The sequence below is a fragment of the Dyadobacter sp. 22481 genome (assembly GCF_052044875.1).
GTDB lineage: Bacteria > Bacteroidota > Bacteroidia > Cytophagales > Spirosomataceae > Dyadobacter > Dyadobacter endophyticus.
Genome location: NZ_JBQENV010000002.1, coordinates 288,004 through 345,674, shown reverse-complemented (window position 1 = coordinate 345,674; position 57,671 = coordinate 288,004). Strand labels below are relative to the sequence as shown.

Genomic DNA, 57,671 nt, shown 5'->3' with positions numbered 1-57,671 from the left:
CTGTTTTCCGGTAAAAAGAATGATGGCTACTCCGATACTGCACTATACACCAATCCGGAGGCGATGCCGCATCATTACTATAATCTTTACTCCGATACCACAGCCTATTTCCTCACCTGGCAAAACGGCAAAACCGGGTTAAGAACCAGCTTTCCTGCTCCCGGCACTGTTACCGACAGCGCTGCCTTTCATTGGGAAGAGGCGTTGCAACTTTTTACCTCCCACTACTTGCCCGGAAGATTCTTTCCACCCGAAAGCAATTACGAAACCGGCTCGTTACGCACCGCTTACGACGAAGGCGAAGGGTGGACCGGGCCGGAAATCGCCGAGCGCACACCATTGGAAATTGTATTTAAAACCAATGAACTCTATAAAGACAAGCGATCGGACATTGCCTGCTTAATACTTCTCGCAGGCTGGTCGCCGGGCATGCATTCATTTGTATTATGGGTTGGTAATGGTAAAAGTTCAAGAAGAAGGTTGGCCGATTTAAATGTAATTGACCGTGAAACCAAGCTTGTTCAGTTTAAAATATCCATTGAAGATTTCGATCAAACTGGTCGGTTGATATTCACACTCCTGCCCGTGGGCACAGGCGGCCACGTCTCGCTCTCGTATGCACGTATGCGCTACCCGCAGGCAGGGATTCGCATCGCGCCCGAGCCGATGCGAATCCTCCCGCTAAGGCCCGTCCGATTCACACAGATCGACCCGGAAACAGATTACCTGATTATCACGCATCCGCTCATGCGGGCGCTTGCCGGCGGTCTGGACCCAGTTGCCGAATATACAAGTTACCGTGCCTCCAAAAGTGGTGGCGGGTACAAGACCGCCGCCGTTTACAGCCATGAGCTCTATGATCAGTTTAATGCAGGACAACCCGGTCCGCAAGGCATCTGCAATGCAATCCGCTGGCTGCACGATAAGGGAAATTTGAAATTCGCATTGCTGGCTGGACGGTCTGTCGACCCGCAAAAAGCAAGAAAAGTAAAGGATTCGTGGCAAATCGATATGGTACCAAATGCTGGTTGGCCCGGTTCCGATGTGGCGCTTGCTATGAGAGGTGACTTTGTTCTCCTTGTCCCGATCGGCCGCATTAATGCATTAAATTCCCAACAACTGCTCGATTACCTGCATAAAGTGCAGGCCATGGAGGCCGAACCTTCTTCGGCAGCCTGGCGGAGTCGGGTGTTACACCTCAGTGGAGGTCGGTCGCGTGATGAGTTGAATGCGTTCAGATCTTACGTCCAATCCTTTGAAAAGCAACTTGAAAACACAACGCCGACCCGGAAAGTAGCGACGATTTCGAAGCTCACAGACAGTGCAGTTGAAGCTGCACACATTGATAAACAGGTGAATGAAGGCGTAGCGCTCATTACCGCATTCGGCCACTCGTCGATTGATGTTACAGATATAGACATCGGGCGTGCAAGCGACCCGGGTAAGAATTATCGGAACCATCCGCGCTATCCGGCCGTGATCGTCAACGGTTGTGCGGCAGGCAGCATTTTTTACTCAACCCAGACATTGAGCAGCGACTGGATATTTGCGCCCGAAAGCGGAGCAGTACTCTTTTTGGCACATACTTTCAATGGGCCTTCGACTGCATTAAGGCGCTACACCGGAATATTCTATGAAGTCCTGGCCGATTCCGCATTCACCAATGAACCATTTGGCCGGATCCAGCGGGAAGCGATCAGGCGGAACCTGTCGCGCAACCCTGGCATTCAGGATAGCATCAACGTCCAGCAAATGACGTTGCACGGCGACCCGGCGATCCGCATTTTCCCTGCCTCTCCCACCGGTTACGACAGCGAAGGCGAAGCGACAAATATCCCGCCGCTGATGCAGGTTTCGATCGACGGGAAACAGCTTATTAACGAAGAGGTTGTTTCCGGGAAGCCTGTTATCGGTATCCGAATTTTCGACGACACGCTCCCGGACGCCGACAACGACACAACCATGGTGGCCATCTGGCTGAAAAAGCAATGTGACGGATGTACGAATGCCCGGATTCCACTCCGAAATGCTATTGGAAAGAATAGAGACGGGAAATTTTACGAAATCATCCTTGAACCTGCATTAGTCCCGGGCAAATACCTGCTCACCATTCAATGTCGGGATAAAACAGGGCTTTCGGCGTCCCCGTACCAGATCCATTTCGAAGTACCCGACCATAGCGGACCGATAGAAGTGGTGGTCGCCCCCAATCCATCCGGGCAATGGTTCAGGTTCACAATTCAAAATCGGGGGGTGGGTGTTACCGATCTCGAAATCACGATCCGAAATTCGCTGGGAACGAAGGTATTCCGAAAACTGTTGCATTGTTACACCGGGCGAAACGAATACTTTTGGACTCCGGCAGTCTTCTGCGCCGGGCTTCCGGCAGGAGTTTACAATTACGCTATCAATCCCGCAGAAGCCGGCCGCCCGCCGGCGTTTCCCTTCGAAGGTGTGCGGGGACATTTGCTTTACACTCCCTGAGCCGGCGCCGCAGAATGCCTGTTTTACCGCTACACCTCATTTTGTTTCCAAAAACTTATTATTTTTGTCCATTATAAAAAAGATATCCCATTGAAAGAATACGGTAGTAACGTACAAAAATTGGCCGACCACATCGTCACGATCGAGGACAAGGCTAAGCGCACACTTTATGCGCATATCCTGGTCGAGCTTATGCGTCAGATACATCCCAACATGCGGGATAACCAGGACTACACCAACAAGTTGTGGGACGACCTGTACATTATTTCCGGTTTCGAGTTGGATGTCGACAGTCCTTTCCCGCCTCCATCCAAGGAAGCACTGGGCAAAAAGCCGTTGCGCGTCGAGTATAACCAGCAAAACCTGACGTTCCGCCACTACGGTCGCAATATCGATTTGCTTCTGGAAAAAGCCTCACAGACCGAAAATCCGGAAGATCGCCTGGCATTCGTTTCCTACATTTTCCGTCTGATGCGCTCGTTCTTCAACGCATGGAATAAGGATAACCCGGAAGACAACGTGCTGCTCGGGCAGCTGGAACAACTCAGCAAAGGTCGTTTGCAGGAGGAAATCGACTATATCCGCAAGTCGGGGCCCATCGACGCCGCACCGAAAGACCGCAACAACAACCAGGAACGGAACCGTGTGAACCAGTCGGGCGGAAATAACTTCAAAGCGCAATCCAGCCACAATTCCGACAGGCAGGGCGGCAACAGCCAAGGCAACCAAAACCGCAATCGGAACAACAAATTCTCCAACCGGAACGGAAGCAACAACAATAACAACAACCGGAATAACAACCGCAAAAAACCTGGAATGTAACATCCAGGTTTCATTTTATACCGTCTCAATTGCCCAAAATCTTCTATGGCATCATTCAAAATTACCGGGGATCGACGTCTCAAGGGTGAAATCGTGCCGCAAGGCGCCAAAAACGAAGCATTGCAGATTATCTGCGCCGTACTCCTCACCAAAGAGCCGGTTACTATCCACAACATCCCCAACATCCGCGACGTAAACCAGTTGATCAACCTGCTGGGCGATCTGGGCGTACGCCGCACCCGTCTGAGCGATTCCTCCATCCGTTTCGAAGCCGACGATATTAACCTCGATTACCTCGAATCGGATTCATTCCGGCAGAAAGCCGCTGCATTGCGTGGCTCGGTGATGTTGCTCGGGCCTATGCTGGCCCGTTTCCGTAAAGGACGCATTCCACGTCCTGGTGGCGACAAAATCGGCCGGAGAAGACTGGACACGCACTTCCTGGGTTTTGAAAAACTGGGGGCGGAGTTTAGTTATGACGAAGAAGATGGCGGGTTCTATCGCGTCGATGCAGCCAATCTGAAAGGCACTTACATGCTTTTGGACGAGGCTTCGGTAACCGGTACTGCCAACGTGTTGATGGCGGCGGTGATGGCCGAAGGCACTACAACCATTTACAATGCGGCCTGCGAGCCCTATTTGCAGCAGCTTTGTAAAATGCTGAACCGCATGGGTGCCAAAATCTCCGGTATCGCCTCCAACATGCTCATCGTCGAAGGCGTTAGCGAGCTGAAAGGCACCGAGCACACGATGCTCCCGGATATGATCGAGATCGGTAGCTTCATCGGCCTTGCGGCTATGACGCAGTCGGAGATCACGATCAAAAATTGCCAAATTCCTGAACTGGGCATTATTCCTGACGTATTCAAAAGATTGGGTATCCAAATGGAGTTCCATGGCGACGATATCTTCATCCCGGCCCAGGAACGTTACCGCATCGAAAACTACCTCGACGGCTCTACGCTTTCTGTTGCCGATGCGCCATGGCCCGGCTTTACGCCCGACTTGCTTAGTATCGTGCTCGTTACGGCTACCCAGGCTCAGGGAACGGTTCTCATTCACCAGAAGATGTTCGAAAGCCGCCTGTTCTTTGTGGATAAACTGATCGAAATGGGCGCGCAGATCATTCTTTGCGATCCGCACCGCGCGACGGTGATCGGGCATAACCGCGAGACGCAGCTTCGCGGTATTCGGATGACTTCCCCTGATATCCGCGCCGGGGTTGCATTGCTCATCGCCGCAATGTCCGCCAAAGGCGTAAGTATTATCGATAATATCGAGCAAATCGACCGCGGTTATCAGAACATCGATACCCGCCTGAACGCGATCGGCGCTGAGATTGTGCGGTTGTAACCCAAATGTCACACTGAGCGAAGTCGAAGTGCTTGCAGAACGTTTTACCGTACTGACTGTCTTCGACTTCGCTCAGACCGACAATCTGCCAATTACTTCTTCTTGCCGTAAGTACACTTGCTGTTATCCGCCTTCACATAATACGACTTGTAGTTCGTCGCTTTCGGGTCCATACAACCTTTCAAATCCAATATTTCCACTTTCCTGAACTCAACCGGATGGCTTTCGCTTTGCAGTGAGATCGAACCGTGATCAAGCAGCTTTCCGGCGATCATGAGTGAAGGATCGTGGCCACTTACGTTTCCGCCGCCCAACTGGGGTTTGTTGTATTCCAAAACCATTTCCCCATTGGCAAAATGCTGAATCAGCGAGTCGCCCAGCACAAGTACTTCCGCCCGCACCCATTGATCGCCATTGTAGGTTTTAGATTTGGAATTAATGCAATGCTGCGTAACCAGCTTGCCGTCGATTACCACGTTGGTACCCGGCGTACAAAGGTTACAAGTTGTGCGGGTCTTGTCGTTTCCGCCCAATAGCTGCACCTCTATCGACGCGGGGAAATCCTGGTTTTTACCCATTGTAGCAGCCGGCTGCCCGTGTACCATAATGCCACTGTTACGCCATGCCCAGCCCTCGCCTTTGGGCGCCTGCTCGCCCACGAACCGGTATTCTACGGCAACGCGATAATAGGAAAAATCACCTTTGTAGAAGATATGGCCGTATTTTTGGGCAAAATCATCGTACTTGTCGTAACGGACCACCATTTTACCGTCTTCTACGCGAAAAGTATTGTTGTAGTTGTCGTTCAGATCGTAGCCTCGGATCTTGATATCCCAGCCATCCAGGTTTTTTCCGTTGAAAAGCTGTTTCCATTCCTGTTTGCCGGCATCATTCTTTTGGCCGAAAACCATAAGGCACACAAGGCTGAATAGGATCGTGAGTTGTAATTTCATGAATACGGGTTAAGTTAAGATTGATCACGCTTTCGACGTATGTTTGCAGCGCCGGGCGTCGGGCGCTCCGGCAGTAAATATACGATTTGAAAAACCATACTCGTACGCAGGCACCGCATTAAAAACCCTGGCACGCCACGGGTTCCCTGATCCAAGAACCGCCTTACTTCGTAGTTGAGTTGTACTAATAATCCTTCATTCTGATCACAAAAGTTGTATGAGCCTGAAAACGAAAGACAAAATCGTGCTATTCTGGTTTCGCCGCGATCTTCGGCTGCAAGACAATGCCGGGCTCTATTATGCATTGCTTTCCGGTTACCCGGTCGTTCCGCTCTTTATTTTCGACCGGAATATTCTGGACGACATCGAAGAAAAGAAGGACCCGCGCCTGACGTTTATATATGATGCCATTTTAAAAATCCGGGAAGAGTTGCAGCAGAAAGGGGCTGATATCCTCGTTGAATACGGGTTCCCGGTAGAAATCTGGGAAAGGCTTGCCGGGGAATACGACATCGCCGAAGTTTACACCAACACCGATTACGAACCCTACGCCACCGACCGCGACAAGGAAGTTTACCGGATTTTGAAGAAAAAGGATATTGTTTTCAAAACCTGCAAAGACCAGGTCATTTTTGAAAAACAGGAAATATTAAGCGGCCAGGGTATGCCATACACCGTTTTTACGCCATACAGCCGTGCATGGAAAGAAAAGCTCAACGATTTTTACCTTAAATCTTATCCTACCAGGAAGTATTTCCGGCATTTCTACAAATGGCATGGCGCAGCATTGCCTGCATTAAAGGATATGGGATTTGAAAAGACCGACTATGAATTTCCCTCCGGCCACGTTGACAATGCTTTGCTTGAAGAATACGCAAAAGAGCGCGATTTCCCTGCCAAAGAAGCTACCAGCCGCATAGGTATTCACTTGCGTTTTGGCACAGTGAGCATACGCAAGCTCGCAAGCCAGGCACGCACACACAGCGACACGTTTCTGAACGAACTAATCTGGCGGGACTTTTACCAGCAAATCCTTTCTAATTTCCCGCATGTAGGCAAGGGCGAAGCTTTCCGGAAGGCTTATGATTTTATCAAATGGCGCTACGACAAGCGTGATTTCCAGAAATGGTGTGAGGGTAGAACGGGTTATCCACTGGTAGACGCGGGCATGCGCCAGCTCAATGCGATCGGGTTCATGCACAACCGTGTGCGGATGGTCACCGCCAGCTTCCTGTCCAAACATTTGCTGATCGACTGGCGCTGGGGCGAGGCCTATTTTGCCGAAAAGCTGCTGGATTACGATCTCGCGGCCAACAATGGCGGATGGCAATGGGCGGCGGGATCAGGAACGGATGCCGCCCCGTATTTCCGGATATTCAACCCGGCATCGCAGGCGGAGAAGTTCGACCCGAAAATGGAGTATATCAAAAAATGGGTCCCGGAATTTGGTACCGCCGATTACCCCGAACCGATGGTCGATCACAAAATGGCCCGCGAGCGCTGCCTAAAATCTTACAAGGATGCGTTAGACAAAGCCAACCAGTAGCTATTTGCCCCCTGCAACCACCGTCACCATATCTTTCGTTTTCAGGTAGCGGTTGGCCATTTCCATCACGTCCGCAGCCGTGGTGGCGTGAACACGGTCGATGTACTGGTTGAAAAAATCGGCGGGCAGGCTGTCCAGCAACAATATTTTGCGCCGGTCGGCCACTTCGAATGCGGTATTCAATGAGCCTGCAAACTCGCCGGCCATAAAGCTCTTGACGGTCTGCAATTCTTCATCTCCCACCAGTTCAGTCTGCAAGCGGGATATTTCTTTTTTGATCTCGTCGATGGTCTGTTGGGTAAATTCTTTCTTCACATCTGTACCGATCATCAGGTAACCCTCATTACGCAACGTCACGAGATGCGAGGAGATGCCGTAGGTAAGGCCTTTTTCTTCGCGGATATTTTTCATCAGCCGCGACCCGAAATAGCCGCCCAGGATCTCGTTTGTTACCAGCATTTTGAAATAGTCGGGATGATGGCGGTTAAACAGCACACGGCCCATCCTGATCGAGGACTGAACACTTTCAGGCCGGTCCACGATCGTCTCGTCGCCCTGGTAGGGTTCGGATGCATCGAAGTAGAATGGACCCGTCTCGACATCGAAGGAATTTTGCCCTAATGTCGCATTTATATGCTGCACATCAGCCTCGGTAACCTGACCGGCGAGCACCACCGTAAATTTGCCGTCGCGTATAAACCGTTCGTAATGCATCTGTACCGCCCCCATTCCCAATGCTTCGATCTCCTCCGCGTTCTGGCTTTGTCCGTAAGGATGTGCCGCACCGAACAATCGTGCCCTGAACTCGGTAGTGGCGAGATACGCGGTTTTCTCCCTGTTTACTTTCAAATTCTGGACAGTGATATTTTTCAGTTCCTGAAACTCCTTCTCAGGGAATGTGGCACTGCGGATCAGCTTCTGCACCAGCGGAAGTACCTCGGGTAGGAAGCGCGACAGGCAATACACCACAATACCGACGCGATCGGAGGTGTGGGTCAGCTCTGTGAACGCACCGAGCTGGTCGAATGCTTCGCTGATTTCCTGCGACGTCATCCCCTCAACGCCTTCCGTCAGCATTTTGACGGCAAAATACGATGCCGCCGCCTCGCTTTCATACCAGTTACCTGCTTCGAAAATACACTCCAGACGTACCACCGGCTGCTCTCCGATATTGATCACATGCAATGCGATCCCGTTATCGAGCGTGTAGGTTTGAGGGCCAGGCAAGTTTACGGTTTGAACAACTTTGAAATCAGGGGCAATGGTACGATCCAGTGACATGGGCGGCGATGAGTATAAAAAAACGAATGACGTTGCAATAACGCCATTCGTTCCGAATAATTAATTTTCTCTTAAGGCTTAGTTTTCGTTGTCGCTTACGTCCAGCTTCTCGGCTTTGTTCAATCCGAGCGATACTGTGATGCGCAATGTCTGTGCAAGCGGACTTCCTTGTGTTGTCGGGAACATATAAGCGAAGTCGGCACCCCATTTGTCTGCGAAGCGAAGACCTGCTCCCGCTGTAAAGAAACGGCGGTCGCCTTTGTTTTTGCTCTCTCCGAAATATCCCGCTCTCAAAGCGAAGATATTGTTGTACCAGTATTCCAAACCAGTCGCGATGGCCACTTCCTGGATTTCCTCTTTAAATCCATCCGGAGCGTCTGAGAATGAGCCGAACACGCCGTTCAACAAAGGTTTGGTATTGACATTCGTCTTTCCGTCCGGAGTGGGCACCATCAGTTTACTGAAATCGATGATGAAATTGAAACGGTTTCTTCCGTCCCCGGTATACGACAGTCCGGTACCCACTTTCAGGGTTGTAGGAATAAAGTTTTCTGTTTCGGTGCTGGAACCGTAATTGATTTTACCGCCCAGGTTTGAAAGCACGGCACCCAATGACCACACGAGTTCGCTGCCGGTATCTTCGTTCTTGAATTGCTTTTTATAGTAAGCGCTGATATCACCCGCGGCTACACGTGCAGGGCTGAGCGAGACGTTGTTGATTACGGCATTTCCTGCAAGGTTCGAGGAGATATATTTCAATGTCAGACCCATCGAGAAGTTCCGGCTCAGCTGACGTGAATAGGTTCCGTTGAAAGCCACTTCGCGCGAGTTAAAATAGCCGATATTGTTACCTACCGCATCCCGCAGGTCCAGTTCTCCGTTGTTGAAATAATTGACAGAAAACGCTACCGCCTGGCGGTCTCCCAATTTCTTGTAGACCGATAGATAACCGAGCCACATATCGTCAACCAGGTAACGCAGCCATGGAGTGTAGGAAATCGAAACGCCAAAATCCTTGGTATTGTAGGGAAGTTTTGCCGCGTTCCAATAAGCTGAATTCGCATCCGGGCTGAGTGCTACACCGGCTTCTCCCATCGCTGCACTTCTAGCATCAGGGGCAAATGTCAAAAAGGAGAGTGGTGATGCCGGTATTCTTCTTGTAGAATCCTGCTGAGCGAAAAGCGTACCTGATGTTAAAAAGAATAGTGAGGATAATGTAACAAAAAAAAGTCTCATAGAAATTGGATTTGCGATAGGAAGTGCCTGTATCAGCTTCTTTAAAGGGTCAAAAATACAAGAAAGATAGTTATTACTAAAAATTTGATAAGTTTTATTATCTTAAGGAGATCGGATCAATTTCCCCGCTTTCTGATCAGCGGAATTGTCTTTTAACGATCTGATGAGTAATTGGTAAACCAGCGATTGGCCAACCGGCGCCGTCCTCAGCCATTGCGTCACCTCCAACCGTTCCCTGATAATTGGCTCGCTGTTATAATACACCTTTTTATAAGTACCCAAACGCTGCCCATTAACCAGCAATATATTAAAAATTAATTCTACGTCATCATTTACCCGGCTGTGCCCAAGCTCGAATGCAATGTCTTTCTGAAATGGGTTAGGATAAATATTAAAGGTGTTGAGTTCAATTCCCTTGGCAGCGCCTACTAGAAACCCGAACGCTATTTCAGAAAAGTTAGTATACGTATCCCACACTTTTACACGGACAATATATTTTCCGGCAGGCAGATTATCGAGCGGATAATTGATGGTCCCCGATTGATAATTATTCAGATCCGCCACGTAATAGTCATTCAAAACGACGGTAAGCGTATCATTCAAAATCATTGTGATATCGTGCCCGATACCCGCACGCGAAATGCTGATCCCGCTCTCGTCGCTCATCCGCAACACCAGCACCGACGACGGCTCTACCGTGTCGCCATCCCGGAATGCGGGGGTATTCAGGTAGCCGGCCACCTTGGGGGAAATGGTGTCCTTTTGCTGTACGGCGCTTCCGCCAACAACCAGTGATAGCTGAGCCGAGGCATCTTCCGTGCTATCGGCAACCACCGCATACAAGCTTGCACGTCCGAAACCAATGCGATAATCGATGTCTTTCGGCATTTGCCAACTGCATTGCAAACGGCCGCTCTTCACCGACACATTCCCATCGAACAGCTTGCTTCGAAACTCGGAATAAGCCTCCGGATTACCCTCATTTCCTAACGTACGGAACTCGATCGGCTTGTCATAAATCACCAGTCTGGCGGTACCGTTGAAATCCGCATCGACCTTACCGGTTTCCTGATCAAAAACTTCCGCATGAAGCGTCACTTTCTGCAAGGCACGCAAGGTGTCGGGCGGCGACGTCCACCTGATTCCTTTTTTTCCGGGCGCCAGCACCATCGACGGATCGGCCAGCAGTGTAAAATTCCGGTTCAGGCTACCAGCCAGCGCATTGTTTTTGGTGTATTTAAAAAAATCTCCCAGCCGCTCACCTGGCTTTGCATTGGATAACGCTTCGTAAAATGCTTTGTTCAATGCAAAGTTGGTACTGGAATAAACCGGGCGGGTAGTGCTGATCGCCCCGACGGCCGCTCCTTTCGGGCTTAAAACCATCAGTTCAGCACCAGAAACGACACCGGGGTCGTCGTAGCGGCCAAAATCGCAGGTAGCCGTGATCAGCAAAGGCAAATTATTCATTCCACGGCTGGAAAGCATATCTGCTAACGTCAATACCTGCTCTTCGCCCCAGCCGCTCGTGCCTCCGTGCCCTGTATAATTCAGTATCAGCGTACCGTTGTCAATCGCATTTCGAATAGCCTTGTTAATGGCCGGCGCTTTCTGCCCGGCATCGGTCGTGGTTTGCGGCACCTCGTCAATGAAAGATCTTGTCGAAAACAACCGCCCCTGGATAAGATTGGCGAGCTGGTCGGCGTGGCGCTGGTGAATGTTCCCGTCACCGTCGTCGGCCACAAACCGTACCGAATTTTTCCATATCCCGATCGACGATTCATAATGTATGAGCTTGTCGACCACGATCCTTGCTTCTTCCAGCGACTTCACAGGCAACCTTCCGATACCAATATCAACCGTATGATCACCGGCAGTACTTTCGTTCCAGTCGCCCTCACCGGATTCCATAAAACCGAAATAATCGTCGGAAGAATAGGTATAAACCGGGTTGAGCGATTCACGGCTCTCATACACGGGCACCCACGCAGCGCGCTGCGCCTGCGATTGATTTTGGAGAAGGTTCCGGTAATCGTACGTTGCATCGCCAAACAATAAGAGGTATTTCAACTTGCCGGGCTCTTTCTGGTAAAGTTGTCGGGCAAAATCGCGGACCGCGGTAATGTCCGGTCGCCCGGAGGCATATTCATTATAAATCTGATCCGTTGTTACGACGAGCACATGCAGTCCGTCGCGGGTGTTTCTGTAAGCTGCGAGGCGGTTGGCCTCGGTAGCCCAGATGGCCGGCGTTACAATGAGCATATCCGGTGCTGTTGCGGCGGATATATTCTGGTTATCAACCCGTTGCCAGTTCACGGGCTGCATTGCGTCCGCCGTCTTGAAGCTGATATATTTTTGAAGAACTTTGCCACCCCTGGCAGTCCACCTGAAAGCGCCTGATGCATCTTTCTGAGCTATTGAAAGCGGTATAAGGGGATTTGTGATATTCCAGAGACTGAACCCTTCCGACGAACCCTGAAACTGATATGTAACGGTATCCGCCGGCTGCGGCAAGAAATGGTAAATCTGCTGGCCCTCATAGTTTCTCAGTTCCCGCTTTACCTGCAAACCGATATAGTCCAGGTAAGCTTCGGCCGAATTTTGTCCGTTTTTATTGTAGACAACCCCAATATGGAAGGCTCCCGACGCCGGCGCATTCTTTAATGTATACGTACTCCCGGTCTGCAATGCCTTCACGTCGTAGGTACCGGGACTGACAGTGCCAATCGGCTCCTCGCCCACTGCATTGCCATTGACCTGCCATACAAAGCGCGTCGGTACTTGCGCGGCCCCGATCGTGGAAGTTCTCAATTTGAAATCCGAAGATGGTACTATTCCCGGCATATTTACATTAATACTGAAACCCGGACCCCCTAAATATTCCCCCCACCACTCTCGACCTGATTTAAGTGTATTGGACAATTCCGTTTCGTGATACCAATAGTCGTCAAACTGATTGACTGTTTTTGAGGAGGCAACCGAAGGCTCCACACCGGGTTTGACCCTCAGGCCGGAACTTTCTGTGAAAGTGATAAAATAGAAACTCGAATCGGAATAGCAATTGAGCTGATGCCAGAGCTGCGCCTTTGCCGCGTCATACCGGATAACATGAGGGCCTTCCGCAAAGAAGTAAACGGCGTCGCTTTTGTCAAACTTTCCATCCTCTTCCCCGCTGACCCAGATCGCATTCTCGGTTAACGCATTCACATACCCCGACTTGTTGGACTGCGGCAGCATAGCCCCTCCATTGCCATAGATCCTGATGCCCGAAGGCCGCACGGAAGCAATATCGATGCCCATTTTAGAAAGCAGATCGGCATCGACGCGGTAAATGCCGGTTTCCGTCACAGCCAGTTTGAACCACTGACCTTCGGACAAAACCGATTTTTGTGCATAAGAAAAAAAGGAAACCAGCAATGCCAGACAGCTTAAAACTGAACGACAAGCCATTTTCCGGACATCAGCACGCTTCAACCAATGCATGAGCGGGGATCGTGTAAAGACGTTGAGAGGCTTTGTCCGTGCAGAGTACCCGCGTGCGCCTGAGCGTTCCGCGTGTGAATGTCCTGTTTTGAAAGACGAAGTTTGTGCCTTCATCCAGCTGAAACAAACATACTTTACCGGTGTTCAATTCCTGCTCGTCGTACTTTCTGAGCACATTAAAAAGTTTCTGGTCACCGCCGGTTGAGGCGGCGGGGTTTTGAGCATAACGAAGCAAATGGACAAGAATATCTTCGGGAAAGATACTTTCACGCATAACGGGCAGCAATAGCTCCCTGAACTCGTGCTTCCATTCGGCGCCGTGCGGCGCTACCCTTCTGCGGCCGCGGCCTTTGTATTTGTAATGGACAACACAATGAGCCACTTCGTGCAGGTATGTAATGAGGAAACTGTAAGGATTCAGATTGACATTGACCGTAATGCGGGGAACCATGCCGGGTTTTACGGTAAAATCGCCCAGGCGGGTACGACGCGGACGTGAGAGGAAGAAATCAAAGCGGTGGGTGCGATACAACTCCTGGCAATACTCAGCTGCCCCGTCCGGCACATACGAACCCAAAGACACATTTTTCATACCCGAATAAAAAAAGAAAAGCCCTATTTTCATAGGGCTTTTCAAGATTTTCGACTCGTACGTCTGATTACTTCTTAGTAGTATCAGCAGCAGCAGTGTCAACAGCAGCAGCAGTGTCAACAGCAGCTGTATCAACAGCAGGAGTTTCAACAGTTACAGCAGTAGTATCAGCTGATTCGTCAGCAGGTTTGCTAGTACAAGCAGCGAAAGCTACCATCCCGGCAACAAACGCAAATGCAAAGAATTTTTTCATTTCTTGGGTGTAATTAAGGTTCGATGCAAAGGTAATATGTTCGAATTGAATATTCCTAAATTTTGAGTTTGTATTTTTCCAAGAACTTAAAATTTCCTTAGAAAATTCTTAATTCACTTTAATTTGTCCTATTAATTCCCCCATTCCCCCTAAACACTCGCCAACTTTTGGTTATAAGCCCTCACACAGGCCGCAACTTCGGGCAACAACTCCTGGTTAGCTTCAATGCCGTTGCCTACCACGATCACATCTGCGCCGGCACTCAGAGCGGCATCCGCTTTTTCGTAGGAATCAATCCCGCCACCGACGATAATCGGCGTGTCCACAGCCGCGCGTACCGCTGCGATGGTTTCGCCGGGAACCGGGAACAATGCGCCGCTACCGGCATCGAGGAAAATATTTTTTAGGCCCAGGTATTCGCCAGCGAGGGCCGTACAGGCTGCGATGCCCGGCTTGTCGCGGGGGAGCGGTGTAGTATTACTAATGTAGGATACGGTCGTGAGCTTGCCGCTTTCGATGAGCATATAACCAGTCGGAAGCACTTCGATACCGCTTCGTTTCAACAACGGGGCGGCGATGACATGCTGGCCTATGAGCAACTCGGGATTGCGCCCGGAGATCAGCGAAAGCAATAAAATCGCATCGGCCGAGGGCTCGATATGCAGGCTGCTGCCGGGGAAAAGTATCGCGGGAATGTCGGTATGTTCATGAATGGCGGCAATCAGCTTGTCGATGGCGTAGTTGGTAATGAGGCTTCCGCCCACAAAAAAGAAGTCAACGCCATGCCCAGCCGCGTATTCTAGGAATTTCGGAAATGTGGTAAGGTTAATTTTATCCGGATCAAGGAGAACAGCAAACGATTTCCTTTTTTCTGCATTACGTTCGGAAAGGAGGTCTGCGATTTGATGTTTCGCTGCTTTCATTCGGTTTTACGTTCGTCATCAATTATATGTTTCAGCTTCTGGCGCGCCCACCCCACAGCCAATGTCCAGGCTAAACTTTGAACGGCTTGTCCGACAACAGACTGGGATTTGATTTTGGTAACTTTCTTTTCGACAGGTTCAACCGGCTCGACCAAAATTTCCTTTTTCTTTTTTCCTTTTGGCAAAAGCGCGTTCATGACGATAAAAGTCGTTGCAACGACTCCGCCGATCACCAGCGCCTGTTTACCATAATTGGTGGCTTCTTGTTTAAGCCCGCTCCATTGTGTTTCCAGCTTGTCGCGGTACAGATCGGCATCCTGCAACAAACCTTCTTTTTCCTTGTCCGTATCTGACGAAAACGGCTTCGTAATTTTTACCGAAGAATCTATTGAAGAACTCATTTCATATCTGTTTAAATAGTGCCTGAGAATTTTTCAAAAGGAATCCAAAAATAGCAATTCAGAGAAACTTATTGCCAAATAAAGCAGCCAAAAAGCATTATTCCTCCTTCACGCTTACAAAACGAACGATTATTTTCCGGATCAGTGTGATCCAGGTTTCTTTCCAGATGATGGTGACGGCTAGCTTGATAATGAAAACACCGAGCAATATCACAAAGCCCAGGTAGTCGCTGTGCAGCCATTTGTTCAGGAATGTTCCGAGCAATATGACCAGCAAAATCAGGATCGTAAGGCCAAGACAAAGCAAAATGGCTGCAAATATCCCTATCACAACGGCCCGCTCGATCTTGTCACGGGTCTCTATTTTAAACAGATCGATCCTTGTCTCGAAATATTTAAAAAGGGTGTCCTTGATTTCTTCCAGTTGACTCAACATAGCGGTAAATTTCAAATCATGTGAGATGTATAAGGCCTGAACACAGACTTTTTTTCACATTAATCCAAAAACATACCAAGGATTGCAGAGACGACTGAAACGATCAACCCAAAGAATAATGCGGAAATGAAACCGTCGACCCGGAAGCCGTCTACAAGCGAGGCAGCGAGGTAAATAATAAACACGTTGACGACGAAATAGAATAGCCCCAGCGTCAGGATCGTAATGGGTAACGCGAGGATTTGGAGGATGGGTTTGAGGAATGTGTTGAGAATACCCAACACAATGGCTACGATAATGGCCGTACCCGTACTCGCAACCACAACACCGGGCACCAAATTAGCGGCGACGATAATCGCCAAAGTACTGATTACAAGACGCAGGAGCAACTTCATACGGTTCTGGTTTTTATTGGTGACGGTTACGAAGTACGTCAATTACCTCATCTAAGTCAATGTTTTTTTGTTCGAGCAAAACGAGCAGGTGGAACAGCAAATCCGACACCTCGTTCTTGAAAAGGCCATCGTCGTTATCTTTCGATTCAATGACAACTTCGACAGCCTCCTCCCCCACTTTCTGCGCGATCTTATTGATTCCCCTCTTGAAAAGGCTGCTGGTATACGATTCGTCCGTCGGGTTCAGTTTACGCTCGCGGATCACATTTTTCTGAAGGTAATTCAGGAACGCCGCCTCGCCGGTACGTGTGTCAGCAATTTCCGGCTGGCTATTTTTTTCCCCAAAACAAGTATCTGCGCCGGTGTGACAAACTGGCCCTGCCGGAGTCGCTTTGATCAGCAATGTATCGCCGTCGCAGTCGGCGGCAATGTCATTTACAAACAAAAAATTGCCCGACGTTTCACCTTTTGTCCAAAGGCGCTGCTTGCTCCGGCTGAAAAACGTCACCGTTCCCTGCTGCCTGGTAACGTCCAGTGCTTCGGCGTTCATGTAGCCCAGCATTAGTACTTTACCGGTATTTACGTCCTGAATAACAGCCGGCACCAGGCCGTCGGCCGATTTATTGAAGTCTATGGTTGAAAACGTCTCGCTCATTTTTGATTGTTAATTAAAAAATCCCGCCTTGTCCGCAGCATCGGGGCCTGGTCAACCGGTTCAGTATATTTGTTAAAACTCCGCGCCATTACCGGGTCATCCGGATCGGCAGGTCTTTGTTTTTGAGATACTCTTTCAAATCCGGTATGTCTATTTCCCGGAAGTGGAAAATGCTGGCAGCTAATCCGGCATCGGCTTTCCCCGCCGTGAAAACATCATAAAAATGCGCCATATTGCCTGCACCGCCGGATGCGATCACCGGAATGTTCGCATTACCTGAGATGGTGGCCGTCAGCTCCAAAGCAAAGCCGTTTTTCGTGCCATCCGTATCCATCGAGGTGAGCAGGATTTCCCCTGCGCCCCGCTCTTCGACTTCCTTCGCCCAGGGTATCGAGCGGATTTCCGTCGCCTTCCTTCCTCCGTGGGTATGCACAATATGTTCGAGACCGTTGTCCGTTTCGATATAACGCGTATCGATGGCCACTACAATGCATTGGCTGCCGAATTCGAGCGATAGTTCATTGATCAGGTCCGGGTTCCGTACCGCCGCCGAGTTGATCGACACCTTGTCCGCCCCCGCATGCAGGAGCGCCGACACATCCGCGATCGAGGAAATGCCCCCGCCGACTGTAAAAGGTATATTAATAGTCTGCGCTACTCTGCGAACGAGGTCGATAAATGTCGAGCGGCCGTCGACTGTGGCCGTAATATCAAGGTAAACCAGCTCGTCGGCACCATGCGCGGCGTACATCGCACCCAGTTCCACCGCATCACCCGCGTCACGCAAATTCACAAAATTGACCCCTTTGACCGTCCGGCCATCTTTTACATCCAGACAGGGAATGATTCGTTTTGTAAGCATAGTTTTTAAACTGAAAAACGCTGTAAATCGGCGAGACTGATCCGGTTTTCATAAATGGCTTTGCCAATGATCACGCCGTAGATATTCATTTCCGCCAGCTTCTCCACATCCTCGATTCCCGCTATTCCTCCGCTGGCGATGATATTCAGGTCGGGACATTTGTCTTGCAGGTTTTTATATAAATCAAAAGAAGGTCCTTGCAACAGACCGTCCTTGGCTACATCAGTGCTAATGGTATACTTGGCACCTTTCGCCACATATTCCTCTACAAAATCATACACCCAGATGGCCGTACCTTCTTCCCAGCCGCTCACTGCGATCTTCTCATTTTTGGCATCCGCGCCGAGAATGATCTTCTCGCCGCCATAAGTTTTTAGCCAATGCTCAAACAGGTCGGGTTGTTTCACGGCTATACTTCCGCCTGTAACCTGTTTCGCCCCGCTTTCGAATGCGATTTTCAGATCATCGTCCGATTGTACGCCGCCGCCAAAATCGACTTGCAGCGAAGTTTGGGAAGCAATTTTCTCCAGCACTTTCCAGTTGACGACCTTTTTCGCCTTTGCACCGTCTAGGTCCACCAAATGCAGCCTTTTCAAGCCGGCGTCTTCGAATTGCAATGCAACTTCCAGGGGGTTTTCATTGTAAATCTTCTTCTGACCATAATCGCCCTGCGTGAGGCGAACGCATTTGCCTTCAATGAGGTCGATAGCGGGTATAATCTGGATCATGAGGTACGGGGCAGGCGGTTATCAGAGTTTGAGAAAATTTTCGAGGATTTGCTGGCCGGCGTTTCCGCTGATCTCGCAGTGGAACTGGGCAGCGTAAAAATTGTCCTTATGCAGCATCGCGCTGAACGGCAATACGTAATCGCAGCTGGCGACGGTGTATTCGCAGACCGGTGCCGCATAGCTGTGTACGAAATATACGTACGCATTATCGGGCAGACCGGCAGTAAGCGGCGATTGGTAGCCGGAGATATTGTTCCAGCCCATGTGCGGCACTTTGAGGCCTGGAGATGCCGGAAAACGCTTCACATCCACATCGAAAATCCCCATGCATTCGGTATTGTTCTCTTCCGAAAAACGGCACATGAGCTGCATACCCACGCAGGTCCCGAAAACGGGCTGCTTCAATGAAGGAATCACCTTGTCGAGGCCCACATTGCGGAGGTAGCTCATCGTGGTGCTGGCTTCGCCTACGCCGGGAAAAATCACCTTGTCGGCCGAACGGATCTCGGCTTCATCGTCGGTGTAAAGGTAGCTTGCGCCTATGCGGTCGAGCGCGTACATGACCGACTGCACATTGCCTGCATTGTATTTGATAATGACGGTTTTCATACCATTCAGTGCTTGAAATCGACAACAAAAAAGCCCGATCTAAACAATCGGGCTTCTGGGATACTATGTATTCAACCTTATTACAACACTACTTGCAAAAACACATCACCCTAGACGTCCGAAAGCCAAAAGGCTATGATGCAAATGATATGTTTCAGCTCTTAACATGCCACAAATGTAAGCAAAAAATACAATAACCGGACAACAAAGCACGTAAATATTACATTAAAATTTGCTTAGAGAAACTTCGTACCTTGCAGTTAACAAATGGCCTTGAACCATGATAAAAGCAACTATCCTGCCACTATTTTCCCTATTCATTACCTTGATTACCATTGATTCACAGGCACAAACCAAAGACCTTGCCGACCGTCTTTTCAAAATCCACGAAACTTATCGCGAGCAAGCCCTTACCCAGCGGCGTTTCAAGCAGAAAGACATTCTTCCGCTGATTTCCAGGCGGCAGGACAACGCGATGTACCAGATAGAAGCAGTGGGAAATTCGTTTGAGGGAAGGACTATTCAAATGATCAAAATCGGGAATGGCAAGAAGAAGGTGCTGCTTTGGACGCAAATGCATGGCGACGAGCCCACAGCAACCATGGCGAGCTTCGATATCTTTAATTTCCTCGAAGGTAAGAATGACGGTTTCGACGAACTCCGCAAGAAACTGCTTGACAATACGACCCTATATTTTGTGCCCATGCTCAACCCCGACGGGGCAGAACGCTACCAGCGCCGTACCGCTCAGGGTATCGACATGAACCGCGACGCAGCAGCACGCCAGACACCCGAGGCGCAAATCCTGAAAGGTCTTGTGGACCGCCTGAAACCCGATTACGGCTTCAACCTCCACGATCAGAGCCCGCGCTATTCGGCAGGCCGTAGCCCGAAAGTGGCGACGATTTCCTTCCTGGCGACTTCCTATGATTACGAACTATCGATCAACGACGTGCGCGAGCGCTCGATGCAGCTGATCGTGGGCATGAATAAGATACTTCAAAAGTACATTCCGGGCCAGGTAGCCCGCTACGCTGACGACCACGAGCCGCGGGGATTCGGGGATAATGTGCAAAAATGGGGTACAACATTGGTATTGATCGAATCGGGCGGTTATGTGGGCGATCCTGAGAAACAATACATCCGACAGCTCAATTTCATGGCCATTTTGTCGGCGCTCGATAAGGTTTCGGACAATTCGCTCACCAAAGAGAACCGCGAGGAATATTACAACATCCCCGAAAACGGCCGATGGGTGTACGACCTCGTTGTGCGCAATGCGACCGTGCGGCAATCGGGCAAGTCGTTCACCGCTGATCTGGGCATTAACCGCACGGAAGTCAACTATGCCAATGCGACCAAGTTCTTTTATTACAGTAAGATCGAAGACTTCGGCGATCTGCACCCGCAATATGGCAGCCAGGAAATCGACGCAACGGGGCTTACCGTCGAAAAGGGGAAGATCTATCCTACCACATATAAGAATGTGAGCGAGATCAGCAAGCTGAATGCATTGAGCCTGCTCAAAGAAGGTTACACCTATGTGCGTCTCGCGCCCGACGCCAACACACGGGCATTAGGCCTGTATTTCACCACCGCACCCCTGCATATCCTGCGAGCCGGGCAAGCGGCTCCCTCCGGCATACCGGGCCTGGGCTCCACCGCTACCTTCATTCTCAAAAAGGCCGGAAAAGTGAAATATGCCGTCATCAACGGTTTCGTGCATGATTTGGACGACTTCAATGCCGAAAAAGGACAAGGAATAGTCGAATAAGTAGCTGATTTTTAAGGAAAAGTGCAATTTTTAAATAATTGACGCGTAACATAGGGTTAACATTGAGGTAACATTGGCGATCTACTTTTGTGTCGAAAATTTGACACCTTAAGATGAAAACCAAACTTTTTACATTACTGTTTACCCTCGCTGCCGTCGTCACGGCATTTGCAGATCCGGGCTCGATACGTGGCTCGATCAAAGACGCGAAAACCAAGGAGGCGCTTATCGGAGCCTCCATTCTCATAGAAGGCACACAGATTGGTGCTGCCGCCGACGTCGACGGGAATTTTGTACTTTCCAATGTTCCTGTCGGCACCCACAAAATCATCATTTCCTTCGTTTCGTACCAAACCAAAGAAATTCCTAATGTCCGCGTAGAATCCGGAAACATTACGGTGATCGACACGGAACTGGACGAAGAGGGCAAAGCATTGCAGGAAGTTGTTGTCCGCGGAAGCCGTGCCACCAATACAGAAGTGGCGGTTATTAGCGAAATCAAACAGTTGAAACCGATCGCCGTCGGTATTTCCGCCGCACAAATCCAGAAATCGCAGGACCGCGACGCCGCTGCGGCCATCCGGCGGGTACCTGGTATCAGCATCGTCGACAACCGCTTCGTGATGATCCGCGGGCTCGGTTCACGTTACAATGCGGTACTGATCAACGACGTGATCACCCCTTCCAGCGAGGTTGACACCCGTGCGTTCTCGTTTGACCTTATCCCAAGCAATATCATCGACCGGATGATCGTCTACAAATCCGGTTCTGCCGAATCTCCGGGCGACTTTGCAGGTGGTGTGATCAAGATTTATACCAAACGCCGCCCCGACCAGAACTTCACCGACGGTGCCCTCACGGTAGGCTACCGTGCCAATACTACATTCCAGAGCGTTCAATCGCATTCACGCAGCGGGGCCAACTTTCTTGGCTTGTGGGGTGCCGATCAGACACTTTCCAGCGCATTCCCGAAACGTTCGGCCGATTTCAATACCCTCAGCGCTGTCGACAGGGCCGCTTACGGACGCATCCTGCCTAACAGCTGGGCTTTGAAAAACGTGAATGTATCGCCCGACCTGCGTCTCGCATTCAACCTGGGACGCCGTTTCGATATCGGCAATGTGGACGTAAGCAACATTACGAACATCAACTATTCGATGACCAACCAAGCCTCGGATATCGATTTAAAACTGTACCAAAACGGTCTGAATGCGAATGACGTTTTTGAAAAATATAAAGATTCCAATTACTCTCGCCAGACACGTATCGGCGTACTGCATAACTGGACGTTCCGCTTCTCCCCGATTTTCAACCTGGAATGGAAGACGTTGTTCAACCAGATGGGCAACACCGAAACCGTTGCCCGAGAAGGCCAGCGTGTAGTGGATGGTTATGATATTAAGAACTACTCACAGCGTTTCGAAAACCGCAGCATCGTCACGACGCAGGTTTCGGGTGACCACAAAATCGGTGACCTTACGAAACTGAACTGGATCACTGGCTTTGGCTACACAGGCCGCTGGGAGCCCGACTGGAAAAGGATCCGTTTCCAACGCCCTACGCCTGAACAGGGCAGCGAGGCCATTCCTTACCAGGCTGTGGCACCAATCGACCCTAACCCTATCGATCTCGGCCGCTTCTATTCCAAACTCAATGAGCGCGTAGTGACTTTGGCTGTAAACGGCGAGCATACGTTCGGCAACCCGGTTGACCGCGAACCCAACAAAATCCGCTTCGGGGTGTACGGTGAGCGCAAAGACCGCGATTACTCTGCTCGTTTTTATGGATATACCAATGTAGGAAATGCCTCCGAAATCCTCCGCGGCGACGTTAGTTCGATTTTCACTCCTCAGAATATTACCGGCCAGGATGGCGGGCTTACCATCAAGGACGGTACCAAGGACCTGGATTCTTACAATGGTATCAACAACTATTACGCGGCCTATCTGAGCGGCGATGTGAACTTTGGTTCGAAAGCCATTCTGACCCTCGGTTTTCGTGGCGAATACAACAACCAACAACTACATTCGACGATCGTGAACGAGCGGAAAGAGCTTGTGAACAACATCGTGTTCATCCCGCTTCCCTCCCTGAACTTCACTTATAAGCTGAGCGAAAAACAGAACCTACGTCTGGCTTACTCCTCAACCCTTAATCGCGCGGAATTCCGTGAAATGGCCCCATTTACCTACTTCGATTTCAACCTTCTGGCTGACATCCGGGGTAATACAGCGCTAAAAACAGCGAAAATCCAGAATATGGATGCGAAATGGGAGTTTTACCCGACTGCGAATGAACTGATTTCGGTAACCGGTTTCTACAAGCATTTCAAAAATCCCATCGAAACGTTTCTGATCCCGACGGGTAATGGGCTGGCTTACACCTTCATCAACGCCGGTTCCGCGCAGAGCTACGGGGTTGAAGCGGAGGTTCGCAAAGGCTTTGCGGAGTCGTCCAGCCGATTCTTCCAAAACCTGACATTGGTAGCCAATGCATCGCTGATCAAAAGCAAGGTTAATCTTGGACAGGAGGTGGAAGGGCCGGATTTGAGCGGCGCTATCCAGAAATATGACCTGACTGGCATCACCGACAGCAAACGTCCGATGGCCAACCAGTCGCCCTACCTCGTGAATGCGGGTGTTTACTACGCCGAACCAAACGGCTGGCAGTGGAACGTGCTTTACAATGTTTTCGGACAAAGAATCTTTGCAGTGGGTAATGTCGACAACCCGACGGTTTACGAAATGCCCCGCAATGTAATAGACCTGAACATCAGCAAGAAATTCAAAAACAACCTTGAACTGCGCCTGGGTATTCAGGACTTGCTGAACCAGCCGGTACGTTTCTCGCAGGATTTCAGCCACGACGGCAAAATCGGCAGCGACGTGACTACCAAAGGGCCGAATGCCGACCAGGATATCCGCAAGTTCAGACGCGGCAGCTATTTCACACTTACAGCTGCCTACAATTTCGGAAGAAGAACAATCATACCATAATTCAATCAGTACCATCAATGGCGTTCGCCGGCGTAATATCAGTAACAGTTTAAAACCATCCAATTGCAAACAAACTTGAATTCACTATGATTAGCTTAAAAAACAAACTGTATTCATTACTCCTTCTGACAGGTCTGGTAGCAGGCTTGACGGCGTGCGACAACGATGATAAGCCGGATCCAACTCCGCAACCTGTGCTGGCTGTTACCGCTATCGCTCCGGCGTCAGGCCCTGCCGGCACCAAAGTAACAATTACAGGTACAAAGTTCGATCCGACTCCCGCTAACAATACCGTATTGTTTAACACAACACAGGCTACTGTAACAGCTGCTACTGCCACTTCATTGGAAGTAGCGGTTCCTGCCAATGCAACCAGCGGTGTTATCTCAGTAACCGTAGGGGGTGTAACTGCGAAAAGCACTGCAAGCTTCACGGTATCTGACCGTGTGGCGGTAGAAGTGAAGGACGAAATCAAGACTAATACTACCTGGACAAAAGACAAGATGTATCTGTTGAAAGGCTTTGTTTACGTAACAGCTGGTACTACCCTGACTATTGAAAAAGGAACACTCATTAAAGGTGCTGGTAAAGACGCAGACCCTACTGCTTCCGGCAAAGGTGGTGCTCTGATCATTGAAGCAGGTGCAAAACTGGTTGCTATCGGTACTGCCGAAGAGCCAATCGTATTTACTTCTGCCAACGACCCGGGCAAGCGTAACTACGGCGACTGGGGTGGTGTCGTATTGATCGGTAAAGCTCCTAATAACCGTCCGGGCTCAACTGCATTCGAAGGTGGTATCCGCGGAACTATCGGTACTGGCACAGCAGCTGACGACAACTCAGGAACATTGCAATATGTACGTATCGAATTCGGTGGTATCGCATTGAGCTCTACTGCGAACAGCGAGATCAACGGTTTGACACTTTACGGCGTAGGTTCAGGTACGACAATTGACCACGTACAGGTTTCTTATTCGGGTGACGACTCTTACGAGTGGTTCGGCGGAACTGTAAATGCTAAAAACCTGATCGCATTCCGTGGTTTCGACGACGATTTCGATACTGACTGGGGTTTCACCGGAAAAATTCAGTATGCCGTTTCATTGCGTGACCCTGAATATGCGGATCAATCTGCATCCAACGGTTTAGAATCGGATAACTTCAACTCGGGTGAGCCGGCAACAGGCCCTAACAATGGCCTGCCTTTGACCGAGCCTACTTTTGCCAACGTGAGCCATTTCATAACTGCCGGAACTCCTTCCACAGCTACTATCAAAGGAAGCGGTGGCTACCAGTCGGCCATGCACTTACGCAGAAACACTGCTATCAGCGTCCTTAACTCTGTATTCGTAGGTGCTCCTGAGGGACTTCGTCTGGACGGAACTGCAACAGGAACCTGGAAAAACGCACAAGACGGCAAACTGGACCTGAGAGGTATCGTATTATCGAACAACCTAACTGCGATCGTTGGTAAAGGCGATATCACCACCGACCAGGCTACTACTTACTTCAAAACCGCTGCACGCAAGAACGAAATCAAAGACGTTGCTTCGCTGCTGCTCAACAGCGCGAATTTCAACCTTGCTGCTCCTGCATTCCTGCCACAGGCTACTTCCCCACTTTTGGGTGGTGCTACCTGGGAAGGCAAAGGTGCTGATGCATTCTTTACAAAAGAACTTTTCAGAGGTGCTTTCGGAACAACAGACTGGACCAAAGGATGGGCCAACTGGGATCCGCAGAACACGATCTACAAATAAGCACTTTCAAAATCTTATATAATTGGTGTCAGAATTTAGAAAGGCCGGAAGCAGATGCTTCCGGTCTTTTTCTTATGTACAGCGTCATAAATACGGCCCACGGCGTGTAGCATTTTCACCACATTGTTGGTTTACAGAACCGAAAGAAATATCTTCGGGTTTATCTATTTTTGTCTTGACAATTAAATTGTCCGACTTCACATTTTTCCTAACCCTAGTTTAATGTCCGAGTTCCAGGCTTACCTTCAATTAGGATTCAACCATATCACTGATTCCAACGGCTATGATCATATTCTCTTCATCATGGCTATTTGCTCGGTCTATACGCTGGTAGACTGGAGAAAAGTAATCGTACTGGTGACTGCTTTCACCGCGGGGCATTCCGTCACACTGGCATTGGCCACATTGGGTTATGTCAATGTCAACCCCGACTGGATCGAGCTGATGATTCCGTTCACCATACTTCTCACGGCTTTTATCAATTTTTTCCATAGGATCCCGAAGAACTCCTACGCGCCCAAGGAGAAGGCTCCTGCATTCAGGTACCCGCTCGCATTGGGCTTCGGTTTGATCCACGGACTGGGCTTTTCGAACTATCTGAGGGCATTGCTGGGTAAGGAGGCGGATATTTTCAACCCGCTGCTTGGCTTTAATGTAGGCCTCGAACTGGGACAACTCATTATTGTCTTTATTATCTTAGCCATTGCATTCGCGATGATCGAACTTCTGAGGGTGCAAAAATTGAGCTGGATACAGATATTGTCCGGTATTATCTTTGGAATGGCGCTCTCGCTGATCCTGAACAATGATCTTTTCCGCACACTCACAGGCATGCCTGTCAACTCTTAAAACCAAACTATTTATGACCAACCGATTATGAAAAAAACGCTGCTCCCGTTACTAATGCTGCTCGTGTCGCTATGCACCATGGCACAGCAGCTCCCCACCTCCCCCAATTACCAGGCCAACGACCGTTTTGAGCAATTGGGTACCACCCTGCCCACTCCCAACACCTACCGGACCGCTTCCGGCGCGCCGGGTAAAGAGTACTGGCAACAACGGGCGGATTACGACATCAAAGCCGAACTCGACGACGACAATCGCCGCATTATCGGAACCGAAACCATTACATTCTTTAATCAATCCCCGGATGATCTGAAATACATCTGGATGCAGCTCGACCAGAACCTTTTCAAAAACGATGGTATCGCCGCCAGGTCGCGCACAGGCACGGTCAACCAGAAAGGAATGAACGTCGACCAGTTGCAGGAAATAAACAGCGCGCGCGGCGCGACGCTGGACCCTAAGATCGAGTATGGCTACAAAATCACCTCTGTAAAAGACAAAACCGGCAAGGCATTGCCCTTCACCATCAACGGAACGATGATGCGCATCGACCTTCCGCTTGTGTTGAAAACCGGCACCGCATTTGTATTCAGCGTGGATTGGAATTACAATATCACCGAATATTATGGGCGCAGCGGCTTCGAGTATTTCCCAAAGGATGGTAATGCCAATTATTTCATTGCGCACTGGTTCCCACGCCTGGCCCCGTACGACGACGTCAATGGCTGGAACCACAAGCAGTTCCTGGGTCAGGGAGAGTTCGCATTGATTTTTGGTAATTACAAAGTAGCCATCACCGTTCCTTCCGATCACGTGGTAGCAGCCAGCGGCGAATGCCAGAACTATTCGCAGGTACTCACCGCTACCCAAAAACAACGCCTCAAACAAGCCGAAACGTCCAAAACGCCGGTAATGATCGTAACGCAGGCGGAAGCGGAAAAGGCAGAAAAGCGCGAAAACAAGAACCCGGGAAAGAAAACCTGGATCTACAAAGCCGATAATGTACGTGACTTTGCATTCGCGAGCAGCCGGAAATTTATCTGGGACGCCATGCAGAGCGATGTTTACAAAAGCGGCCGCAAAATCTGGTGCATGTCTGTTTATCCCAAAGAAGGTAACCCGCTATGGGAGCAATACTCGACCCGCGCGGTGGCCCACACTTTGAAATCCTACGGCGCGCGTACATTTGAGTACCCTTATCCCGTGGCGATCTCCTGCCATTCGGTAGCCGGCGGCGGCATGGAATATCCGATGATTAGCTTCAACGGGGGGCGCCCGGAGGAAGACGGTACTTATACGGAAGCGACAAAATATGGCATGATCGGCGTGATCATCCACGAAGTTGGCCACAACTTCTTCCCAATGATCGTCAACTCCGACGAGCGCCAGTGGGCATGGATGGACGAAGGTTTGAACACATTCTGCCAATACCTGGCCGAAAAGGAATGGGACTACAACTTCCCGACCCGCCGCGGCGAGCCCAACCAGATCACGGAATATATGTCGTCGGACAAATCGGTGCTGAGCCCGATCATGGCCTCGGCTGAAAATGTCATCGGACTTGGGCCTAATGCATATGGCAAACCGGCAACCGCATTGAACATCCTCCGCGAAACCGTGATGGGCCGCGAGCTCTTCGACCATGCATTTAAAGAATATGCCACCCGCTGGCGTTTCAAAAGCCCTACCCCGGCCGATTTCTTCCGTACCATGGAAGATGCCTCGGGCGTAGACCTCGACTGGTTCTGGAAAGGCTGGTTCTACGGCACCGAGCCTGTCGACCAGGATCTGGTAACGGTCGACTGGTTCAGCATCGATACGCAAAATCCAGCGATCGAGAAAGAAATAGCCCGTAAGGAAGATGCGCGCAAAAAAACGACCATGAGCAAAATCCAGGATGCTAAAACGAAAGGCGAAACCGTTGTGGCCCAGGATTCGACCATGGCCGATTTCTATAACCGTTACGATCCGTTCAAAGTAACCGACGCCGACAAGCAGAAATATGAGCAATACCTGGCGACATTGTCGGACAACGAGCGTCAGCTGATCCAGGCTAATACCAATTTTTACACATTGTCTATCAAAAACAAAGGCGGCGTACCGATGCCCGTGATCGTAAAAATGGGCTTCGAGGACGGTACGGACTCGGTGGCGGTATACCCCGCCGAAATCTGGCGTTTCAACGACGTACAGATCAACAAGGTAATTTCAACCAAAAAGAAGGTTGTTCAATGGACGCTCGACCCGTACCAGCAGATTGCCGACATCGATACCGAGAACAACTCGTTCCCACGCATCGCACAACCGACCCGCTTCCAGATCTTCAAACAGCAACAGCAGAAAAAAGCGCCTAACCCCATGCAAATGCAAGGCGCTGGCGGTGGAAAGATCAGTACCGATCCCAAGAATTAGCGTTATAAGTGATAATTTTCAAAGCCCTTCCGAGTGTATTTGGAAGGGCTTTTTTATGTTAATTCGAAATGGATTCTATGTAATTTCAAAATAGAATTCGTGTAATTTCAAAGTTTGAGCCGTACAACAAAGCATTCATAGTACCAATCAGGGTCGAATTCGTATCAACCTGGAAAAACATTTAAAAACTATTTACATGAACATCGTAATTCTCGACGGATATACTTTGAACCCCGGCGATCAGGACTGGGCGCCCATTGAAAAGCTGGGTAATGTGACCATTTATGACCGCTCGGCCAGGGAGGAAATTGTGGAGCGGGCCAAGGATGCGGAAGTGGTGCTGGTCAACAAGGTGGTGCTTTCCGGCGAAACGCTGGCGCAGTTGCCTAAGGCCAGGTATATCGGCGTGATGGCTACGGGTTTTAACAATATCGACATTGAAGCGGCCAGAAAGCAGGGCATTACCGTCACCAATGTGAAAGCCTACGGGCCAGCTTCGGTTGCGCAGCAAACTTTCGCATTGCTCCTGGCGATCGTGAACCGGGTCGAAACGCACAGTCAGAGCGTATTTGCCGGTGATTGGGTCGCTTCCGCCGATTTTTGTTACTGGAAAACGCCCCTTACCGAACTGGCCGGAAAAACCATCGGACTGATCGGCCTCGGGGATATCGGCTCCCAGGTCGCGAAGATTGCTGCCGCTTTCGGAATGAAAGTGATCGCATACCGGAAACATCCCGTGCCGACAGACGGCGTGGAAATGGTATCACTCGATGAGATCTTCCGACAAAGCGACGTCATAAGCCTGCATTGCCCACTTACCGACGAGACGCGGGAGATTATCAACCGGGAAAATCTTGCAAAAATGAAATCGGGCGCCATTGTGCTCAATACCGGTCGCGGGCCGCTTATTCACGAGCAGGACCTCACCGATGCCCTCAAAAATGGCACAATCGCAGCGGCCGGGCTGGACGTACTTTCCGTGGAACCGCCAAAGGCCGGTAACCCATTGCTATCCGCGCCCAACTGCGTCATCACACCGCATGTGGCATGGGCGACATTCGAAGCGCGGCAGCGGTTGCTGCAAATGGTTGCCGACAATCTGGAAAATTTTCAATCGGGAAAACCGGTCAATGTGGTTTCCTGAGATTAGGGCAAAAAGCGTGCGCATTATGCACGTACACTAACAAATCGTGCTCTCGGCCCGAATAATCGCGTACCTTTGCACCACTAAATTCATGTACGGGCCGCGTGAACGCGGCCCGTAGCACGGAGTCTGCTATTGTTCAGTTCGTTTTCATTCCGTATATGGGTATTTGTTTACTCCTGATTTCGTTTGCCTGCCTTTTCGCGATCTTCTTCCTGTGTTCCTCCGAAACCGGAGCTTATACCAACCTACGCCGGGCATTCCTGTTATCGCTGATCACCAACGCGGGCATCGTATTCATTTACAATGAAATAGCTTCATTTTTTAACGCAATCAACACCACTTCTGCGTTGGTTTTCTGGATTACGGAAGCTGTGGGTGTGTCGGGACTGGTTTACTATTTGAACCGCTCGGGGAAAATAGATCTGAGCAGACTTGCCGTACTGAAAGGCGCATTCCGTCTCGCCGGATTTGGAAAGACCCATAAAATTGTGATTACCGCAGCGACGCTGCTATATATACTTCCGTTGCTGTTCCTGGCCTTATATGCTGCGCCAAACAACTTTGACACGCATATGTACCATTTGAACCGGATCCTGATCTGGATTTACAATGGCAACCTGGATCACTTCCCCACCATGCATTTGCAGCAGTTGTATCTAAATGTATTTGCAGAATACCTGGTACTGGATACCGTGCTGCTATCCGGTTCCGATCAGTTTTCAGGCCTGATCCAGTTCAGCGCATTTATCGGTTCGGTCTGCGGAATTGGGCTGATCGCCAGAAAATTCGGGCTGGGCAAGGACGGGCAATTACTGGCGTCGATATGCTTCCTGACGTTGCCCATCGCGGTTTTTGAAAGTACCAGCACGCAGGTTGACCTTTGCGGATGCTTTTTCTTCATCGCTTTCGTGTATTTTGGTTTTGAATTACTCGAAAAGAAATCAGCACTGGCGCTGGTAGCGATGATGCAGTCACTGGCATTCGGCGGTTTTTCAAAGTACACGATCCTGATATTCGCCATACCGTTTGCCGTCTATTTCGGTATACGCATCCTGGTCCAATACCGCTTCGCTTACGCCATGAAAGTGCTTGGAGTGGCGATTACCCTGCTCATCATCACATTTTCGCCCTTCTTTTACAGGAACTACTCCCTTTTCGGGCATGTGATGAGCCCATTGAGGGATACACGGTTCGCGTCGGAAGAGCTGCCAGCTAAGAAGCATTCGGTGCTATTCACGCTTTCCAGCGTTATCAAGAATGCCGGACTTAATATCGGGCTACCCAATACGAGTTTCAACCGTGCGCTGGATGGCAAGATCCGGGCGTTTCACGAATCCATCGGCGTCGGTATCGATGACCCCGATCTCAGCGTCGACCCATTTTCAGTCAAATACTCGGTTCATGAGGACATGATCCCGAATACGATCCACTTCTGGCTGATCGTCGGTGCAGGCATTATGCTATTATTCCTGCCTTTGAGCCGGGATATCAAATGGTTCTGGACTTGCTCGGCCCTTGGGTTTCTGCTGTTTTGTACATTAATGAAGTTCCAGCTCTGGAGCACACGTACGCAGATGCCGCTATTCGCGATGGGCGCGGTCATGATCGCCTGCGTGTACTCGCTTAAATTCCGTTGGAAAGCTGTCTATCTGATCATTCCATTACTGGTTTCCTCCTTGCCGTTCGTTTATGGAAACCCGAGCAAGGAGCTTATTTCCATCAGCTTTGTAACACGAAAAGCGTTGGGCCATATTCCCGTCGCGATCTGCGAAAGCAGTGCCGAAACAGGGAGAGTTTACGAAAAATACCTGAGCGACTATTACGAATTCCCAGGCAAGGACAACTGCCATCCCTTGAAAAGATGGCCCGACTACGCCGAAAGGACAAAGGTATTTTCATTACTGGAAAAAGCGGGCTATTACGATCAGGACCGCACTTCCAATATTATCTCCATGAACCGCAACAGGGCCTATTTCCTGAGCAATCCCGACAACTACCTCAGCTTTAAAGAGCTCTTGCCGCACATCCCGACCGATCGTAATGTGGGTGTGATGTTCCGCAGAAACGTAGGTTATTACCATTTCTGGAGTGCGACGGACAACGACGTGCAACGCCCCGGCCGGATGGATTACATCCGCTACATGAAGGAGCTTTCGCCCTTGAAAAACGCACAGAAAAAGTTCTGCTACGAATACGTTCTTTCCGATGATCCGACGCTGATCGACTCATTTATTCCGCGGGGCAACATCGCCCGCATTTATTCGAGCGAGCTGCTGCATTTGGTGGAACTTAAAAAGACCAGTTGCGAGAAATATCCGTTCTGATCCCGACCTAATTGAACACAATGGCCCATGCAACTCAGCCGCTGACAATACGGGTAATTTCACAAATAGTGCTGGCGATGAGCGCTTTTGCCGCCAATTCGTTATTGTGCAGGGTCGCACTTACCCAAACCGCCACAGACCCGGCGAGTTTCACCATTATTCGCATGCTGGCCGGAGCGGTCACACTAAGTCTCATTGTACTCTTACGCGAACGCAAGCCCCGCAACAACGGAAGCTGGCCAGGTGCGCTCAGCCTTCTCGTCTACGCGGCTGCATTCTCCTTTGCCTATGTGAAGCTATCCGCCGGAACCGGCGCTTTGCTCTTATTCGGCTCGGTACAGGCGACCATGGTCCTTACCGGTCTGTATCAGGGTGAACATTTACGGATCATCCAGTGGGTTGGCCTGTCAGCCGCCTTTTGTGGCCTGGTTGTTCTGGTTGCGCCTGGAATTCACGCACCCGACCCGTACAGTGCGGCGCTCATGGTAATTGCCGGGATGGCATGGGGTTCTTACTCGCTTCTTGGAAGAAAACAGAGCGACCCGCTGAAAGCGACTGCCGGGAACTTTATGAAAGCGGCCCCGTTTTCATTGCTGCTGCTTCCTTTTGCGGACTCCGTTGATTCACAGGGCATCATTTTCGCGGTTCTGTCCGGGGGTGTCTCCTCAGGTGTGGGATATGCGATCTGGTACAGCATTTTACCCTCGCTCAAAGCCGCTCCGGCAGCATCGGTGCAGCTAACCGTCCCCATTATCGCCTCCACGGCAGCCATTTTTATATTGGGTGAGCACCTTACTTTCAGCCTCGTGATTGCATCCATTGCCATTTTAGGTGGCATTGCGCTGGTAATTTCGGGAAGAAACCGTCATTGAATGACCGCATTCATGCCTACTGCGGTGAAAATGAACGGATTTCAGCCCCACAAATTTTTTCTGTTAAATTTTTTGTTTTACCTTTGCGCTAATCTATAAAAGAAAATTATGAACAAAGGAACAGTTAAGTTTTTCAATGAAACCAAAGGTTTTGGTTTCATCGCTCCAGAACACGGTGGAGCTGACATTTTTGTACACGTGTCGGGATTGAAAGACGATGTCCGTGAAAATGACAGCGTATCTTACGAAGTTGAAGAAGGCAGAAAAGGGTTGAACGCGGTGAACGTAACCATTATCTGATCAGATATAAACGAAAAGTGAGCAAAATCCTCCTGAACAGGGAGGATTTTTTGTTTTTATACCAATACAAAACCTACTCGTTTCGCAGGCTTTTCACAGGATTCGCCAACGCGGCTTTAACACTCTGGAAGCCGACGGTAGCCAGGGCAATGGCCACAGCTAAAAAACCCGCCAGCGCGAAGACCCACCACTCAATATCGGTCCGGTAAGCAAAGCCCTGCAACCAACGGTCCATGGCATACCACGCAATGGGCGACGCGATCAGAATGGAAACCAGGACTGGTTTCAGAAAATCTCTGGCCAGCAAAGTTGTAATGCCGGCTACGGAAGCACCCATCACTTTGCGCACACCGATCTCTTTGGTACGCTGTTCAGCCGCGAAAACGCTAAGCCCGAAAAGGCCTAAGCAGGCAATCAGGACAGCTACGGTGGCGAAACATGTGAACAACTGCCCGATACGCTGTTCGGTGCGGTATAGCGCATCGAACTCATCGCTCAAAAACGTGTATTCAAAAGGCCTGCCGGGTGCTGTTTTCTTCCATATCGCCTCCATCGATTGCAGGGTGGAGCCAATGTCAGCCATATTCAACCGAAACGAGACGGCCTCCAGTGACATTTTTTCAACACTGCTGCTTCCCAGCATTTTTGTATTGATCACCAGCGCCACCGGCTCAATCGTCGCTCTCAGCGATTCATAATGGAAGTCCTGCACCACCCCGATGATCGTCAGCTGCTCTCCACCCGACTTGTGAATCGTTTTACCGATCGGCTGTGCGTACCCCAGGCGTTTGGCGGCGCTTTCGTTGATAACGACGCCGGTACTATCGGCGATCCGGGCTCGCTCAAAATTTCGCCCCTGCACCAGTCTCAGTTCGAGCGTCGGAATGTAGTCCGGATCGACCTTCCATTCCTGCATATTGACCGATTGCTTCTGATCAGTTGTTCCGGCCGGATACCACATATCGTTCCAACGATTGGACGCCACGGGCAGAAAGCCACTCACCGAACCCATTTTTACCGCCGAATTCCGCAGTACTTCCTGCTTGAAGGTAAAAATGTCCGATTCTGTCGTTTCACTCGTTTTGACGACAACCACCTGGTCTTTGGTAAATCCTATCTTTTTCGTTTGAATATAATGGAGCTGCTGATGAATGAGCAGTGTACCGATGATCAGTAACACAGACAGCGAAAATTGGAATACCACCAAAAAACCACGAAGGTTATAGCTCCCCGGAGCTAGCCATAACTTACTTTTCAGCACCTCGATAGGCTGGAAAGAAGACAAAAGGAAGGCCGGATAAAGCCCCGCCAATACACCCACCAAAACGATTCCCGAAACGAAGTAGCCAATGGACAGCGTATCGGCAACTTGGCTAATAGATAACGACTTGGCCGCCAGACTGTTAAAATCAGGCAATAGCAGGTATACCAATCCGATCCCGACCACCGACGCGAGCGCCGTAAACAATAGGGATTCGGCGAGAAACTGACCTATCAGATCCGCCCGGGTCGAGCCCATCACTTTACGGACGCCCACTTCCCGCGCCCGTTTGGCCGAGCGGGCTGTCGATAGATTGATAAAATTAAAGACGGCGATCAGCAAGATAAAGAAAGCGATGCCCAGGAAAAGGTAAATGTACTCGATGCTGTTGTTGGGTAACAACTCCCCCTCGCGGTCGGAATGAAGGTGAATGTCCAGCAGCGGCATCAGTGAGTAGCTGAAATTGTTCCCTGCTTTGCGGGTTTCAGCCAGGGATGTTTGAAAAAACCGCCGCAGCGCCGGATCCATGTAGGTTTGAAGCACCCGCTCGAATTTGGCCTCTACCGATTGGGGATCGGTTCCGGGCCGGAGCAACAGATAGGTATTAAAAACGTGGTTTCCCCATTTGTTAGCCTTCGCTTCCGCGGTTTCATGCAGCGGCAGCAGAAAATCGGCCTGGAAGTGCGACTGAGCTGGAATATCAGCGATAACAGCGGTCACGCGCCTTACCTGGTCGGTGTCGAAAATGAGCGTGCGGTCGAGCGCATTCGAAGCACCAAAATATTTTTTGGCCATTCGTTGGGTGATTACCACCGAATTGGGTTCGGCCAGTGCTTTCTTAGGGTTTCCGGCAATAACCGGCAGGGTAAATACATCGAAAACAGTCGAGTCGGCATAGAGTACCCGCTGCTCCCGGATGGCGGACTTGCTACCCTTTACCAAATGGCTCCCATATTTCCCCAAACGGGTCGTTTCTTCTATCTCCGGGAAGTCCTGTTTAAGCGTCTGCCCCATTGGAGTAGGTGCAACGGCAACTTTGGCTTCTTTCTGGGAATACGTGATATCGCCGTTTATTCGATAAATCCGGTCGGATTTCTGATTAAAGCGGTCGTAGCGCAGCTCATCCATCACATAAAGAATACTGAGCAGGCTGACAGCCAGCCCAAGCGCGAGGCCAAAAATGGTGATAGCCGAATAGACCTTACTTTGCGTCAGGTTCCGGTAAGCGATTTTGATATATTTCTGGTGCATGGTTGAGTAGGTGGTACAAATACCTCGCCAAACTTCAATAACCGGCCGGGATTCCTTGAAATGGGCTATTTTACACACGCAACCGCTGTGCATTTGTCCATTTGCGGACAAGCGCAGTACAGAAGTGGACAAGGTATTCATTTCCGGTTCCTGCGACTCCTTAGATAAAATATTACGAACCAACGGACAGGATCATATTGGTAACTTACATGAAATGCCGGTAAATTATCCGGAAACTTCCCAACGGATTTACATAAATTGCCTTTCCAACGAAACAGCGCCCTGTATGTCACATGCTACCTCCAATCCCAGGATCCACGAAGGCCGCAACCTAAAACGCTTCCGGGAAATGCTCGCTATCAAACAAGACGTGCTCGCGTTTGAGCTTGGCGAAGAATGGAACCAGCAAAAAGTTTCTTTACTGGAACAAAAAGAAAAGATTGATTCCGACATTTTGGAACAAGTTGCTGCTATACTTAAAATTCCGGCTGAGGCGATTCGAAATTTTGATGAGGAGAAGGCCATGAATATCATCTCCAATACATTTCAAAGCGGATCCTTTGTTGCAAATTCAGTCGAGACCTATCATAATAACCCAATTGACAAACTCATTCAGCTTCACGAGGAGAAAATTGCATTGTACGAGAGGATGTTGAAGGAAAAGGATGAAATGATGCTGCGGTTGGAGCGGTTGATTGAGAAGAGGTAGGCGATACGACGGTATCAGTTGTAAAACGGATTATTGGCCTTGTTGGAAATTCGGGGGTATGAAGGTTATTTCAGAAACTCCTTTGGAACTGGGTTTCTTTTCAAAAAAGCCTTCATTTCTTCTGCCTTGCGGTCAAAAGTGGATTGCCCAGGATTGCGAAATCCAACATAAACGCATTGCGATATCGCTTGAACATCAGGTGACATCACACTAATAACCAGCCCGTGAGAACTACCTGGGCGTGTAGAGCCATTAGGACTGGATATCCTGGTAGGATGTAACCCTTTACTATTTTTCTCTTTTGATGTCTTAGGATTTTGACCAGGCATATTTTCTCCTTTATCTTAGACCAACGTACAAATGATCTTTCAAATTTAACAAAAACGCATCGTAATTGGTGCCTTGTTCAAAACGAACCCAGTCACCGTCCCAATTTGGCCAATCCCCCATTATCAATCCATCCAGCTTATTTGCTTTAAACCCATATATATTACAAAACTCAGATAGCTCATTGTAATATGTATTAATGCCCATCTGGTATTTCCGGGTTCTCAAAGCCAGCTCACCAGGTAAAACTGACCCTGTTGCGGCGATGTTCGCTCTCGGGTTCTGTTTAAGGAATCCCAGCGCTTTTTGTCCAACTGTTGCTAAAATACGATCAGTATCACCATTTCTAATTGTTGCTTTATCATTAATATCTCTTTTCCAGGCATCCCAAACACCAAAGCCTACATTATAGAATCTGGTTTCAGCATCCATTAAAGTGATGCGCATTCGCAGCTCAATAACGCCTTGGTCTCCTACGCTACAAAAACTAAACTCATTATTTCCAGTTTGGTATGTTGGATATGCCGTAATGTCCATAGTATGTGTGATGCCAATGAGGCGCAAATCTACGCAAAGTCAGACCCGATAGCTTCGGGAAATAGAATCCTCCTAACCTCACAAATTCTGCCGCTTCAACTCCCTCACCGCGTAATCCGCAGCTCTTGCCGTCATAGCCATGTAAGTAATGGACGGGTTCACGCAGGAGGAAGATACCATCGCAGCCCCGTCGGTGACGAACACATTTTTGCAATCGTGCACCTGATTGAATTTGTTCAGCACTGAGCTTTTCGGGTCTTTGCCCATGCGGGCCGTGCCCATATCGTGAATGCCCAGGCCTGGATGCGTGTCTTGCCGGTTGAACCCGGTAACGTTTTTAAAACCTGCGATTTCCAGCATTTCCACTGCCGAAGCCATCATATCTTTTCGCATGCCCAGTTCATTTTCACCGAAAGCAGCGTCGAAAACGATCATTGGAATGCCCCATTTGTCTTTCTTGTCCTTGTCCAAAAACATGCGGTTCGATGGATCGGGCAGGATTTCTCCGAAGCCGCCGAATCCCATTGTCCACGTGCCGGGGCGTGTCATATCTTCTTTGAAATTGGCGCCGAAACCATTCATCGTGATGCCCCGTTTCCAGTCGGTTTTACTCGCACCTCCCTGGTAACCGTAGCCCCGCAGGAAGTCCTTCTTATCGGCTCCCCAGTTTCTGAAACGCGGTATATACAACGCATTGGGCCTTTGACCAAAAATATAGTCGTTTTCGAACCCTTCGACCGTCGCATTCGCGCCTACGCCCAGGTGATGGTCCATAATGTTCCTGCCCACCTGATCGCTGTCATTGCCCAATCCAGTGGGGAAACGGTTGGATTTCGAGTTGAGTAAAAGCGCCGCCGAGTTCATCGACCCGGCATTCAGAAATACGATTTTGGCAAAAAACTCTTCCACAGCCATCGTATGCTGATTGATCACACGAACCCCTTTGGCCTTTTTCGTCTTTTCATCGTAAATGATCTCGCTGGCAATGGTATCGTGCAGGACCGTCAGTTTGTTCGTTTTCCTCGCTGCCGGTATAGAACCTGATAATGAGCTGTAATAAGCGCCATACGGGCATCCGCGGGCACATTTGCTGCGGTACTGGCACGACGCCCGACCGAGATCCGTATGCAAGGGCTGCGGCTTTGTCAGATTCGCGACGCGCCCGATCGTCACCGGCCGGTTCAGCTTTTTCAACATCGTATCCCTGAAATAAGCCTCGGGAGCACTCATCGGCATCGCGGGCAGGTAATGGCCATCCGGCAAAACCTCCCAGCCTTCCGCCTGGCCGCTAATGCCGACAAACTTCTCGACATGCGTATACCAGGGTTCGAGGTCTTCATACCGGATCGGCCAGTCTATCGCGATGCCTTCTTTCGCATTCGCTTCAAAATCCTTTTTGTTCATCCGGTACGACTGTCGGCCCCAATGCATGGACTTCCCGCCCGTGTGATAAGCCCTGATCCAGTCGAAAGGACGTTTTTCTATATACGGATTCTTTTTGTCGTCGGTAAAAAACGGACCGGTTTCCTCATTCGCCAACGTTCCGAAACGGTTATTGGCCCAATATTCCTCCGCCGAATGGATCGACACCCTTCCTCTGTGCTCGAACTCCCATGGGCCTTTCATCGCCGTGTCGTAGTCTTCGATGTGCTTCACTTCGCGGCCTCGCTCGATCATCAGCACCTGCAAGCCTTTTTCAGTCAATTCTTTTGCCGCCATCCCGCCCGTCATGCCCGAACCGACCACGATTGCGTCGAACGTATGTGCTTTATCTGATTTCAAATTTAAGTTCATGGTGATGGACGACTAGTAGGCGAAAGATTTCTGATTAGGCTTCATTTTGATCATTTCCAGCTTTCCCGGAATGGGTACGTATTCGAAGGACGATTTTATTCCTTCTTCGGACGTAAAGTACCCCAGCATTGTCAGCTCCTTTATCAGGCGCCAGAACGGCAATCCCTTTGCCTGGACCGCCATTTGCTCACGGTCTTCGTTATCACCCATCTTGGTCTGCTGCACCTGATAAGCCTTCATTTCATCGGCGGAATCAATTTCGACCTGCGTCAACACGGCCGTTCTTTGCTCCGCATTCAAGTTCAGAAATTGCTTCGTTTCCAGATTATTCAGCCCGGCTATAAAACTCTTGTGCTCCGGCGTTTTATAACAATCCTGTAACATCATCACGATGAACGCCGGAACGCCCACATCCTTCGCGCCGGGCGTTGTCGTCTTTGGAATGATCATTTCAGCGACTTCCGCTACGATCAGTTTCTGGTTGTCGGTCAAGCTGAACTCCGCCGGAAAACTTTCTGACGGCACGCGGCTTTCCCAACGGTTCATAGCCAGCAACGTCGGGGCAGACAAAGCTCCTCCAAGCATGGCCGCAACATGTGTAATAGCAGTTCTTCTGTTCATGGATTCACTGGGCTGATATGGCGAGACGATTAAGCATATACAAATAAAGGTCAACAGGACGAGCTAAAAAGCCTCATTCTATTGACCTTTACCCAAAGTCGGCGGATTTATATAAATTGCCTGCCACCAGCCTCTACTTCACCACCTCACTCACCAAAATAACAGGACTTACATTGGTGTAATTTTGAAAATCGGCACGGATGGCGTCTCGATTCGGCGCGATGGCCGCCTGATAGTCGCTTAGGCTCTTTACATAGAATGTGCCGATCGCCATAAAAGGCAGCGGCTGATTTGGAATTCCACTGGCAACCCCTTTCTCGATGGTGTATTTAACCAGGTTTGATCCTAAAAACTTTGCTACCATAGGCATGTGCTTGCTTTCATAGTACTCCATATTAAAGGTTTTACCTTCGGCATAAGGGTACATGACGGACACTTTTGTTACGCCTTTTTCCACAGCAGCGACGTCCTGTTTTTCCTGAGCGAACACGGCGCAGCAAGTCGTTAGAAAGAAAAACGACAGCATTAGATTTAATTTCATAATCACTTCATTTAGCTAATAAATTGTTCATTTTGAGCTAATTGAGCAAATATTGAAATATTGTCTATATTCGCAAAACGTTATTTTTCGATGAAATCAATCGAAAAAACCGATTTAGCGAAATGGAATTACGACAGCTCAAATACTTTCTGAAAGCCAAAGAGTTATTGAATTTTACAGAAGCTGCAATGGCTTTGAACATCAGCCAGAGTACGTTATCACAGCAAATCAAGCAACTGGAAGACGAATTGAGTGTTCCCTTGTTCAACCGCATTGGGAAAAGAATTAAACTCACCGAAGCTGGCGAGCTGTTCAGCGAATATGCTTTGCAGAGTATAAACAGAGCCAATGAGGGGCTGCTGCTTTTGCGCGATTTAAAAAATTTAAATACAGGCAAAATTGCTATCGGTGTAATTTACTCGATGCGAATTCTATTTGCCAAAATATTGATAGAATTTGCAAGCCAGCATCCCAACATCAAAATTCAGGTTGTATTTGGCACCACAAAAGATCTTCTCGAAAGGCTCAATTTGCATCATTTCGACTTCATTTTGACCTTCCACGAAGAACTCCGGGAACCGCATCTCAAATATCAGACGCTTTTAAAGGCGAATATGGTGCTGGTAACTGCCAAAAATTCTTCGTTAGCACAAAAGACCAATATATCACTCAACGAAGTGGCCGGGTTGCCATTGGCCCTACCTTTCAGTGGCAGCAATAGTATTCAGTTTTTTGAGGAGTCATTTGGCCAAAAAAACTTGGTCCCGAATGTTTGCATGGAAATAAATGACATTCCTACGCTATTCGAAATTGTAAAAACGGGTCATTGGCACACGATACTAAGCGAGACCAGCGTAAACGATGCCGATGTGGTGGGAATCCCTATCGATGGAAAACAAATGCGGCGAACCATTATGATTATTTCCCTCAGGGAAGCTTATGAAAAGAAAGCCGTGACAAAATTCTATGATATGCTGGCAAAGATTTGAAAAAGCATTGAGCCGGCATGCGGCTCAATGCTTTACTTCGTTAATAACCCTGGTTTTGAATCAAACTTTTGTTCCGGTCGACTTCCGATTGTGGAAATGGGAGCACGTTGTTCTTCTCTCCAAAAGATAATGTCACACCGGCGGGGTTTTTAACCATCGCTAGTTTTTCTGCCATAATTCCCCAGCGTTTAAGGTCAAAATAGCGATGTCCTTCCATTGCTAGTTCAATTCGCCTTTCGTGACGAATAAAATCCCTTAAAAGGCTTTTTGAATTGTACTTCGCCTGATCCACAGGAGGCAGGTTAACGCCGGTTCGTGTCCGTACTTTATTGATCGCGTCGTATACGGTTGCATCAGGCCCGGAAGCCTCGTTCTTTGCTTCGGCATAAGCGAGCAATACCTCAGCATATCGCATATGGACGATGTTCATATCCGTAAGCGGGGTTTTGGATCTGTCCCATGGTAGTTTGGATGTATCCATGTACTTCTTCATGGTAAAACCTGTCAGAACCGGATCAGTTGTTACAAAAGTAGAGCCGTCTGGATTTACATATTTGTCCCCCGGCACCAGGATGGTCATTTTTAACCTCGGATCCCGTTTTTCATATGGATTCGAAGGATCATAACCTGATGTGGCGTCAGTGATCATTTTTCCACTGGTCGTTTCGTACTCATCTACGAGGTTTTTGTAAGGCTGATTACCTCCGTACCAGCCGATTTCAACCAGCACGCCTTCGCCTCCCTGCGGATTGTTTGGCGCCAGGTATTTGGTAGAGAAAATGATTTCCGGATTGCCTTGCTGCGTCGCTTGTAAAAACAAATTTGCGTAGCCGCCCTGATAGATGGAGAATGTATTGGAGCTAATGATATCACCTGTCAAAGCTGCGGCTTCTGCCCAGTTTTGCTGATACAATGCAACCCGCGCTTTGAGCATTTGCGCACTCGCCTTCACGGCATGTCCGGCATATGCAGTTGCCGGAAGTTTTGAGATGGCATAGTCGAGGTCTTCTACTACAAATGCAAGAACTTCGGTCTTGGGACTTTTGGCGATTTTGGCATCTTCCGCTGTTTTGGGAGCTGTTTTGTAAAGAACTACATCTCCGAAAAACTGCACCAGCTCAAAATAAAACAAGGCCCGGAGAAAACGGACTTCGGCTGTGTAAACATCCGCTGTTGCCTGAGGTAATGCGGTTACGCTTCCGACATTTTCAAGAAAATAGTTACACGCCGCAATGCCTGCATAAGGATCGTTATATAGGATCGAGGGTACATTGGAAGGATTGGTAATCCCTATCGTCAGGTTTTGAAAACCGATCTGGTTATGCCGGTCAAATGCATTGTCCGAATAACCGTCCAGCTGAGTCCTTCGGTGACCGAAAAGACTGCTCTGCAATCTACGGTAAACGCCAACCAGAGCCATATCTACATCCGCGGGCGTTTTCCAGAATGTTGGGCCCGAAATGGCATGCATTGGATTTCTGTCTAAAAAGCTGTCGTCACAAGAGCTTGTCCCTCCAAGCACCAAAGCTGACAACAACGCGGTAGAAATAAATTTATATCTGAGGTTCATTTTCTTAGTATTTAGTGTTTTACACAAACCGATTCCGTCAGAATTTAATACTTAAGCCGGCAGTGAATATTTTAAGTTGAGGAAACTGAGCGAATCTGCCCGAGCCCGCACGTTCCGGATCGTTCCCTTCATATTTTGTCCAGGTGATCATGTTGTCCCCCGAGAGATATACGGTTAGCCCTTTGGACTTTATTTTACTTAGAATCTTCTCATTGAATGCGTAAGACAGGTACAAGTTCTTCAAACGCAGATAGGAAGCATCCTGAATAAAGTAAGTCGACGTGTATCCGGATACACCGGCGTAACCTGTAAGATAGGTGGCAGGGACCGTGTTGCTGGGATTGGTAGGTGACCACGCATTCAGGAACCTCGTAGGAGGTGCAGATCCTTGCTGAAAAGGCTCGTAGCCCCAGCCGTTCACCTGCGTATTGATTCCCTGGACACCTTGAAAAAACGCCGTCAGATTGAAGCCTTTCCAGCCCGCATTCACGCTAAATGAATAATTGTATTTAGGAAACCGGCTGATCCGGATCCGGTCTTCGGGCCCGACGGTGCCGTTACCATCTACGTCCCTGATCTTGAGATCGCCCGGTTTGAGCGTGCCAGAGGAAGGTTGCTTGGGCGAATTGTCTATCTCTGCCTGACTTTGGAAAACGCCGATCCAGTCGTAAACGAAAAAGTTGTTGTAAGGCTGCCCTATTTCGATCGTGCCCAATGTAGGAGCAAGCAGTTTCGTAACCTTATTGTTGTACTTGTGATACAGCACGCTTACGCCGTAGTTGAAGTCCCCTAAGTTTTTCCGATGCCGCAATTCCACTTCGATTCCGGTATTTTGCATACCGCCGGCATTGACAATGGGGGCCGCCAACCCGACGCTGCTCGGCAAATCGGCACGGGTTGAAAGGATATCCGTTGTATTTCTTTTATACCAATCAATCGTAGCGCCGAATAGTCCCCTGAAAATATCGACATCGAGTCCGAAGTCCAGCATCGATGTTTTCTCCCATTTCAAATCCGAAGTTACCAGGCGCGTCAACTGTGCTCCGGAGCTCAGGTTCGTGAAGGGATAGGATGTCAGACTCAGAATGTCCTGATAGGGATAGTTTCCGGAAAGGTTCAGCCGGTCGGCCACCCCTACGTTGATTTCCTGATTCCCCAACACACCATACGAAGCCCGAAGCTTTATATTATCGACCCACGACAAAGTGTTTTTAATAAAACCTTCCTCGGAAATCCGCCATGCCGCCGAGCCGCCACCAAACGTGCCCCACCGGGAACTAACCCTTGAAGTACCATCGCGGCGAATGTTGCCTTCCAAGAAATATTTACCCTTGAAATCGTAGTTTACCCGGCCGAAGAAGGATCGGAGCGCCCATTCAGATGCGGAACCTCCGGTAGACTGATTATTTGCCCCGCTACCGTCCAATACCATAATGGTTGTGTTTGGAAAGTCAAATCTGTTACCGGACAGCCGCTCCGAGAGGTTTTCCTGCTGTTCAAAGCCAGCCAGCAGCCCGAGCGTATGATTCACCCCAAATTGTTTGGCATAGTTCAGCGTGCTGAAAAAAGTCTTCGTGATACTTCTGTCTTCCCGCTGCTGAAGTCCAAAAAACGTCGGGTTGCCATTAGCCACCTGAACGTATTTGCCCGAAGCATCGGGCTGGTAGGCGAAGGAAGGCGAGCCGAACTGACGGTTTTTAAGCTGGTCGTTATAAAATGTCATCCCTGCTTTATTCAGCCATTTCAGGCCTTTCAAAATCTCGACCTCCACAAAAGCCTGCGCATTTACATTGTAGGTCTTTGTAAACTGCCCCCCCGTTGCATACACTTCTTCGACACTCCTGTTGCCTGCCCCGTTTCCAGCAAAATCCCTGTTGGTTACTCTTCCGCTCCCATCAGGCAAAAAAGGTGCAAAAGTCGGCGCAGAGGCGTAGGCTAGCAGGAGCAAATCGTCGTTGACCAGCCATGGTGCCTTGGCGTTTTGGTAGGAAAGGTTCAGGTTCGTACCCACACGCACCTTTTTGTGTACCTGCGAAGACAAGTCGATCAGACCATTGTACCGGTTGTACAGGTACCCTTTTGTGATACTTTCCTGATCGAGATAATTGAATGAAATGTTGTACAACGTCTTTTCATTTCCCCCGCTGAAACCGAGGTGATGGTTCTGGATGGGGCCTTTGCCAAGTACATAATCCAGCCAGTTGAAATTAGGATATTGGCTGCTGTTGGGATTGTTCCTGTACAGGTCGATCTGCTCCCGCGTGTAGATGGGCGCCTGACCACTTCTGGCCCTGGCAGAATTGTACATTTCCATATACTGCACTGAATTTGTGATCAGCTCCGGCCTCCTGGTCGCCTGGCTGAGCCCGAAGCTTCCGGTGTATTCGATTTCGGCAGAACCCGCCCGTCCCTTTTTTGTCGTGATCAGAATCACCCCGTTTGCTGCGCGGGCACCGTAAATGGATGCCGAGGCAGCGTCCTTCAAAACTGTCACACTCTCAATATCTTGTGGCGAAAGATTCTTGATCGTCCCGATAATTCCGTCAACCAGGATCAACGGCGCATTGGATGCCCCGAACGAACCAAACCCTCTCAGCTGATAGGCCGCATCGTCACGCCCGGGTTCACCGGTAGATTGGATCACATCGAGACCGGACACCCGGCCTTGGAGAAGATTCTGCACGTTAGGAACAGGTCGTTCTGTCAACTCCTTGCCTGTTACGGTGGTCACAGAACCCGAAAGATTGGCTTTGGTTCTGGTTCCATAACCTACGACAACCACTTCGGAAAGCGACGATTCTTCCGATTTCAGGTTTACATTAACGGTTGTTTGGGTACCTACCGGCACTTCCTGTTTGATGTAGCCGATATAGCTGAAAACCAAAATGACGTCATCCTTGGCTGGCACAGTATACTTGCCGTCTGCATCGGTGATCGTGCCGGTGGTGGTGCCTTTCAACTGGACACTTGCACCAGGTAATGGTGCACCGCCATTGTCAAATACCGTTCCTGAAACCTGCCGGGTTTGAGCAAATGCTACCTGCGAAGAAATGATCAAAACCGCTGCGAACACTTTTGCGAAGTTGCGTATCGCGTGTTTTGAAAGAGCTGCTTTCATGGAATGGACGTAAGCTCGGCCAGCCTGTTTCCAGGCCGGCAAACAACTTTGATTCGTCCATCCGCCGGGATTGTAGAGTTGATTCATAGGGCACAAAAAGTTTATTTAATAGACATTCGACCAATACAATTATTTAGCAATCGGGAAAAGCCGGAATTTCTGCCTTAAAGCTTGTCATCAGAACTCTTCCTAACCCTTCAAATGATTTGGGACGTTGAATTAAGAAAAACAGACAACATAATATCATATGCCAAGATCACCCATACAAGTACGAAATCGGATTTATCAACTATTTGGTTATCAAGTCAAATAATAACAAAAGTCCACTTACACCTTAATTTCAACACTACCCCAGGCACCTTTACTAATAATTATAAGGCAAATAAACACCGGATTAATCCAATATGTTGATTTTTGGTTGATATCTTATAGTACTATATTTGCGTCAAGTTAAACTTTTCCGCGAAGCCCGATTTTTCCATCTGTCAGAGCTTGCCCACTCGTCAGAAGGGTTTGTAGCCAAGAAAACTTCCCGTACAGCCAGCCCAACGGCTCACAACTGCCAGCACTCCCCCGATAAACAATGCATATCCTGGCCATAAATTTTATTCCGCTGGTGTATATACGCGTCTACTCGTCTCATAAATCGCCTTTTTGGTTTTATCGATGCGAGGGATCCTGTAACTTACACTCCGTCACTCGTAAGTTATTGGAGCACTTCCAGGCAGATTTACATAAATTGACCCTCAAAAAAATCGCTTTATAACCAAGCTAGCTCATGCATTTCATCAACAGCACATTCTTATTACGGTTTGCGGTCATAGTGATCCTGCTGGCGCATAGCGTACCCGGAATGTTTGATCACGGCATCAACGATTTTGGAAACCTTTATCTGAATCAGGTTGGATTCGCACCGGTCGGTGTGCCCATTGCCTGGGCCATAAAACTATCTCATGTATTGTGCGCAATTTGCCTGCTGTTCCAAAAATATGTCAGGTGGGCAAGCGGTGTTACCATATTAATCCTGCTTGCGGGTATAATAATGGTACATTTCAAAGAAGGCTGGTTTGTAGTCGGCGGCGGGCGCAATGGTGTTGAGTTCAATTTCCTGCTCATATTCGTATTGCTGACGATCATGTTTCCTGCCGGGTTAAATAAATACAGCGGCAAGGGATGATCCTTGTCATATCCGTAATACGGTGCCTGTCCATTCAGAGGCAATCGAATAAAAAAAGCGCCAATCGCCTTTGCTGTTGCCACGTAGCGATTGTTCCCTTCTGATTTTTGGCAGGCTTTAAATAGAAAAGCAGGCCGAATGTTCTCTCCAACATAACACAAGCGTTTAAAAGTGGTTAAATATCGAATTACCACGCTTGCCAATCAAGATGTTTACGGCGTGAACATCTTGCTATCAATTTGTTATGCCATTTCCAATGAGTCTTTTTCTCAAAGTGAGTGAACTACACGAAAGACTCACTGAAAACATGGGAATTTTTGCATTTTTTGACATAGTCTGAAAAACAAAAATGCCCGCAAATCATTGATTTACAGGCATTTTGTTTGACTTTGAATTGACTTCAAGGGAGGGAGACGGGTCTCGAACTTTGCCTTTAATCGGCTCTTAGTCAGTGTTTTGTCTCCTTTATTTGAAGTGAACTACACGAATGACTCACTATTTTTTATACATATAGTACAACAGTATATTTGTTATGTATAATTCTTTTAGCGAAATTTGAGGTGTTTGATGGTGGATTTTCGCTGATTTTGGGTGAGTTTTCGGGTGGTTTTTAGGTGTTCAAAGTTTGGAAAATGCCTGTGGTTTTTGGCGGTGGTAACTGCGAGGTTGCTGGGGTAAAGGTACGGAATTTTTAAATTTACTAGGAGCAAAAGCTGATAAATAAAATTCAAACTTTTGGCAATAATGTACTTTTATTGCCGTAAGTTTGATATCTAAATCGTTCACATGGCTAAAAGCGCGGGAGTCTTATCAGAGCTTAACTCATTCTTTGGAAAGCAATCAGAGCTTTCTCTGGATGCGCTGCGCCACTATTTTAAAATTAGAGAGCCTGGTATACCGGATGCGACCATCAGATGGCGGTTGCATGAGATGGTAGAAGCAGGCATCCTTAGTAGAGCCGGCCGCGGCCTATATCAGTTTGATACTGCGAAAACCTATATCCCGCAGATTTCTCCACGAGTGTCTAAAATTAGCAGATTTTTAAAAAAGCAGTTCCCCTTGATCTCTTATTGCGTCTGGGATTCGGGGTTACTAAACGAGTTTGCCCAGCACCTCAGTAGCTATCAATTCATTTTAGTGGATGTAGAGCGGGACGTCATAGAATCGGTCTATTACAAATTGAAGGAGGAATTTAGTGGAACCTTTCTCCGACCATCAGAATCCCTTCTGAATGATGTTTTACCCGACTTTCGATTGCCTCTGGTTGTAAGGAATTTGACCAGCGAGAGTCCTATTTCAAAGCACGAAGACATTCCGGTTGTAACGATTGAAAAAATGTTGGTCGACATATTTTGCGATATAGAATTTTACTATGTAGTAGGCAGTGAGCGGCGTGAGGTGTTCAGTAATGCATATTTTAAGTATACCATTAACGAGAACAAGCTATTACGATATGCAGCTCGTAAAGGCAGGAGAGAAGAAATCCACCAGTATATACTAGAAGGTCAGTTCAACGAACGAGGTCAATGATATCTAAAAATAGCCTTACGCCCGAATGGCTGGCAACTGTGTCTGGCAAGAATAACAAAGCAGATAAAATCTTGGTTGAAAAAGTCATTCGTGCCCTATTGTTACTTGAAGGACTCGCTAGGACAGATCTCAAATTTGTTTTCAAAGGAGGAACGGCGCTAATGCTGCTGATGAATAGTACTAAGCGCCTATCCATAGATATAGATATCATTGTTAGTAAGAAGCAGGATCTTGATGAATTCCTCAACTCCTTTTTAGTCGAACAGGGTTTCACTCGCTTTGAGTTACAAGAAAGAAAAGCAAACACGGATATCGAGAAGGCGCATTACAAATTCTTTTACGAGCCAGTCCACAAGTCGAATCTCGCGGAAGATTATGTGTTGCTGGACGTACTCTTTGAGGAGCCCCACTATACAAAATTACTTGACTGGCCGATAGAGTCCAGCTTCGTTCAACAAGACGGCGAACCGGTATTGGTTAAAATACCAAGCCATGAAGACATACTGGGCGACAAGCTAACGGCATTTGCGCCAAACACTACCGGCATCCCGTATGAGAAGAACGGCGATTCGAGGGCTATGGAGATCATGAAACAACTGTTTGATATAGGTAGCCTGCTGGATGTGGTGGAAGATACAGGAATCATCGGTCAAACGTTTGGTATTTTTGCTACGACGGAGATTGGTTATCGTAAATGTGAAACTGACATCAATGGGGTGCTGGAAGATGTCTATGGAACTGCTCTGCACATATGTAGCCGAGGTGTAGAGGGGAATGGTGATTTTAAAGCCCTCAGCCTTGGTATTACTCAAGTCAAAAGATTCATATTTTCCGAAAATTATCATATTGACCGAGCAATCGTGGATGCCTCGAAGACAGCTTATCTCGCTACTGTTCTTCGCTTGAAGCATGATAAGCTTGAAAAGTATCAAACCGCGGCGGAAGTGAAAGACTGGGTAATTGATCAAAATTTCAACTCAAAGCTTAATAAACTAAGAAAGGGTAATCCAGAAGCCTTTTTCTATTGGTATCAGATTTACTTGTTGAACCAAAAATAACAATCAAACTTTCGGCAGTAAAGTCAATTTTGTGCCGAAAGTTTGAAGCGAACCAAGTTGTCGAAATCATGATTAATCCCTATCATAAGCAACTTGAATTATTTAAATCACTCTTCAAAGGGCGCAGCGACGTTTTTGCTACGCGTTGGGAAAAGGACGGAAAAAGCGGCTACATGCCTGTGTACAGCTTTGACCCTTACCGTTTCATGGCTCATAAAAGAAATGGCGGCACGTTCCAGAATTATCCCGACAAATCCTACCTGGCGCTCAGCGATGAACAGTATAGCAAACACCTTAACGGAGAGCAGCTAGTCGGTCTTTACCCTTTACTTGAAGATAATACCTCTTGGTTTATCTTAGCGGATTTTGATGAAAAGGACTGGATTAGTGAAAGTGTCGAGTTTATAAAAGTCTGTCGGGAACTGTCCATTCCAGCTTATCTGGAACGATCGCGTTCAGGAAATGGCGGCCATGTATGGATTTTCTTCGACCAGCCATATCCTGCTCATAAAAGCCGTAGCGTAATTACATCGTTGCTAACGCAGTCCGGCGCTTTTTCAAGTTTTGATAAAAACTCGAGTTTTGATCGTCTGTTCCCAAACCAGGATAGATTGACGGGGAAAGGATTGGGGAATTTAATAGCACTTCCATTGTACAAATCCACGCTAGTCGCTGGGAACAGCTGTTTTATTGACCTTATAACCCATACTCCCTTTCAAGATCAGTGGCAGTTTTTGAAAGGTATTGAACGTACCTCAACAAAAATCTTAGACAGCATTTTCTCAAAATTGTCAGAGGACGAGGATAAAAATGTTCCGTTGCATGAAGATTTGGAAATCGTACTCGCTAACAAGCTAATTCTAAATGCAAATCATATCTCCCTGGCGGTAAGCAATTTCCTGAAAGAGGAGCTGAATATCTTCAACACGGCATTTATTGTCAAAAAGAACAGCGGGAGAAATACCTATCAGACTAAACGCTTTTTTAACCTCATTGAACAATCGAAGAACCTACTATCGCTTCCACGAGGTTTTGCCGGAAAGCTAATTCGTTTTTGCCGAGATAATGGAATTAGCTATCGCTTCACAGACAAGCGGAAGCGGCACGCAAGCATAGCATTTACCTTTAATGCCGCTTTGCGAGAGTATCAGTTACCTGCTGTAAATGCGTCAGATAGAAAGGATATTGGTGTTATTGTAGCTCCGCCCGGGTCAGGAAAGACGGTGATTGCATTAAAAATAGTGGCAGATAAGCATCAGCCGACCCTTATTATCGTCCATCGGAAACAGCTTGCCGAGCAATGGGCCGAAAGAATAGAGGCATTTCTTGGCATTCCCAAAAAAGAAATTGGAAAGATTGTGGGTGGAAAGGTAACTGTTGAGCAGAAAATCACAATTGCCACGATTCAGAGCTTATCGAAATCTGATTCGCCGGATATTTTCCAAGCCTTTGGCTTGATAATCGTTGACGAGTGCCACCATGTGTCAGCTGAGACTTTTCATGATACGCTGAGTAAATTCCATCCTTACTATTGCTACGGTTTGACCGCCACTCCTTTTCGGAAGTATAGTGATGGGAAATTAATATTCGTCCATTTGGGCGAAGTCATAGCTGAGATAAAGTCCGAAGATATCGGTCATGCGAAACGTCCTGAGATCATTATCAGAAACACAAGTCTGGACGTTCCCTTCAACGAGAAAACAGACCGATTCGAAACGTTGTCAAAAATGCTAGTGCATGATTCGGTGCGAAACAGGACGATTTTAGCTGATGTAAGCACAGAGGTGGGGAAGGGTAAAAGGGTAGTGATTCTTACCGAAAGAAAGGAGCACATTGATTCTCTATACCAGTATCTAAAACAGACGTTTGAAGCACTAACACTAAGTGGAGATGACACCGAAAGCGACCGAGCTAGCAAATGGAAACAGTTGAAAGCGAAAAACTATCAGATATTAATCACAACAGGTCAGTATTTTGGTGAAGGAACAGATCTGGACAATGCGCACTGTTTGTTTCTGGTCTATCCGTTTTCTTTTGAAGGCAAATTAATTCAGTACATGGGCAGGGTTCAACGATCTGAGACCACTCCTACCATTTATGACTACCGGGACATCAATGTCGGATATCTCAATAGGATGTTCCTTAAAAGAAACATTTATTATCGTAGGCTGGCAAAACAAAGAACATTGTTTGATCTGCCGGAAGATTCAGCGCCAGAAATATCAACTCCGCAAGAAGTCAGCATTCAGAGAACCATCAGAGTACCAATTCAATCCCTCGAATTTCTTTTTGGTGGCATCCAATTCACTTTTCAGCCGCAGGAATTGCAACAAACCCTGACCTTCGACATTGAAAATCTAAACATCCGACCTGAGTTTGATGTTTTGAAGCCTTACTTCGAACGATATTTAAAATCTAAGACGGTCGAAATTGATATACACATCATAGTCGAGAAAGGAGTAGTGGTTGCGCAATCTGCCGAATCCGAAGATATAAACAAGTTCAACCGTGAAGTGGTGGAAGCTGTACGGTTTCGCTTCTCCGACAAAATGATCTTCAAAGGAAATCGCTTCATAAAAAGTCAAACGGAACTGAATCAGGAGATTAGTAACGGTCAGGATGGTCAGTTGCTGTACCAGTCAGCCGAGGAGCTGCTTGTTGATGCGCTTGCAAAAGGTAACTACAAACATCAACGGCAGCTAAGATATCTTTCCAAACAGCACGACGGACGCATTCTCAAAATCCGTTTTGTAATGAGCCCCTTTGCCTTTGTTTTCTTACTGGGCGGTGAACACCAATACCACATCGTTATGGAAACCCTTGATACTGAAGAAGCGACCTACATTTGGCATGTTCCCAAAAGTGTTGCGGAACTAAAAAATGCTCTTCAAGCGGTGGAGAATGACCTTAACAAAATCCGCAATGACGGCCGGCAGGAGTTTTTGAAGTCAACCCCTACTCATTTCAGCAGAATTCTACATGACTATTCAGATGATCGCAAGGGGTTTGTCATTTGGAAGGACGATTTAGAGGAGCGGTTGGTTTGATTTGCGACACTATTTTGCAATTTTATCCGAATACTATTTCCAAACCCTACCTATGCAGCAAGGCCTTTACGAGAATTTGATCACCAAGCTCATAGCCTCAAAGATAAGCTCCCTCGATAAACAGCAATTCTATGTAAAGGAGACCCCTGTGGACAAGAATGAGGTCGCTCGCGTCCTTAGTCAGCATGTTAGTCGTCTTTTGAACTACGCTTTGAGCTTAATTACAGGAGATGACGGTATTGAACATCAAATTGAATTGTCAAACAAGATCATCAGGGTACTTCGAACGGAGCTGGACCATGCCGACTTTGACGAGGATCTGGTTTCAGTAAATGGTAAAATTCTGAATGCGGTATTCACGAAGATGGATGCGCCATTTTCTGACTTTGAGAAGCATATCAAGGAAATAACTCCATTTACCGGTTTAGTACAAAGCGAGTTGTTCACAGGCTCCAATGTCGGGCTTTCGCTTGAAAGCGAGCTAAAAAAGGAAATCCTGTCTTCTGATAAGATATACTTTCTGGTTTCCTTCATTAAATGGTCGGGCATCCGAATCTTTCAGACGGAACTGGAAGAATTCACGCGCCGGGGTAGTTCCCTTAAAATCATCACGACTTCGTACATGGGCGCTACGGATTTGAAAGCGGTGGAGTTTTTAGCTGGCCTGCCCAATAGCGAAGTGAAGGTATCCTACAACACGGAGAACGAGCGGTTGCATGCAAAGTCTTATCTCTTCTTTCGAAATACAGGCTTTCATACTGGCTATATCGGCTCATCGAACATTTCGAGGAGCGCCCTTACCAGCGGTTTGGAATGGAACTTGAAAGTGACAACTCAGGAGGTTGGTCATATCATAGACAAATTCGGAAAGACTTTCGAAACCTACTGGCAAGACGGAGAGTTTCAGCACTTCAAACCTGGCGAGCATTCCGAGAAACTGAAATTAGCCTTAGGTAGAGAAAGGAGTAGAGGACAGGTCGTAGGGACTTCTTTCTTTGATATTAAGCCGTTGCCGTTCCAGGAGGAAATTTTGGAAAAGCTTTTAGCGGAGCGGCAAATTCATAACAGGACCAGAAACTTGATTGTGGCTGCGACCGGTACGGGTAAAACGGTAGTCTCGGCATTTGATTTCAAGAACTTCCTTAGAAGCCATCCTAACGCAAGGCTGCTTTTTGTCGCGCACAGAAAAGAGATCCTTGTGCAGGCAAGAGCAACCTTTGCAGGCATTCTACGCGACAACAACTTTGGGGATCTTTGGGTAGATGGCATCGAGCCAGATATGTACGATGTCGTATTTGCGTCCGTGATGACACTGGCGAACCGGATTCAGGACCTTCCGCTTTCGGAAAGCTATTATGACTTCATCATTGTTGATGAAGTGCACCATATCACAGCAAGTAGCTACCGCCCAATTTTAGAGAAGTTTAAGCCGAAGGTGCTCCTTGGCCTGACTGCGACGCCTGAGCGCACCGATGGCGCTGATATCCTGGCGGATTTCTGCGATACAATAGCCGCTGAAATCAGGTTGCCAGAGGCAATGAACAGGAAACTGCTTTGTCCTTTTCAATATTTTGGGATTAGCGACAGTGCTGATTTATCCAATGCCACCTGGCAGAATGGGCGGTATCTCCCAAGCGAGCTAACGAAGATTTATACTCGCAACGACCTTCGGGCGGGGGAAATAATTAACCATTGCAAAAAGTATCTCACCGACTTTGAAGATGTTAGAGCTCTTGGATTTTGTGTTACTCGCGAACATGCGGAATACATGGCGCAAAAATTCTTGCTAGCTGGATTAAAAGCAGATTACTTGACTAGCGGAGGCGACAGGGAAGAGTTGAGATCCACCATCAAGTTGAGGCTACAAAAAAAGGAGATAAATTATCTCTTCGTGGTCGACATCTTCAACGAAGGTGTTGATATTCCGGAAATAGATACGGTTTTGTTTTTGCGGCCTACTGAAAGTTTGACTGTATTTCTCCAACAATTGGGTAGGGGCTTGCGATTGTCAGAAGGGAAAGAGTGCCTGACCGTTCTTGACTTTGTAGGCAACGCCCGGCCGGAATATGACTTTGAGGGGAAATTCCGAGCATTGATAGGCAAGACCAATAGCTCGACGTTGGAAGAGCTCGAACGGGATTTTCCACATCTGCCGCTGGGATGCTCCATTGTGCTGGAAAAGAAGGCGAAGGATGTTATTCTGAAAAATATACGGTCGGCGACGCAGCTCAATAGAAATCAGCTTGTTACAAAAATCGCCAATTTCCGGCATCAAACCAACCTGCCGTTATCGCTCAAAAATTTTATTACGTTCCATAACATTCCACTACAAGCGATTTACAGGCGAGGGACTTGGAGCCGACTCTGCCAGTTGGCGAAGCAGCTGGACGATCTATCGCCAATAAACGACGAGGAGACTATGCGCACGATACTGAAAAAGTGGCTCTGCTGTAACTCATTCAGCTATCTATCTTTCATTTTGAGATTGGCAAGGCGAAATTTTGAAGTAAAAGTAAATGCATTGCCCGATCATGAAAAATTGATGCTTACCATGCTGCATTACGATTTCTGGCAAAGTCCAGGGGGAGCGGATAACCTCGCGGTAAGTATTGCAAGAATTGGAAGAAATGAAGAGCTAGTTAGTGAAATCATCGAGCTGCTCGAACTGGTTATCGACAGGATTGCGCACATCGAAATGGACGTTGATCTGCCTTTCGTCCAGCCACTCAAAGTACATAGCCGGTATTCGAGAGAACAGATCTTGGCCGCTTTCGGTGAAAGTACATTCGAGAAAAAGTCAAGTAATCGCGAAGGTGTTGTAAACCTGGAAGCGAAGAATGCCGAGCTGCTGCTCATAACGCTTGAAAAGACCGAAGCCAATTACTCTCCGACAACATTGTACAACGACTATGCCGTTAGTGAGAAGATATTTCATTGGCAATCTCAAAACACCGCCCGACCTGAGACCGGCAAGGGGTTGTCCTACATCAGTCAGAAGCAGACAGGAAAATCTATTCTTCTATTCGTCAGGGAAAAGAACAATGACGAATTCAATAATACGATTGCGTATGTCTTCCTGGGATTGGCGGATTACATCGATCATTATGGCGCGAAGCCGATGAGTATTAATTGGGCATTGCAAGAGCCAGCTCCGCATTATATCTGGAAGGATATGGCAAAAATGGCAGTTGGGTAGCCATGCTGAGGTCGCGGCCGATAAATCATTTACGATAGTAGAACAACTGAATAAATGTTGCATATTTTCAACATTGTTGGAGTTTTTGTTTGGAATAAACAACATATGAAACCACGGAGATAAATCATCTTGCCGAAATATTTGAGCAGCTGGGCGAAAATATCAAACTGGCTCGCAAGCGGCGGAAACTTACGACAATTCAAGTATCTGAGCGGGCCGGGATCGACCGTACCACAATGTATCACATCGAAAAAAGCGCCGAGCGTTTCTGTTGGAGCATACTTCAATGTTTTGAGGGTTTTAAATCTTCATGAAGATTTTCTAACACTGGCCGCAGATGACGAGCTAGAGAATTAGTGCTTATAATTCGTAAATGCTTTTAAAACAATAGGCCTTATTTCAGCGACCAATAATGGTAATACAATTGTTCTGAAATTATCTACATCACTAAGGATGAAGCTTGAAACAAAGGTATATTCTGCCTCGATATCATTTGCATCTTCTTTAAATTGACTAAATTGAATGTTTAAGACTTGTTGTAAGTTTTCATTTTGTATAATTCCGTTTTTAAGCATTTCAAATACTCCAATAATAGACTTAGCGAATCCTTTGACTAATTTTAATCTGGCGATTTGTAAATCAGATCGATTTAAGTTGCAAATATTTATTGTTCGTTCACCTCGCATATTTTTCCCATCAGTCCCAATTAAATTAATACCTTTTAATTTGTCGTCTATTTTTGCTCCTAGGAACTTGGAAGGATCATCGATTTCTGGATGTAGCAGATAAGCTTGCTCAGCTAAGAAGGGTTTCTCAACGGCAGAGAATCCTTGCTCAGGAATACTTCCATCCGCGGATAAGCTAATTGGTGTGAGGCGTTTCCCTAATATAGGGAACTGTATGCCTTTTCCACCTGAGGTATTACATTCATGGCAGGATGGAAGGAGGTTACTCCATTCATAGCATAACCAATGGTACCCTGGTTCTTCCGGCGTCCCGTTACCTGACGTACATTTGGTTTTTGGGCGGTAGTGTTCAATTTCGGCCTTGCATAATCTTTCGCAATAAGCACATTTTGAGTAGTAGTATAGGTTTAATTCGTCCCTAACCCGCGAGTGTTTCTTGCCATTCTTTGTGTAGGTATCTTGATATAAATTTGTCTTGATCAATTCCGCGTTGGAAGACTCTATAATCTCTTTTAAATTTTTGACAGTTTTGGCATCAGTAAGAATACGCGGAAGCTTCTTAAGATCTTTTTTAACGTAGCGCATACTAATCTTTGATCATATCCAATAGCTTTTGCTGATTTTCTGGCGTTAGGAACTTCTTAATGCTGTCATTTATTTGATCCTGTTTCTGAATTTCAACGAAATCATCCTCCGTCTGAATTAATCGATCATCGGGTTTACTATCCGGAATTAAATTTTGAAAACCAAATATGGGAGATGTAAGGATAGCATTGGGAGTTAATACTGAGAAATCGATATCTAACAGCTCCAACACCACAC

The 57,671-nt window shown here is 48.1% G+C and carries 43 protein-coding genes (2 of these 43 only partly in view); 20 read left to right on the top strand and 23 right to left on the bottom strand.

What is annotated here, in order from left to right; all coding sequences use genetic code 11:
• The 3 genes from ACTJJJ_RS11505 to murA all read left to right on the top strand — a co-directional run.
• Positions 1–2,484, top strand: the 3' portion of a protein-coding gene (locus ACTJJJ_RS11505) for a C25 family cysteine peptidase (RefSeq protein ID WP_440701874.1). 294 nt of this gene lie to the left of the window's left edge; only the last 2,484 of its 2,778 coding nucleotides appear in the window; the start codon falls outside the window, past its left edge; the stop codon is at positions 2,482–2,484.
• A gap of 90 nt (positions 2,485–2,574) precedes the next feature.
• Positions 2,575–3,306: a DUF4290 domain-containing protein gene (locus ACTJJJ_RS11500; RefSeq protein ID WP_229222643.1), complete on the top strand. Its 732-nt coding sequence runs from the start codon at positions 2,575–2,577 to the stop codon at positions 3,304–3,306.
• Between the two features lie 45 nt (positions 3,307–3,351).
• Positions 3,352–4,659, top strand: coding sequence for a UDP-N-acetylglucosamine 1-carboxyvinyltransferase (murA, locus tag ACTJJJ_RS11495; protein WP_440701873.1), 1,308 nt, complete (start codon positions 3,352–3,354; stop codon positions 4,657–4,659).
• A 92-nt stretch (positions 4,660–4,751) separates the two neighbouring features.
• Here the strand turns inward: murA and ACTJJJ_RS11490 are convergent, their stop codons facing one another.
• On the bottom strand, positions 4,752–5,612 hold the full coding sequence (locus ACTJJJ_RS11490) for a 3-keto-disaccharide hydrolase (protein WP_426292723.1): 861 nt from the start codon (positions 5,610–5,612) through the stop codon (positions 4,752–4,754).
• Between the two features lie 217 nt (positions 5,613–5,829).
• Between ACTJJJ_RS11490 and ACTJJJ_RS11485 the strand changes: the two genes are divergently transcribed.
• The gene (locus tag ACTJJJ_RS11485; protein ID WP_440701872.1) at positions 5,830–7,158 is read left to right on the top strand and encodes a cryptochrome/photolyase family protein; all 1,329 of its coding nucleotides are present in this window, start codon (positions 5,830–5,832) and stop codon (positions 7,156–7,158) included.
• Here the strand turns inward: ACTJJJ_RS11485 and ACTJJJ_RS11480 are convergent, their stop codons facing one another.
• From ACTJJJ_RS11480 to hisH, 13 genes are all read right to left on the bottom strand, one after another.
• Positions 7,159–8,439, bottom strand: a complete 1,281-nt coding sequence (locus ACTJJJ_RS11480) for a M16 family metallopeptidase (protein WP_440701871.1) — start codon at positions 8,437–8,439, stop codon at positions 7,159–7,161.
• Positions 8,440–8,517: 78 nt separating this feature from the next.
• On the bottom strand, positions 8,518–9,675 hold the full coding sequence (gene porV / locus ACTJJJ_RS11475) for a type IX secretion system outer membrane channel protein PorV (RefSeq protein WP_188935069.1): 1,158 nt from the start codon (positions 9,673–9,675) through the stop codon (positions 8,518–8,520).
• 102 nt (positions 9,676–9,777) lie between these two features.
• A complete protein-coding gene (gene porU / locus ACTJJJ_RS11470) occupies positions 9,778–13,155 on the bottom strand; it encodes a type IX secretion system sortase PorU (protein ID WP_440701870.1) in 3,378 nt (1,125 codons plus the stop codon).
• Positions 13,133–13,780 carry a hypothetical protein gene (locus ACTJJJ_RS11465; protein ID WP_426292719.1) on the bottom strand — a complete coding sequence of 216 codons (648 nt, stop codon included), beginning with the start codon at positions 13,778–13,780 and terminating at the stop codon, positions 13,133–13,135. Before ACTJJJ_RS11465 ends, porU begins: the two co-directional genes overlap by 23 nt.
• A gap of 34 nt (positions 13,781–13,814) precedes the next feature.
• Positions 13,815–14,000, bottom strand: a complete 186-nt coding sequence (locus tag ACTJJJ_RS11460; protein WP_188935074.1) for a PG1828 family lipoprotein — start codon at positions 13,998–14,000, stop codon at positions 13,815–13,817.
• 149 nt (positions 14,001–14,149) lie between these two features.
• Positions 14,150–14,923, bottom strand: coding sequence for a geranylgeranylglyceryl/heptaprenylglyceryl phosphate synthase (locus ACTJJJ_RS11455; RefSeq protein WP_440701869.1), 774 nt, complete (start codon positions 14,921–14,923; stop codon positions 14,150–14,152).
• On the bottom strand, positions 14,920–15,324 hold the full coding sequence (locus ACTJJJ_RS11450) for a hypothetical protein (RefSeq protein ID WP_440701868.1): 405 nt from the start codon (positions 15,322–15,324) through the stop codon (positions 14,920–14,922). The genes ACTJJJ_RS11455 and ACTJJJ_RS11450 overlap by 4 nt, the downstream gene beginning before the upstream one ends.
• Positions 15,325–15,421: 97 nt before the next feature.
• Positions 15,422–15,760 (bottom strand): phage holin family protein, encoded by a 339-nt coding sequence (locus ACTJJJ_RS11445; RefSeq protein ID WP_188935080.1) that lies wholly within the window; start codon positions 15,758–15,760, stop codon positions 15,422–15,424.
• A gap of 59 nt (positions 15,761–15,819) precedes the next feature.
• Entirely contained in the window at positions 15,820–16,155 is a 336-nt protein-coding gene (locus tag ACTJJJ_RS11440; protein WP_026350516.1) for a phage holin family protein, read from the bottom strand.
• Between the two features lie 13 nt (positions 16,156–16,168).
• A complete protein-coding gene (gene hisIE, locus ACTJJJ_RS11435; RefSeq protein ID WP_188935084.1) occupies positions 16,169–16,810 on the bottom strand; it encodes a bifunctional phosphoribosyl-AMP cyclohydrolase/phosphoribosyl-ATP diphosphatase HisIE in 642 nt (213 codons plus the stop codon).
• A gap of 88 nt (positions 16,811–16,898) precedes the next feature.
• A complete protein-coding gene (hisF, locus tag ACTJJJ_RS11430; protein WP_188935086.1) occupies positions 16,899–17,672 on the bottom strand; it encodes an imidazole glycerol phosphate synthase subunit HisF in 774 nt (257 codons plus the stop codon).
• A gap of 5 nt (positions 17,673–17,677) precedes the next feature.
• On the bottom strand, positions 17,678–18,400 hold the full coding sequence (gene hisA / locus ACTJJJ_RS11425; protein WP_426292716.1) for a 1-(5-phosphoribosyl)-5-[(5-phosphoribosylamino)methylideneamino]imidazole-4-carboxamide isomerase: 723 nt from the start codon (positions 18,398–18,400) through the stop codon (positions 17,678–17,680).
• A 21-nt stretch (positions 18,401–18,421) separates the two neighbouring features.
• On the bottom strand, positions 18,422–19,009 hold the full coding sequence (gene hisH, locus ACTJJJ_RS11420) for an imidazole glycerol phosphate synthase subunit HisH (protein ID WP_188935090.1): 588 nt from the start codon (positions 19,007–19,009) through the stop codon (positions 18,422–18,424).
• A 280-nt stretch (positions 19,010–19,289) separates the two neighbouring features.
• On the opposite strand from hisH, the gene ACTJJJ_RS11415 reads away from it, so the two are divergent.
• From ACTJJJ_RS11415 to ACTJJJ_RS11375, 9 genes are all read left to right on the top strand, one after another.
• On the top strand, positions 19,290–20,783 hold the full coding sequence (locus ACTJJJ_RS11415; protein ID WP_440701867.1) for a M14 family zinc carboxypeptidase: 1,494 nt from the start codon (positions 19,290–19,292) through the stop codon (positions 20,781–20,783).
• Between the two features lie 113 nt (positions 20,784–20,896).
• The gene (locus ACTJJJ_RS11410) at positions 20,897–23,779 is read left to right on the top strand and encodes a TonB-dependent receptor domain-containing protein (RefSeq protein WP_426292714.1); all 2,883 of its coding nucleotides are present in this window, start codon (positions 20,897–20,899) and stop codon (positions 23,777–23,779) included.
• 86 nt (positions 23,780–23,865) lie between these two features.
• Entirely contained in the window at positions 23,866–25,536 is a 1,671-nt protein-coding gene (locus ACTJJJ_RS11405; RefSeq protein WP_440701866.1) for an IPT/TIG domain-containing protein, read from the top strand.
• 222 nt (positions 25,537–25,758) lie between these two features.
• Positions 25,759–26,385 carry a HupE/UreJ family protein gene (locus ACTJJJ_RS11400; protein ID WP_188935098.1) on the top strand — a complete coding sequence of 209 codons (627 nt, stop codon included), beginning with the start codon at positions 25,759–25,761 and terminating at the stop codon, positions 26,383–26,385.
• Positions 26,386–26,412: 27 nt separating this feature from the next.
• The gene (locus tag ACTJJJ_RS11395; protein WP_440701865.1) at positions 26,413–28,794 is read left to right on the top strand and encodes a M1 family metallopeptidase; all 2,382 of its coding nucleotides are present in this window, start codon (positions 26,413–26,415) and stop codon (positions 28,792–28,794) included.
• 196 nt (positions 28,795–28,990) lie between these two features.
• Positions 28,991–29,938, top strand: coding sequence for a D-2-hydroxyacid dehydrogenase (locus tag ACTJJJ_RS11390; RefSeq protein ID WP_440701864.1), 948 nt, complete (start codon positions 28,991–28,993; stop codon positions 29,936–29,938).
• Between the two features lie 161 nt (positions 29,939–30,099).
• Positions 30,100–32,265, top strand: coding sequence for an ArnT family glycosyltransferase (locus tag ACTJJJ_RS11385; RefSeq protein WP_440701863.1), 2,166 nt, complete (start codon positions 30,100–30,102; stop codon positions 32,263–32,265).
• Positions 32,266–32,285: 20 nt separating this feature from the next.
• A complete protein-coding gene (locus ACTJJJ_RS11380) occupies positions 32,286–33,137 on the top strand; it encodes a DMT family transporter (RefSeq protein WP_440701862.1) in 852 nt (283 codons plus the stop codon).
• A gap of 108 nt (positions 33,138–33,245) precedes the next feature.
• Positions 33,246–33,437, top strand: coding sequence for a cold-shock protein (locus ACTJJJ_RS11375; RefSeq protein WP_188935108.1), 192 nt, complete (start codon positions 33,246–33,248; stop codon positions 33,435–33,437).
• 73 nt (positions 33,438–33,510) lie between these two features.
• Here ACTJJJ_RS11375 and ACTJJJ_RS11370 read toward each other — a convergent pair whose 3' ends face one another.
• Positions 33,511–35,949: an ABC transporter permease gene (locus ACTJJJ_RS11370; protein ID WP_440701861.1), complete on the bottom strand. Its 2,439-nt coding sequence runs from the start codon at positions 35,947–35,949 to the stop codon at positions 33,511–33,513.
• Positions 35,950–36,235: 286 nt separating this feature from the next.
• Here ACTJJJ_RS11370 and ACTJJJ_RS11365 point away from each other — a divergent pair, with 286 nt between their 5' ends.
• Complete coding sequence (locus tag ACTJJJ_RS11365; protein WP_426292707.1) at positions 36,236–36,658, top strand: XRE family transcriptional regulator; 423 nt, start codon at positions 36,236–36,238, stop codon at positions 36,656–36,658.
• Between the two features lie 339 nt (positions 36,659–36,997).
• Here the strand turns inward: ACTJJJ_RS11365 and ACTJJJ_RS11360 are convergent, their stop codons facing one another.
• The 4 genes from ACTJJJ_RS11360 to ACTJJJ_RS11345 form a co-directional block, all read right to left on the bottom strand.
• Complete coding sequence (locus ACTJJJ_RS11360; RefSeq protein WP_440701860.1) at positions 36,998–37,522, bottom strand: DUF6934 family protein; 525 nt, start codon at positions 37,520–37,522, stop codon at positions 36,998–37,000.
• A 78-nt stretch (positions 37,523–37,600) separates the two neighbouring features.
• Positions 37,601–39,316, bottom strand: coding sequence for a GMC oxidoreductase (locus tag ACTJJJ_RS11355; protein WP_440701859.1), 1,716 nt, complete (start codon positions 39,314–39,316; stop codon positions 37,601–37,603).
• 12 nt (positions 39,317–39,328) lie between these two features.
• Complete coding sequence (locus ACTJJJ_RS11350; protein WP_440701858.1) at positions 39,329–39,937, bottom strand: gluconate 2-dehydrogenase subunit 3 family protein; 609 nt, start codon at positions 39,935–39,937, stop codon at positions 39,329–39,331.
• Positions 39,938–40,070: 133 nt separating this feature from the next.
• Positions 40,071–40,478: an EthD family reductase gene (locus tag ACTJJJ_RS11345; RefSeq protein ID WP_440701857.1), complete on the bottom strand. Its 408-nt coding sequence runs from the start codon at positions 40,476–40,478 to the stop codon at positions 40,071–40,073.
• Positions 40,479–40,600: 122 nt separating this feature from the next.
• Between ACTJJJ_RS11345 and ACTJJJ_RS11340 the strand changes: the two genes are divergently transcribed.
• Complete coding sequence (locus tag ACTJJJ_RS11340; RefSeq protein ID WP_440701856.1) at positions 40,601–41,467, top strand: LysR family transcriptional regulator; 867 nt, start codon at positions 40,601–40,603, stop codon at positions 41,465–41,467.
• 40 nt (positions 41,468–41,507) lie between these two features.
• Here the strand turns inward: ACTJJJ_RS11340 and ACTJJJ_RS11335 are convergent, their stop codons facing one another.
• Positions 41,508–43,037 carry a RagB/SusD family nutrient uptake outer membrane protein gene (locus tag ACTJJJ_RS11335; RefSeq protein ID WP_440701855.1) on the bottom strand — a complete coding sequence of 510 codons (1,530 nt, stop codon included), beginning with the start codon at positions 43,035–43,037 and terminating at the stop codon, positions 41,508–41,510.
• Between the two features lie 37 nt (positions 43,038–43,074).
• Positions 43,075–46,242, bottom strand: coding sequence for a SusC/RagA family TonB-linked outer membrane protein (locus ACTJJJ_RS11330; protein ID WP_440701854.1), 3,168 nt, complete (start codon positions 46,240–46,242; stop codon positions 43,075–43,077).
• A gap of 691 nt (positions 46,243–46,933) precedes the next feature.
• On the opposite strand from ACTJJJ_RS11330, the gene ACTJJJ_RS11325 reads away from it, so the two are divergent.
• The 5 genes from ACTJJJ_RS11325 to ACTJJJ_RS11305 all read left to right on the top strand — a co-directional run bounded on the left by ACTJJJ_RS11325 (position 46,934) and on the right by ACTJJJ_RS11305 (position 56,163).
• Positions 46,934–47,332 (top strand): DoxX family protein, encoded by a 399-nt coding sequence (locus ACTJJJ_RS11325; protein WP_440701853.1) that lies wholly within the window; start codon positions 46,934–46,936, stop codon positions 47,330–47,332.
• Positions 47,333–48,118: 786 nt separating this feature from the next.
• Complete coding sequence (locus tag ACTJJJ_RS11320) at positions 48,119–48,862, top strand: DUF6577 family protein (protein ID WP_440701852.1); 744 nt, start codon at positions 48,119–48,121, stop codon at positions 48,860–48,862.
• Positions 48,859–49,920 (top strand): nucleotidyl transferase AbiEii/AbiGii toxin family protein, encoded by a 1,062-nt coding sequence (locus ACTJJJ_RS11315; RefSeq protein ID WP_440701851.1) that lies wholly within the window; start codon positions 48,859–48,861, stop codon positions 49,918–49,920. The genes ACTJJJ_RS11320 and ACTJJJ_RS11315 overlap by 4 nt, the downstream gene beginning before the upstream one ends.
• 68 nt (positions 49,921–49,988) lie before the next feature.
• The gene (locus ACTJJJ_RS11310; protein ID WP_440701850.1) at positions 49,989–52,967 is read left to right on the top strand and encodes a TOTE conflict system archaeo-eukaryotic primase domain-containing protein; all 2,979 of its coding nucleotides are present in this window, start codon (positions 49,989–49,991) and stop codon (positions 52,965–52,967) included.
• A 52-nt stretch (positions 52,968–53,019) separates the two neighbouring features.
• The gene (locus ACTJJJ_RS11305) at positions 53,020–56,163 is read left to right on the top strand and encodes a DUF3427 domain-containing protein (RefSeq protein WP_440701849.1); all 3,144 of its coding nucleotides are present in this window, start codon (positions 53,020–53,022) and stop codon (positions 56,161–56,163) included.
• A 353-nt stretch (positions 56,164–56,516) separates the two neighbouring features.
• Here ACTJJJ_RS11305 and ACTJJJ_RS11300 read toward each other — a convergent pair whose 3' ends face one another.
• Positions 56,517–57,434 (bottom strand): hypothetical protein, encoded by a 918-nt coding sequence (locus tag ACTJJJ_RS11300; RefSeq protein WP_440701848.1) that lies wholly within the window; start codon positions 57,432–57,434, stop codon positions 56,517–56,519.
• Between the two features lies 1 nt (position 57,435).
• A protein-coding gene (locus ACTJJJ_RS11295; protein WP_440701847.1) for an AAA family ATPase crosses the window boundary here: on the bottom strand, positions 57,436–57,671 show its 3' end. 1,483 nt of this gene lie beyond the right edge of the window; only the last 236 of its 1,719 coding nucleotides appear in the window; its start codon lies off the right edge, out of view; its stop codon occupies positions 57,436–57,438.

Bases quoted from the DNA above. Each gene is read 5' to 3' on its own strand.
- ACTJJJ_RS11400 (WP_188935098.1), top strand. From the start codon at position 25,759: ATGTCCGAGTTCCAGGCTTACCTTCAATTAGGATTCAACCATATCACT.
- ACTJJJ_RS11390 (WP_440701864.1), top strand. From the start codon at position 28,991: ATGAACATCGTAATTCTCGACGGATATACTTTGAACCCCGGCGATCAG.
- ACTJJJ_RS11445 (WP_188935080.1), bottom strand. From the start codon at position 15,760: ATGTTGAGTCAACTGGAAGAAATCAAGGACACCCTTTTTAAATATTTC.
- ACTJJJ_RS11485 (WP_440701872.1), top strand. From the start codon at position 5,830: ATGAGCCTGAAAACGAAAGACAAAATCGTGCTATTCTGGTTTCGCCGC.
- ACTJJJ_RS11335 (WP_440701855.1), bottom strand. From the start codon at position 43,037: ATGAACCTCAGATATAAATTTATTTCTACCGCGTTGTTGTCAGCTTTG.
- porV (WP_188935069.1), bottom strand. From the start codon at position 9,675: ATGAGACTTTTTTTTGTTACATTATCCTCACTATTCTTTTTAACATCA.
- ACTJJJ_RS11465 (WP_426292719.1), bottom strand. From the start codon at position 13,780: ATGAAAATAGGGCTTTTCTTTTTTTATTCGGGTATGAAAAATGTGTCT.
- ACTJJJ_RS11325 (WP_440701853.1), top strand. From the start codon at position 46,934: ATGCATTTCATCAACAGCACATTCTTATTACGGTTTGCGGTCATAGTG.
- ACTJJJ_RS11380 (WP_440701862.1), top strand. From the start codon at position 32,286: ATGGCCCATGCAACTCAGCCGCTGACAATACGGGTAATTTCACAAATA.
- ACTJJJ_RS11370 (WP_440701861.1), bottom strand. From the start codon at position 35,949: ATGCACCAGAAATATATCAAAATCGCTTACCGGAACCTGACGCAAAGT.
- ACTJJJ_RS11450 (WP_440701868.1), bottom strand. From the start codon at position 15,324: ATGAGTTCTTCAATAGATTCTTCGGTAAAAATTACGAAGCCGTTTTCG.
- ACTJJJ_RS11360 (WP_440701860.1), bottom strand. From the start codon at position 37,522: ATGGACATTACGGCATATCCAACATACCAAACTGGAAATAATGAGTTT.
- hisA (WP_426292716.1), bottom strand. From the start codon at position 18,400: ATGATCCAGATTATACCCGCTATCGACCTCATTGAAGGCAAATGCGTT.
- ACTJJJ_RS11455 (WP_440701869.1), bottom strand. From the start codon at position 14,923: ATGAAAGCAGCGAAACATCAAATCGCAGACCTCCTTTCCGAACGTAAT.
- ACTJJJ_RS11355 (WP_440701859.1), bottom strand. From the start codon at position 39,316: ATGAACTTAAATTTGAAATCAGATAAAGCACATACGTTCGACGCAATC.
- ACTJJJ_RS11415 (WP_440701867.1), top strand. From the start codon at position 19,290: ATGATAAAAGCAACTATCCTGCCACTATTTTCCCTATTCATTACCTTG.
- ACTJJJ_RS11375 (WP_188935108.1), top strand. From the start codon at position 33,246: ATGAACAAAGGAACAGTTAAGTTTTTCAATGAAACCAAAGGTTTTGGT.
- ACTJJJ_RS11410 (WP_426292714.1), top strand. From the start codon at position 20,897: ATGAAAACCAAACTTTTTACATTACTGTTTACCCTCGCTGCCGTCGTC.
- ACTJJJ_RS11490 (WP_426292723.1), bottom strand. From the start codon at position 5,612: ATGAAATTACAACTCACGATCCTATTCAGCCTTGTGTGCCTTATGGTT.
- ACTJJJ_RS11405 (WP_440701866.1), top strand. From the start codon at position 23,866: ATGATTAGCTTAAAAAACAAACTGTATTCATTACTCCTTCTGACAGGT.
- murA (WP_440701873.1), top strand. From the start codon at position 3,352: ATGGCATCATTCAAAATTACCGGGGATCGACGTCTCAAGGGTGAAATC.
- hisH (WP_188935090.1), bottom strand. From the start codon at position 19,009: ATGAAAACCGTCATTATCAAATACAATGCAGGCAATGTGCAGTCGGTC.
- ACTJJJ_RS11320 (WP_440701852.1), top strand. From the start codon at position 48,119: ATGGCTAAAAGCGCGGGAGTCTTATCAGAGCTTAACTCATTCTTTGGA.
- hisF (WP_188935086.1), bottom strand. From the start codon at position 17,672: ATGCTTACAAAACGAATCATTCCCTGTCTGGATGTAAAAGATGGCCGG.
- ACTJJJ_RS11340 (WP_440701856.1), top strand. From the start codon at position 40,601: ATGGAATTACGACAGCTCAAATACTTTCTGAAAGCCAAAGAGTTATTG.
- hisIE (WP_188935084.1), bottom strand. From the start codon at position 16,810: ATGAGCGAGACGTTTTCAACCATAGACTTCAATAAATCGGCCGACGGC.
- ACTJJJ_RS11395 (WP_440701865.1), top strand. From the start codon at position 26,413: ATGAAAAAAACGCTGCTCCCGTTACTAATGCTGCTCGTGTCGCTATGC.
- ACTJJJ_RS11315 (WP_440701851.1), top strand. From the start codon at position 48,859: ATGATATCTAAAAATAGCCTTACGCCCGAATGGCTGGCAACTGTGTCT.
- porU (WP_440701870.1), bottom strand. From the start codon at position 13,155: ATGCATTGGTTGAAGCGTGCTGATGTCCGGAAAATGGCTTGTCGTTCA.
- ACTJJJ_RS11385 (WP_440701863.1), top strand. From the start codon at position 30,100: ATGGGTATTTGTTTACTCCTGATTTCGTTTGCCTGCCTTTTCGCGATC.
- ACTJJJ_RS11330 (WP_440701854.1), bottom strand. From the start codon at position 46,242: ATGAATCAACTCTACAATCCCGGCGGATGGACGAATCAAAGTTGTTTG.
- ACTJJJ_RS11350 (WP_440701858.1), bottom strand. From the start codon at position 39,937: ATGAACAGAAGAACTGCTATTACACATGTTGCGGCCATGCTTGGAGGA.
- ACTJJJ_RS11460 (WP_188935074.1), bottom strand. From the start codon at position 14,000: ATGAAAAAATTCTTTGCATTTGCGTTTGTTGCCGGGATGGTAGCTTTC.
- ACTJJJ_RS11305 (WP_440701849.1), top strand. From the start codon at position 53,020: ATGCAGCAAGGCCTTTACGAGAATTTGATCACCAAGCTCATAGCCTCA.
- ACTJJJ_RS11310 (WP_440701850.1), top strand. From the start codon at position 49,989: ATGATTAATCCCTATCATAAGCAACTTGAATTATTTAAATCACTCTTC.
- ACTJJJ_RS11440 (WP_026350516.1), bottom strand. From the start codon at position 16,155: ATGAAGTTGCTCCTGCGTCTTGTAATCAGTACTTTGGCGATTATCGTC.
- ACTJJJ_RS11300 (WP_440701848.1), bottom strand. From the start codon at position 57,434: ATGCGCTACGTTAAAAAAGATCTTAAGAAGCTTCCGCGTATTCTTACT.
- ACTJJJ_RS11365 (WP_426292707.1), top strand. From the start codon at position 36,236: ATGTCACATGCTACCTCCAATCCCAGGATCCACGAAGGCCGCAACCTA.
- ACTJJJ_RS11480 (WP_440701871.1), bottom strand. From the start codon at position 8,439: ATGTCACTGGATCGTACCATTGCCCCTGATTTCAAAGTTGTTCAAACC.
- ACTJJJ_RS11345 (WP_440701857.1), bottom strand. From the start codon at position 40,478: ATGAAATTAAATCTAATGCTGTCGTTTTTCTTTCTAACGACTTGCTGC.